The organism is Pseudomonas sp. OF001 (assembly GCF_904426495.1).
In the GTDB taxonomy this organism is placed as follows: domain Bacteria; phylum Pseudomonadota; class Gammaproteobacteria; order Pseudomonadales; family Pseudomonadaceae; genus Geopseudomonas.
In genome coordinates this window covers 113,684-171,354 of sequence record NZ_CAJGBM010000023.1, presented here as the reverse complement: position 1 = coordinate 171,354, position 57,671 = coordinate 113,684, and the positions used below count along the sequence as shown (strand labels likewise).

Annotated in this window: 47 protein-coding genes (2 of these 47 running past the window's edge); 14 read left to right on the top strand and 33 right to left on the bottom strand. The window is 66.6% G+C overall.

Going from position 1 to position 57,671, the window contains the following annotated elements:
• Positions 1-259, top strand: partial view of an SDR family oxidoreductase gene (locus RA210_RS14085; RefSeq protein ID WP_201486913.1) — the 3' portion only. The gene continues 515 nt to the left of window position 1, outside the view; 259 of the gene's 774 nt are visible here — the last part of the coding sequence; its start codon lies off the left edge, out of view; it ends in the stop codon at positions 257-259.
• Positions 260-318: 59 nt separating this feature from the next.
• Here RA210_RS14085 and RA210_RS14080 read toward each other — a convergent pair whose 3' ends face one another.
• The 6 genes from RA210_RS14080 to RA210_RS14055 form a co-directional block, all read right to left on the bottom strand.
• Entirely contained in the window at positions 319-777 is a 459-nt protein-coding gene (locus RA210_RS14080) for a nuclear transport factor 2 family protein (protein WP_201486912.1), read from the bottom strand.
• Positions 777-1,163 carry a steroid Delta-isomerase gene (locus RA210_RS14075; RefSeq protein ID WP_136488525.1) on the bottom strand — a complete coding sequence of 129 codons (387 nt, stop codon included), beginning with the start codon at positions 1,161-1,163 and terminating at the stop codon, positions 777-779. The genes RA210_RS14080 and RA210_RS14075 overlap by 1 nt, the downstream gene beginning before the upstream one ends.
• Before the next feature lie 162 nt (positions 1,164-1,325).
• Positions 1,326-2,930, bottom strand: a complete 1,605-nt coding sequence (locus RA210_RS14070) for a DUF1302 domain-containing protein (protein WP_201486911.1) — start codon at positions 2,928-2,930, stop codon at positions 1,326-1,328.
• Positions 2,931-3,069: 139 nt separating this feature from the next.
• Positions 3,070-4,440 (bottom strand): DUF1329 domain-containing protein, encoded by a 1,371-nt coding sequence (locus RA210_RS14065; protein WP_201486910.1) that lies wholly within the window; start codon positions 4,438-4,440, stop codon positions 3,070-3,072.
• A gap of 83 nt (positions 4,441-4,523) precedes the next feature.
• Positions 4,524-5,714, bottom strand: a complete 1,191-nt coding sequence (locus tag RA210_RS14060; protein ID WP_201486909.1) for a saccharopine dehydrogenase family protein — start codon at positions 5,712-5,714, stop codon at positions 4,524-4,526.
• 66 nt (positions 5,715-5,780) lie between these two features.
• A complete protein-coding gene (locus tag RA210_RS14055) occupies positions 5,781-7,067 on the bottom strand; it encodes an NAD(P)/FAD-dependent oxidoreductase (protein WP_201486908.1) in 1,287 nt (428 codons plus the stop codon).
• 287 nt (positions 7,068-7,354) lie between these two features.
• Here RA210_RS14055 and RA210_RS14050 point away from each other — a divergent pair, with 287 nt between their 5' ends.
• Positions 7,355-8,653 (top strand): MFS transporter, encoded by a 1,299-nt coding sequence (locus RA210_RS14050; protein ID WP_201486907.1) that lies wholly within the window; start codon positions 7,355-7,357, stop codon positions 8,651-8,653.
• 11 nt (positions 8,654-8,664) lie between these two features.
• On the opposite strand, the gene RA210_RS14045 is transcribed toward RA210_RS14050, so the two are convergent.
• The 4 genes from RA210_RS14045 to RA210_RS14030 form a co-directional block, all read right to left on the bottom strand.
• Positions 8,665-9,801, bottom strand: coding sequence for a helix-turn-helix transcriptional regulator (locus tag RA210_RS14045; RefSeq protein ID WP_201486906.1), 1,137 nt, complete (start codon positions 9,799-9,801; stop codon positions 8,665-8,667).
• A 268-nt stretch (positions 9,802-10,069) separates the two neighbouring features.
• Positions 10,070-11,047, bottom strand: coding sequence for an acetyltransferase (locus RA210_RS14040; protein WP_201486905.1), 978 nt, complete (start codon positions 11,045-11,047; stop codon positions 10,070-10,072).
• Between the two features lie 10 nt (positions 11,048-11,057).
• Positions 11,058-12,260: a sulfotransferase family protein gene (locus RA210_RS14035; protein WP_201486904.1), complete on the bottom strand. Its 1,203-nt coding sequence runs from the start codon at positions 12,258-12,260 to the stop codon at positions 11,058-11,060.
• Positions 12,257-13,369 (bottom strand): DUF1214 domain-containing protein, encoded by a 1,113-nt coding sequence (locus RA210_RS14030; protein ID WP_201486903.1) that lies wholly within the window; start codon positions 13,367-13,369, stop codon positions 12,257-12,259. The genes RA210_RS14035 and RA210_RS14030 overlap by 4 nt, the downstream gene beginning before the upstream one ends.
• A gap of 230 nt (positions 13,370-13,599) precedes the next feature.
• Between RA210_RS14030 and cysD the strand changes: the two genes are divergently transcribed.
• The 5 genes from cysD to RA210_RS14005 all read left to right on the top strand — a co-directional run bounded on the left by cysD (position 13,600) and on the right by RA210_RS14005 (position 19,188).
• Positions 13,600-14,496 (top strand): sulfate adenylyltransferase subunit CysD, encoded by an 897-nt coding sequence (gene cysD / locus RA210_RS14025; protein WP_201486902.1) that lies wholly within the window; start codon positions 13,600-13,602, stop codon positions 14,494-14,496.
• Complete coding sequence (cysN, locus tag RA210_RS14020) at positions 14,496-16,373, top strand: sulfate adenylyltransferase subunit CysN (protein ID WP_201486901.1); 1,878 nt, start codon at positions 14,496-14,498, stop codon at positions 16,371-16,373. Before cysD ends, cysN begins: the two co-directional genes overlap by 1 nt.
• A gap of 89 nt (positions 16,374-16,462) precedes the next feature.
• Positions 16,463-16,930: an SRPBCC domain-containing protein gene (locus RA210_RS14015; RefSeq protein WP_201486900.1), complete on the top strand. Its 468-nt coding sequence runs from the start codon at positions 16,463-16,465 to the stop codon at positions 16,928-16,930.
• Between the two features lie 44 nt (positions 16,931-16,974).
• Complete coding sequence (locus tag RA210_RS14010; RefSeq protein ID WP_201486899.1) at positions 16,975-17,766, top strand: SDR family oxidoreductase; 792 nt, start codon at positions 16,975-16,977, stop codon at positions 17,764-17,766.
• Between the two features lie 258 nt (positions 17,767-18,024).
• Positions 18,025-19,188: a helix-turn-helix transcriptional regulator gene (locus RA210_RS14005; protein WP_201486898.1), complete on the top strand. Its 1,164-nt coding sequence runs from the start codon at positions 18,025-18,027 to the stop codon at positions 19,186-19,188.
• Between the two features lie 193 nt (positions 19,189-19,381).
• Here the strand turns inward: RA210_RS14005 and RA210_RS14000 are convergent, their stop codons facing one another.
• The 4 genes from RA210_RS14000 to RA210_RS13985 form a co-directional block, all read right to left on the bottom strand.
• Positions 19,382-20,140 carry a glucose 1-dehydrogenase gene (locus RA210_RS14000; RefSeq protein ID WP_201486897.1) on the bottom strand — a complete coding sequence of 253 codons (759 nt, stop codon included), beginning with the start codon at positions 20,138-20,140 and terminating at the stop codon, positions 19,382-19,384.
• Positions 20,141-20,387: 247 nt separating this feature from the next.
• On the bottom strand, positions 20,388-21,167 hold the full coding sequence (locus tag RA210_RS13995; protein WP_201486896.1) for an EAL domain-containing protein: 780 nt from the start codon (positions 21,165-21,167) through the stop codon (positions 20,388-20,390).
• 339 nt (positions 21,168-21,506) lie between these two features.
• Entirely contained in the window at positions 21,507-22,226 is a 720-nt protein-coding gene (locus RA210_RS13990; protein WP_201486895.1) for an EthD domain-containing protein, read from the bottom strand.
• A gap of 129 nt (positions 22,227-22,355) precedes the next feature.
• Positions 22,356-23,234: an SDR family NAD(P)-dependent oxidoreductase gene (locus tag RA210_RS13985; RefSeq protein WP_201486894.1), complete on the bottom strand. Its 879-nt coding sequence runs from the start codon at positions 23,232-23,234 to the stop codon at positions 22,356-22,358.
• A gap of 346 nt (positions 23,235-23,580) precedes the next feature.
• Here RA210_RS13985 and RA210_RS13980 point away from each other — a divergent pair, with 346 nt between their 5' ends.
• The 3 genes from RA210_RS13980 to RA210_RS13970 all read left to right on the top strand — a co-directional run bounded on the left by RA210_RS13980 (position 23,581) and on the right by RA210_RS13970 (position 28,373).
• Positions 23,581-24,822 (top strand): NADH:flavin oxidoreductase, encoded by a 1,242-nt coding sequence (locus RA210_RS13980; protein WP_201486893.1) that lies wholly within the window; start codon positions 23,581-23,583, stop codon positions 24,820-24,822.
• A gap of 104 nt (positions 24,823-24,926) precedes the next feature.
• Positions 24,927-26,669: an FAD-binding protein gene (locus tag RA210_RS13975; RefSeq protein ID WP_236574745.1), complete on the top strand. Its 1,743-nt coding sequence runs from the start codon at positions 24,927-24,929 to the stop codon at positions 26,667-26,669.
• 234 nt (positions 26,670-26,903) lie between these two features.
• Positions 26,904-28,373, top strand: a complete 1,470-nt coding sequence (locus RA210_RS13970) for a flavin-containing monooxygenase (RefSeq protein ID WP_201486891.1) — start codon at positions 26,904-26,906, stop codon at positions 28,371-28,373.
• A 170-nt stretch (positions 28,374-28,543) separates the two neighbouring features.
• Here RA210_RS13970 and RA210_RS13965 read toward each other — a convergent pair whose 3' ends face one another.
• Positions 28,544-31,240 carry a TrlF family AAA-like ATPase gene (locus RA210_RS13965; protein WP_201486890.1) on the bottom strand — a complete coding sequence of 899 codons (2,697 nt, stop codon included), beginning with the start codon at positions 31,238-31,240 and terminating at the stop codon, positions 28,544-28,546.
• A gap of 266 nt (positions 31,241-31,506) precedes the next feature.
• On the opposite strand from RA210_RS13965, the gene RA210_RS13960 reads away from it, so the two are divergent.
• A complete protein-coding gene (locus tag RA210_RS13960; RefSeq protein ID WP_201486889.1) occupies positions 31,507-31,986 on the top strand; it encodes a VOC family protein in 480 nt (159 codons plus the stop codon).
• A 66-nt stretch (positions 31,987-32,052) separates the two neighbouring features.
• Entirely contained in the window at positions 32,053-32,619 is a 567-nt protein-coding gene (locus RA210_RS13955; protein WP_201486888.1) for a hypothetical protein, read from the top strand.
• Here the strand turns inward: RA210_RS13955 and RA210_RS13950 are convergent.
• Positions 32,543-33,127, bottom strand: coding sequence for an NAD(P)H-dependent oxidoreductase (locus tag RA210_RS13950; RefSeq protein WP_236574743.1), 585 nt, complete (start codon positions 33,125-33,127; stop codon positions 32,543-32,545). The genes RA210_RS13955 and RA210_RS13950 overlap by 77 nt on opposite strands.
• 229 nt (positions 33,128-33,356) lie before the next feature.
• Between RA210_RS13950 and RA210_RS13945 the strand changes: the two genes are divergently transcribed.
• Entirely contained in the window at positions 33,357-33,776 is a 420-nt protein-coding gene (locus RA210_RS13945; protein ID WP_201486887.1) for a MerR family transcriptional regulator, read from the top strand.
• Between the two features lie 67 nt (positions 33,777-33,843).
• On the opposite strand, the gene RA210_RS13940 is transcribed toward RA210_RS13945, so the two are convergent.
• From RA210_RS13940 to RA210_RS13870, 15 genes are all read right to left on the bottom strand, one after another.
• Positions 33,844-36,453: an efflux RND transporter permease subunit gene (locus RA210_RS13940; protein WP_201486886.1), complete on the bottom strand. Its 2,610-nt coding sequence runs from the start codon at positions 36,451-36,453 to the stop codon at positions 33,844-33,846.
• Between the two features lie 18 nt (positions 36,454-36,471).
• Complete coding sequence (locus RA210_RS13935; RefSeq protein WP_201486885.1) at positions 36,472-37,305, bottom strand: outer membrane lipoprotein-sorting protein; 834 nt, start codon at positions 37,303-37,305, stop codon at positions 36,472-36,474.
• A gap of 69 nt (positions 37,306-37,374) precedes the next feature.
• Positions 37,375-38,619 carry a DUF1302 family protein gene (locus RA210_RS13930; protein WP_236574753.1) on the bottom strand — a complete coding sequence of 415 codons (1,245 nt, stop codon included), beginning with the start codon at positions 38,617-38,619 and terminating at the stop codon, positions 37,375-37,377.
• 31 nt (positions 38,620-38,650) lie between these two features.
• A complete protein-coding gene (locus tag RA210_RS13925) occupies positions 38,651-39,415 on the bottom strand; it encodes an SDR family NAD(P)-dependent oxidoreductase (RefSeq protein ID WP_201486883.1) in 765 nt (254 codons plus the stop codon).
• Entirely contained in the window at positions 39,412-40,149 is a 738-nt protein-coding gene (locus tag RA210_RS13920; protein ID WP_201486882.1) for an SDR family NAD(P)-dependent oxidoreductase, read from the bottom strand. The genes RA210_RS13925 and RA210_RS13920 overlap by 4 nt, the downstream gene beginning before the upstream one ends.
• A 9-nt stretch (positions 40,150-40,158) precedes the next feature.
• The gene (locus RA210_RS13915; protein ID WP_201486881.1) at positions 40,159-43,029 is read right to left on the bottom strand and encodes an aminotransferase class III-fold pyridoxal phosphate-dependent enzyme; all 2,871 of its coding nucleotides are present in this window, start codon (positions 43,027-43,029) and stop codon (positions 40,159-40,161) included.
• Between the two features lie 68 nt (positions 43,030-43,097).
• The gene (locus RA210_RS13910) at positions 43,098-44,300 is read right to left on the bottom strand and encodes a beta-ketoacyl synthase N-terminal-like domain-containing protein (protein WP_201486880.1); all 1,203 of its coding nucleotides are present in this window, start codon (positions 44,298-44,300) and stop codon (positions 43,098-43,100) included.
• Positions 44,297-45,595, bottom strand: a complete 1,299-nt coding sequence (locus tag RA210_RS13905) for a beta-ketoacyl-[acyl-carrier-protein] synthase family protein (protein WP_201486879.1) — start codon at positions 45,593-45,595, stop codon at positions 44,297-44,299. Before RA210_RS13905 ends, RA210_RS13910 begins: the two co-directional genes overlap by 4 nt.
• Positions 45,592-46,653 (bottom strand): beta-ketoacyl synthase, encoded by a 1,062-nt coding sequence (locus RA210_RS13900; protein ID WP_236574741.1) that lies wholly within the window; start codon positions 46,651-46,653, stop codon positions 45,592-45,594. Before RA210_RS13900 ends, RA210_RS13905 begins: the two co-directional genes overlap by 4 nt.
• Positions 46,654-46,655: 2 nt before the next feature.
• A complete protein-coding gene (locus RA210_RS13895; RefSeq protein ID WP_201486878.1) occupies positions 46,656-47,930 on the bottom strand; it encodes a beta-ketoacyl-[acyl-carrier-protein] synthase family protein in 1,275 nt (424 codons plus the stop codon).
• Between the two features lie 8 nt (positions 47,931-47,938).
• Positions 47,939-48,508, bottom strand: a complete 570-nt coding sequence (locus tag RA210_RS13890; protein ID WP_201486877.1) for an acyl carrier protein — start codon at positions 48,506-48,508, stop codon at positions 47,939-47,941.
• Between the two features lie 243 nt (positions 48,509-48,751).
• Positions 48,752-50,152: a DUF1329 domain-containing protein gene (locus RA210_RS13885; RefSeq protein ID WP_201486876.1), complete on the bottom strand. Its 1,401-nt coding sequence runs from the start codon at positions 50,150-50,152 to the stop codon at positions 48,752-48,754.
• Between the two features lie 17 nt (positions 50,153-50,169).
• The gene (locus RA210_RS13880; RefSeq protein WP_201486875.1) at positions 50,170-51,747 is read right to left on the bottom strand and encodes a DUF1302 domain-containing protein; all 1,578 of its coding nucleotides are present in this window, start codon (positions 51,745-51,747) and stop codon (positions 50,170-50,172) included.
• 304 nt (positions 51,748-52,051) lie between these two features.
• Entirely contained in the window at positions 52,052-54,445 is a 2,394-nt protein-coding gene (locus tag RA210_RS13875; RefSeq protein WP_201486874.1) for an efflux RND transporter permease subunit, read from the bottom strand.
• A gap of 17 nt (positions 54,446-54,462) precedes the next feature.
• Positions 54,463-55,521, bottom strand: a complete 1,059-nt coding sequence (locus RA210_RS13870; RefSeq protein ID WP_201486873.1) for a WD40/YVTN/BNR-like repeat-containing protein — start codon at positions 55,519-55,521, stop codon at positions 54,463-54,465.
• A 333-nt stretch (positions 55,522-55,854) separates the two neighbouring features.
• Here RA210_RS13870 and RA210_RS13865 point away from each other — a divergent pair, with 333 nt between their 5' ends.
• A complete protein-coding gene (locus tag RA210_RS13865; protein WP_201486872.1) occupies positions 55,855-56,025 on the top strand; it encodes a hypothetical protein in 171 nt (56 codons plus the stop codon).
• A gap of 209 nt (positions 56,026-56,234) precedes the next feature.
• Here RA210_RS13865 and RA210_RS13860 read toward each other — a convergent pair whose 3' ends face one another.
• Entirely contained in the window at positions 56,235-57,263 is a 1,029-nt protein-coding gene (locus tag RA210_RS13860) for a Rieske 2Fe-2S domain-containing protein (RefSeq protein WP_201486871.1), read from the bottom strand.
• 137 nt (positions 57,264-57,400) lie between these two features.
• On the bottom strand, positions 57,401-57,671 hold the final stretch of the coding sequence (locus tag RA210_RS13855; RefSeq protein WP_201486870.1) for an SDR family NAD(P)-dependent oxidoreductase. The gene runs 578 nt beyond the window's last position; the window shows 271 of its 849 coding nt (coding positions 579-849); the start codon falls outside the window, past its right edge — the gene reads right to left on this strand; it ends in the stop codon at positions 57,401-57,403.

Genomic DNA, 57,671 nt, shown 5'->3' with positions numbered 1-57,671 from the left:
GGCGCCGCGGGTGCGGGTGAACGCGGTGACCGCCGGGCTGACCCTCACCGAGCAGGCCGAGCTGCACTACGGCGATGCCGAGGGCGTCGCGCGGGTCGCCGCCAGCATCCCGCTGCAGCGCATGGCCAGCCCGCAGGACATCGCCAACGCCTGCCTGTACCTCGCCTCGCCGATGGCCAGCTACGTCAGCGGGGTGGACATCTGCGTGCACGGCGGCGGGGAAAGCCCGGCCTTCCTGGCCGCGGCCAACGCCGACTGAGCAACAAAAAACGGGGATCGCAATGATCCCCGTCCTCCCTTATCTCATCGCCACACCCTTCAGGAGCTGTGCGCCAGACTGGCGCCGCTGGTCTCGAAATGCCCGCGGAACGCGGTTTCGACGATGCGCCACTGCCCGTCGACGCGCCGGTAGCGATCCTGGTAGAAGCCGCCCAGCTTGCGGGTCGCGCCGGTCTCGCCGTCGAGGTTGCAGTAGCACAGTGCCCAGCGCCCCACCGCCTCGTCCCCATCCTCTCCCAGCAGGTAGATCTCCGGGTTGGCGCCGTGGTGCAGGTCGATCACCCGCGGCTGGCAGGCCAGCTCCCGGTAGACCGCGACGAAACTGTCGCGGTCACGGAAGGTGCCGATGGGGCCGTAGTCGATGAGGATCTCCCCCTCGGCGAAGCAGTCGCGGATCGACTCGACCTGTTTGAGGTCGCAGGCATTGAGATAGCGGTGCTTGAGGCGCTGGATCGCCTCCAGCGCCTCCAGGCGGGCGATGCGGGCTTCCAGGTTCATCACAGGTCCCTCATGGTCAGGTTGGGCTCGCCCCAGTAGGCGCGCATGGAGCGGATGCAGCCTTCGGTGTCGAACTCCATCACGTCGATCACCTCGATCGAGCAGCGCCGCCCGTCCCAGTCGAGTTCGACGCGAAAGGGCACGGCGCCGTAGCCGTTGTGGGTGGCGCGGACGGCGCCTTCGAGACTGGCGCGGGCCCGGCTTTGCCCCAGGCCCTCGCGGTAGAAGCGGGCGATGGCGTCGATGCCCTGGTGCACCGGCGTGCCCACCGGGTCCTCGACCGTGGCATCGGGTGCGTAGAGCGCCAGGATGCCGTCGATATCGCCGGCGTCCACCAGCTGAACGTAGAGGGCCATCTGGGCCTGGATCTGTTTGGGGGTAAGCATGTCGTCGTTCCTCGAGCCGCTTATCGGGCATACACACGCGGCTCCGCGGGAGCCCTGTGGGGCCGAGTCTGGCGACTGGGGCACGGCGCGGAATCGTCCGCATGGACGATCCCGAAGGATGCAGGGCGGCGGGGCAGGCAGGTGCCTGCTCCGCCGCGGACCTCAGAAGCTGTACTTGGCGCTGAACGCGTAGTAGTCGCGGTCGGCCAGCGGGCGCTTGTCCAGATCGGCGCTGCCCAGGAAGCCGTTGTAGGCGATCCCCAGTTCGAGGTTGTTGAGGTACTTGCCGTTGAGGCCGACGCTCACGCGCTTGTCGCCCTCGCCGACCAGGCTGCCGAAGGCCCCCGCCACCGCGGGGCTACCGTTTGCCTGATGGGCGAAGGAGATCGGCATGTTCAGGTCCCAGCCGTCGATGACGTTGTTCCACGACGGGGTCATCAGCAGCTGGTAGGCCCAGGCGTTGCGGTCGTAGGTGAGTTCATCGGAGCGGGTGCCGGCGAACTCGAAGGCATCGACGTCGTTGACGTGCAGGTAGGCGAGCTCGGCGATGAAGGTGGTCTGGTCCGACAGCGGCATCGGGCCGGTGAGGTAGATCGCCGAGAGCTGGCCCTGGGTGGCGTCGGCGCGGGTGACGGACGGGCCGATCAGCGAATCGACCAGCACCGGGACGCCCTCCTTGTAGCTGATCTCGCCGGCCAGGTTGACGTCGCCCAGGCGGGTCGAGAAGCTCGCCCCGCTCAGCTTGATGTCGTCGAAGTACACCACGCTGTACGAGGTCGGGAAGCCGCCGTCGAAGTTCAGCGCCACGTTGGGGTTCTTGTCGTGGTAACGCAGGTAGTAGAGGCTCGCCTCGCTCTCGGCACCGAGGGCGAAGCGGGCGCTCACCCCCCACTGGCCGCTGTCGCGCGGCTCGTCGTCCGCACCCTTGGGAATCGTGAAGCCTGGCGCCGCGTAGATGAACTGGGCGCCCGGGCCGATCATGTCGGCGTAGGAGAAGTAGCTGCCCACCGGGTCCAGTTCGGTGCGCTTGTACTCGTACTGGTAGTAGGCCGCCAGGCCGAAGTCCGGGTTGAGCTGCCACTGGGCGAGCAGTTGGCCGACCGGCAGCAGGATGTCCTTCACCTCGGTGGCCGGCACGTTGGCCTTGGTGGCATCCGCTGGCGACTGGGCGCCGGCGATGTTGGGGAAGAACAGGCTTTCTCCCCACTGCACCACCTGGCGACCGGCGCGTAGGTTGAGCATCGACTGCTCGCCGGTCTGCAGGCTGCCGTACAGATAGGCGTCGAGGAGGCGGCTGCGGCTGCCGGCGCGGTTCTTGGCCTGCGAGCTGAAGTGGTCGTGCGCGCCGCTCTTGTTGACGGTCTCCGGGGAATCGTTGTCGTTGGCGTGGAAGTACACGTCGTCGTAGAAGGTGCTGGCGCGCACGAAGCCGCCGTAGTTGCGGTACTTCAGGTCGAGCTCGCCGAGCAGCGCCACCCGGTTGTTGATCATCGCCCCGCCCTTGAAGTTGCGGTTGCCGTCGTCGGAGTTGACCGTGGTCGGCAGGCCGCTCTCCGGGTCGATCGGCCCGTCGATCAGAGCCCGCGCCGGATCGTGCTGCCGCCAGGCCGCGCCATAGGAAAGGTTGAGCAAGTAGTCGGCGTTGACTTCATTGCCCAGGTCAAAGGACCCGGCCGATACCGGCGCGCCCAGAGGCAGCAGCCAGGCCCCGAGCAGCCACGGCCCGAGCCGGCGGTTCACCATCGACCTGTCGGTAAAATGCATCATCTTCAATCTCCTGATTGCCTGCCGCGCGGAGCTTCGTTGGCCCGTTCAGGGCGCGGCAGGTCGTGGCGACGACGGCAGGCCGTCGTCGCCACGCCTATGTAGGGAGTTAGGGAAAAAACCTGTTTCGCCGTGCCCGCTCTCAGCGGCCCGCCTGGCGCAGCATGTCGGTGGTGTACATGAAGGGCTTCAGCCGGCCGCCGTTGAGCCGCGGCGCCGCGATCTCGTTGGTCAGGCGGTCGGCGAGGTAGGCCCCGGACATCAGGTCGTGGTAGACCGTGACCCCGGCGTGGAACACCCGGGCGTCATAGGCGTAGAAGGTGTTCATGAAGTTGGTGCGCCACAGCTGGCCGCGCGCGTCGTAGTTGTCGGCCATCACCGCCTGCCAGCTGTCCTCCTCGATGTACAGCACGCGCTTGGCGTAGCGGTGGCGATAGCCTTCCTTGAGGGTGGCTTCCAGCACCCAGACGCGGTGCGGCTCGTAGCGCATGACACTCGGGTCGATGCTGCCAGCCTTGAGCAGGTCGGCGTACTTCACCCCCTCCGCTTCCAGCCGGTAGCCGTTGTAGGGGATGTACAGCTCGCGCTTGCCGACCAGCTTCCAGTCGTAGCGCTCGGGCGAGCCGTTGAACAGGCGGTCGTCGTCGATGGTGCGGAAGCCGCCCACGCCCAGCGGCATGTCGAAGCCGAAGCCGGGGGACTGACGCACGCGACGGGCGCCGGGGTTGTACTGCCAGCTGGTCTGCGGGTTGGTCAGCTCGTTGAAGTAGGTATAGGTCATCGACGACTCGCCCTTCTGGCGTTCGGGCTTGAGCACGGTTGCCCGCGAGTAGGCGAAGACCCCCGTGGTCGGCTGACCGAGATCCTCCGGCCCGCCGGTCTTGTCGAGGATCTCGTAGCGCATCTGCCCCCAGGCCGCCTTGCCGTCCGGATAGACCACCGCCTGGTCGTACACCGCATCCTCCTCGAGGACGTAGGCCGGCAGCAGCATGTTGCGCAGCAGTTCGTCGCCGTTCTGCGGGATCGGGAACGGCGTGCCGCCCTTGAGGGCCTTCACGCCCATGTTGCCGTCCTCCAGCTCGGCAACGAGGGCGTTCTTGCGGGTGATGTCGCAGCGAATGTCGTCGAGGCGGAAGTCGCGGTGGCTGGGGTAGACGGGAATGGCGAAGGTCTGCGGATACTTGCGCAGCAGCGCCTTCTGCCCATCGGACAGACGCGCGGCGTACTGCTCCATGTTCTGCGCGGTGATGGTGTACAGCGGCTTCTCGTCGGCGTAGGGATCGGGGTGGCGCGCACCCACGCCAGCGAACTTCATGCCGGGCGGGGTGCCCAGCCATTTGCCGGCGAAGGCCGGGATGGAACCGTCGGCGTTGGCCGCCTTCTCGGCGCCGAAGCAGGTGAGTTCGTTGCCGAGTTTCTGCGCCTCGGCCCCATCGATCTTGGCCCAGCTACCCTGGGCGACCAGCATCAGCAGTGCTGCCAGCGGCAGGCTGCTACGAAACGGGATATTCATGGCATTCCTCTTGTTCTTGTTGTGCACCAGGCCGCTCCCGACGGGGAGCGGTCCGTTCGTCATCGTTCCCGGCGGCACGCCGCTTAGGCGTGCTCGTGGCGCTTGACCTTGGTTTCGGTGGTGATGAAGGTGGCACCGGTCTCGCAGGCGTAGGCGTGCACGTAGGCCTCGGCATCCAGGCAGACCTCCGGGGCCAGCAGGCCCTCGCCGAACACCTTGCCGGCCAGCCAGGCCTCGATGGCCAGGCGCGCGCAGGTCGGGGTCGGGTCGGAGGTGCTGTCCGCGGTCTCCTCGACCGGCAGATCGAGGTGCTGTTCCAGTACCGAGCAGACTTCGGCGCCATCGCGCTCGCCGATCACCTCCACGCGGAAGGCCACGGCCCAGGGCTCGGCGGAGAGGTCGACAGCCATGCTCTTGAGGCCGGCCTCGCTGGTCAGGTGGTGGGTGAGGAACTTCAGCGGCGAGATGCCCAGCCCCTCGATCACCTCGGGGCTGCCCAGGCCCAGTTCGATCAGCTTGCGCCAGATTTCCGAGCCGGCTTCGGGGAAGAAGCCGATGCGGTTGGTCACCTGCTCCAGGCCCTTGACGAAGTGCGGCAGGGTGACGGTTTCGCCATGGCCGATGAAGAACGACGGGTAGGCCTTGAACGGCGCGGAATACGGCACCTCGAGTCGACCGCCCCAGCCCGGCATCTTGCGGTACTCGCCGTCGACGAACTGCACCACCTCGCCGGCGGTGATATGCATCATGTGGTCGACCACCGCGGGCGACAGCAGGCCCGGCAGGAAGGGCACGGCGGTGGCCAGGTGGATCTCGCGCACCTTGTCGAGGCGGTCGGCGAGCAGGCGGGCCATGACGTTGGTCAGCCCCGGCGTCGAGCCGCAACCGATGATCAGGCGGATCCCAGCGGCCAGCGCGCGCTGCTGCCAGGACGGATCGAGGAACAGCTGTTCGGCCACGTCGTGGTCGTCGTTGATGTCGATGTAGTCGACTCGCGCCCGCAGCGCGGCCTCGATGACCGGCACGGCGCTGCGGTAGAACGGCCCCACGGCGTTGAACACCAGATCGACGCCGTCGAACAGCTCGTCCAGACAGGCGGGATCGCGCACATCGGCACGCACGCCGCGCACCCGCGGGCCCAGCTCGGCGGCGAGCTTCTCGGCAACGGCGAGATCGAGGTCGCCGACCACGCACTCCAGCTCGGGGTGGCGCGGGACCAGCTGCCGCGCCACGTTGGCACCCACGTTGCCGCATCCCAATAGCAAGACTTTCATGCTTGTTTCCTTCTTTTTCTGGTTGTCGTTCTTCTGCAAGGCATTCGCTGCGCGGGCACGGCCCGCTCAGACGAGGTTGAACTTGTCGGCCCAGCGCGCCGCCGGGATCAGCACGCGGCGGATCTTGGTTTCGAACAGGCCGGGGAACTGCACGGCCCTGGGGGTTTCCAGCGGCAGCAGGCAGTTGGCCAGGCGGCCGGCGACCAGCGACTCGGCCAGGTTGACGCCCAGCATCGGGCCGAGGACGTTGCCCCAGGAGCCGAAGTTGTTCAGCGCCAGCACACCGTCGGCGACCTGGTACAACTTCGGGTAGCAGGCGTCGTAGACCGAGGACGAATTGGCGGTCATGCCGGTCCAGTAGGACTCCAGCTCGATGGGCGTATCGCCCAGCTGCGGGTAGGTGCGCCGCAGGTAGCGCAGGAAGTAGGCGAAATGATCCACCGCCCGTTGCGCGCGGCCGGCGGCCGGAATGGTCGCGGTGATCAGGCGGTTGCGCCCGTCGATGACCAAGGGATACAGGCCGGCCGGATACTGCATGAGGGCGACCCGCGCCGGGTTGATGATCTCCAGCGCCGCCTGGGGCAGCGGCCGGGTCGCCAGGCCGCAGGCCACCAGCGGGAACTGGGTGCGCGCCAGCTCCGGGAAGAAGGCATTGCCGACGTGGCCGTTGGTGCACAGCACCACCTGCTGGGTGCGCACGCTGCCGACGGCGGTGCGCACGCGCCACGACGAGCCGCTGCGCTCGCAGCCCACCACGCTGGAGTTGCCGTACACCCTGGCGCCCAAGCGGGCGGCGGCGGCGATCATGCCGTTGGTGAACAGGAACGGGTTGATCCGTCCGCCTTCGCGCCAGTGGATGCCGTAGCGGTAAGCATCGGTGCCGAGCAGCTCCTTGAGGCGCTCGGCGCCGACCACATCCAGGTCGTAACCGAAGGCCTTCCACTTCTTCACCTTGGCGTCGAGCGCGGCATGCCGGCGGCTGGCCGCATCGACCATGCCGGACTGGGCCGCATCGGCCTGCAGCCCATGCTTGCGGCACAGCTCGAAGACCACGTTGCGGTGCTCGATGAAGTAGTCGGTGAAGCGCCGCCCGCCGTCGGCATGGGCATGTAGCGGCTCGAACGAGCCCAGATAGGGCTGCACATGCCCGGCGTTGCGCCCGGAGGCGCCACTGCCCGGCTGGTCGGCCTCCAGCACCACCACGCGAACACCGCATTCGGCCAGACGCAGGGCCAGCGAAGCGCCGGCCAGCCCGGCGCCGACCACCACCACATCCGCCTCGATGTCCCGATCCAGGGCCGGGTAGGCCGGGATTTCCCCTGGCAGCGGCCAGCCGCTGAAGCGAATGGGCACTACCCCTGCTTCATAGGCATCCGCTACCGGAAAGACGGGAACCTGTCCCGCCACTGCATGCCGAAACCCTCGCCAACTCACTGCCGCCTCCTCGAATTCACTGCGCAGCACACGCTGCGGACTGCTCGGGGCGCGACGGGATCGCACCGCCACTGCCTGTCGCAGCGGTTTCGATCCTATTGAGGAGGGGAAGCGGCGCTCCAGTACCAGCTGGTACTGCCGAGGGAAATCGGCCGCTGGGTAGACTCCGGGCCGGACTTTCCGACCCATCACCTGAGAGATCGAGCATGGCGCGTATGCAACAGACGGCAGTGGCGCTGGACGGCGCAGCGCTAGCGGCGGCAGCCGAGGACCGCCCCGCTCCCCAGGCAGCGGCGGCGGCCCTGCCCGACCAGCGGCAGGGCTGGCTGCTGGTCGCTGGCCTGGCGGTGGTGCTATGCGTGATCTTCGGCACCACCATCAGCGCCCTCGGCCTGTTCACCCTGCCGATCACTGCGGACCTGCAGTGCAGCCACGAACAGGCCGCGCGCATGGCCACCGCCTTCATGCTCAGCATGACCCTGAGCATGCCGCTGGCCGGCTGGCTGCTCGACCGCCTCGCACCGCGCCCGGTGATGACCGCCGGCAGCGTGCTCGCCGCGCTGGGCTACCTGCTCGCCGCCGGCAGCCCCGACATCGACCGCCTCACCCTCGCCCTGGCACTGGCCGGCATCGGCGTCGGCGCCTCGACCTACGTGCCGGCCATGACCCTGGCCTCGCGCTGGATGGCACCCGCCCGGCAGGGCCTGGCCTTCGGCATCCTGCTCGCCGGGGCCGCCATCGGCGGGGTGATCTTTCCCAACCTGCTCACCCGGCTGATCGGCGAGTTCGGCTGGCGCAGCGTCATGCAGCTCATCGCCGGCCTGATCCTGCTGGTCTGCGTGCCGCTGCTGCTGTGGCTGGCGCGCCTGCCCGCGGCGCCGGCGGCGGCCAGCTCCCACGCGACGCAGGCGCTCCCCGGCCACGCCGTCGGCCAGGTGCTGCGCATGCCGCGCTACTGGCTGTGGATCGCCATGCAGTTGCTGCTGACCATGAGCGGTGTGGGCATCTACATCTCGCTGGTTGCCTGCCTGGTCGCGGCCGGCTATTCGGCGCAGACCGCCTCCGGCTGGTACGCCGGGGTGGGCGCCGCCTCGCTGGCGGGCAACTTCCTGTTCGGCGCGCTGAGCCAGCGCGTAAGCGCCAGGACCATCCTGCTGTGCGGCAACGCCATCGGCATCGCCGGCCTGCTCTGCCTGCTGCTCGCCCAGCACCCGGCCTGGGGCCTGGCGGCGCTCGCGGTGTTCACCCTGAGCTGGGGCACCACCTTCAACCTGGTCAACCAGCTCGCCCCGCTGCTGCTGGTGGAAGCCGTGGGCCAGCGCAACTTCGGCAGCCTGCTCGGCATCGGCAACCTGCTCGGCGGACTCGGCGCGGCGTTCGGTCCGGCCGCCGTCGGCTACCTGGTCGACGCCACCGGCAGCTACGCCCCTGCCCTGCTGCTCTGCGCGGCCCTGGCGGCTGTGGCCAGCGTGCCGATTGCCCTGCAGCGGCGGTCCGTCGCCTAGTGATGCGTCGCTCAGCGCAGCAGAGCGAAGCTCTTGAACAGGATCCGCACCAGGTCGGTCTGCCCCTTGATGCCCAGCTTGGCGTAGATGTTCTTCGAGTAGTTGCGCGCGGCGGTCACCGCGATACCCATCTGCCCGGCGGCTTCGCTGATGGTCTGGCCGCAGGCCAGCAGCGCGGCCAGTCGGGCTTCCTGACGGGTCAGGTCGAGCAACTGGGCGATCAGTTCCGCTGCGGAACCGCCCGAGACCTGCTGCATGGCCAGGTTCTCGGTCAGCTCCGAAAGGTAGACGATCACGCTCGGCACATGCCGGCCCTGGAAGTAGGCGAGCAACGGCGCCGGCGTCACCAGCATGCCCAGCAGCACGCCATCCAGGGCCTGCACGCGCACCAGCTCACCACGGCAGGGGCCGCCGTCGTTCTGTGCCCTGGCCGCGATGGCATTGGCGACCGCCTTCTCCAGCGCCCGCTGGACCGCGCGGTCCTGCAACTGCAGGCGGCCGTGGCTGAGCTCGATGCCCTGGTGCTTGTCGATGATGGCCCGGGCGGCCCGGTTCACGCAGAGCAGTTGAGCATCGCCATCGAGCAGCAGGCAGCCGAGGACCAGATGATCCAGGCAGCCTTCGTAGATCGACTTTTCCGCCTCCTGGCGCTTGAGCCGGGCGTAGAGGCCGAGGGCGCGGGTCAGGTGGGGCAACAGCGCCCGGATCAGCTCCAGGTCGCCGGCTGCAAACGGCCGCTGCGGATCGGACCGCCCGCGGATCACGTCGATCCAGCAGCGCATGCCGCCGGGCTCGGCAAAGCAGGTCCGCAGGCAGCTGGCGAGATTGATGAATTCCATGTGCGCGGCGCACTCGGCCTCCACGTCCTCGGGGCCGAAGACGACCACACCGCCTGGATCAAGCGACTTCGGGTTGACCACCTCGATGTGCGCGAAGCGCTCGCGGTAGAGCCGCTCCGCCAGCAGCCAGTCGGTGTCGTCGCCCTCCTCGACCGCCATCACCTGGATATCGGTCGGCCGGTCCTCGGCGTGCAGCAGGGTGACCGTGACGTTGATCGCCGCCAGCACCTGGCGCAGGCGCTCGGCCAGGGCGGCCCAGGGCCGGGCCTCGTTCAGTCCTTCGTAGACCAGCCCAATCAGTTCGGGCAACACGGCGCCGCCTGCCGGTGACGGCGCGGGCGGGCGTTTCAGGACAGCGGCAGCCTGCATGGAATCACCTCCTGGCGGGCATCGCCCTCGCCGGGAGGGGAAGGACGTGGCCTCGGCGCACGGTCGACCGGATGGACGGCCCTGGCTGCGGATTCAATCGCAGCGTCGGGGGAGCGCCATCGTCCGCTGGGACTAAGCCGGCCTGGCAGGATGAAGACTGGTTTGCAGGGGAGTCCTGCGGGCCCCGGGACACCGCAGGACGTTGCCGTCAGCGCCGAGCGGGCGCGGAATAGCCGGCCAGGAGCGCCGCCACGAAGTTCTCCAGCGCCTCGTCCGGCAACCGGTTGATGCCGGCGGCACGCTGGCGGCCGCCGCCGCTGGGGTAACGCCGGCAGAAGTCGTCCGCCGCCAGCGTCGCGTCGGCGGGCACCCGCAGACTGAACTGCCAGTCGCCGTCGCTGCGTACCGACAGCAGGCCGAGCGCCCGTTGCGGATCGGCGGCGGCCAACTGGTTGGCCAGCACCCCGCTGACCCGCCGCGCCCAGGGCGCGTCAGGCAGGCGGTAGATCCGGGCCCCCGGCCCCTCCCGCCAGGGGCGCAGTGCGGCGGCCTCGGCCATGTCGGCCGCATGGCCCTCGCGCAGGCGCTGGAAGCTTGGGCTGTCGCCCACGAAGTCGAGTGGGTCCTGGTACGGCAACAGCTCCGCCGCCAGTTCCAGCGGGTCGAAATGCAGGTCGCCCAGCCGCTCGCCGTAGGCGTTGTAGTTGAGCAGCAGGCCCAGCTCGGCGAGCAACTCGGTGTCGCCCTCCCCCAGCCCGTGGCGCAGGGCCAGCGCCCGCGCCGGTCCCGGCATGCCGTCGCCGAAGGCGGCCGCCACCGCCCAGCGGTGGAAGCGGCCTTCGAGGAAGCGGTCCACCAGCAGGCTGGTGCAGACCTGCGCGGCGGTGTCGATGAACGACTCGAACCCCCGGTGGACCGGCAGCTCGCCGGCGAAGTGGTGGTCGAAGTAGCGCACCCGGGCACCGCCCGCGAGCAGCCGCGCGACGTCCGCGCGGTTGCTGTCGTGGGCGATGTCCAGCACGGTGACCCGCTCGCCCGGCCCGGCCTGCACCCGCTGCAGCAGGGCGATGTCGCGCTTCACCCCGCTGACCAGGCGCACTGCCGGGTCCAGTTCCCCGGCCAGGCGCAGCTGCTGCAGGGCACAAAGGCCGTCGGCGTCGCCATTGAAGGCGCAATGATCCAGCATGTTCGCCTCCTCAGCGCATCCGCTCGCCGCCGTTGGCGTCGAGCTGGGCGCCGTAGCGGGCGCGATAGGCGCCGTAGTCCTGCTCCAGGCGCTCCTCGTCCAGGCCGAAGGCCGCCGCGTCGTACTGGTGGGCCGCGCGCTTGTCGCGGGCGTTGCCGGCCAGCCAGGCCTCCATCGCCGCACGGGTAGCCGGCGCCAGCTCCAGGCCGGCGAAGCGGTAGATGCGCTCCACCACCGCCAGGGGGGCGTTCACGGTGTCCTCGAACTGCACGTCGAGGAAGGCCGCGGCGGACATCCGTTCGCGAACCGCCATGCTGTGGCGCAGGGCGCGGGCCATGCGGCTGTTCCACTGCTCGCCGACCTGGGCCGGGTCGGCCTGGTCGCTGTACATCTGCCAGAGGGTATGGATGAAGCTGGCCAGCGACGGAATGGTCTTGCCCGGGTCGCGGTGGGTGAGAATCACCTGCGCGCGGGGGAACACCTGCAGCAGCAGCTCCAGGGTGTGCAGGTGCTGCGGGCTCTTCAGCAGCCAGCGGCGGCCCGGCACGATCCCGCGGCGGGCCTGCTGCCACTGCAGGAACTGCAGCATCTTCTTCAGGTAGCCGTAGACCTGGCTCTGGTCCTGCCGGTCGAGCCAGGCGGTGTAGTCCGGCACGTTGACGTAGGAGTCCATGGCGCAGAGGAACGAGTGCTCCATGAGCATGAACTCCTCGTCCGGCTGCTCGGCGTCCAGCGGATGGATGGCGAGGATCTGCGGCACGAACTCGATCATCGCCGCCACCTCGCCGCGCGCCCGGCCGATGCGCTCGGTCGGCTGCTCCAGGCTTTCCCCGGGCAACGGCGCCGGGTAGCGGGTCTCCCACCACTGCGCCTTGCTGAACTGCGGGTCCACCGCCAGCAGGCGCTGCAGCAGGGTGGTGCCGGTGCGCGGCAGGCCGACGATCACCAGCGGGTCGTCGACGGGCTGCTCGAGGATCTCCGGGAAGCGCTTGCAGTAGTCCTCGATCACCAGGCGGTTGGCCAGTTGCGACACCAGCTTTTCCCGCAGCAGTTCGGCGCCCTGGGACGACAGTCGCGCCTGGCTGTGCAGCGCCGGCTCCAGTACGCGCAGGGCCTGGCGGAAATCGCCGGGGCCGAAGTCGTCCAGCCCGCCGGCGCGGGCGCTGGCCTCGGCCAGCAGGCTGTCCGGGGCGAAGGAAACGGAATGGCTCATTGCAGCTCCTTGAGGTGGTCGAGCTTGACCACGCGGGTGGTGGGATGGACCGGGTGCACGGCGCCGACCCAGCGCAGGCAGTAGGTGCCGTTGGCATGGCCGGCGGTTTCCAGCCAGTTGGGCAGGCCGGGATCGCGGTGGCTGAGCACCAGGCGCACGCCGCCGCGCGCATCCAGTTGTGCCGAATGCTTGTTCAGGCAGATGCGGTGGTAGCGGTAGTCCAGCGACTCCATCCAGTAGTTGTTGATCTGCAGATTCCAGAAGTCGCAGTCGGGCACCTGATCCACTTCGATCAGCAGCGCCTCGTCGTCGGCCAGGTTCCAGTAGCCGTGGTAGTAGAAGATGTTCGGATCGCCGCCCACCGCCTGGCACAGCGCCTGGTCGGCCGGCGGCAACTGGTTCGGATGCGCCTGGTAGCCCTCGGCCCAGTCGGCGAACAGCCGCGCGGTGTTCTCGACGAAGCTGGCGACCCGGCCCAGGCTCTGCTGCAGACGCTCAGCATTCAGCGGGTCCGGCTGCTGCTGGCCGTCCAGCGGCTCGATGCGCAGCTGGGCGGGCTGCTCGGCGCCGCGGTCGAGGAAGGTCTGGCGCACGATAAGCGCGTTGCTCGCCGGTTCCAGCCGCAGCCAGTTGCCGCTGGCCGGCGGCTCTTGGCTCAAGATCAGCTCGAAGCTGCCGTCGGCCTCCAGCTGCAACTGGCTGGCGTCGATGAAGCCGGTCTGGATCATCGTGCCGTCGCTCTCGTAGCCGCCCTTCTGGGTGCCGAAGCTCAGGTAGGCCACGCTGCCGCGCCGGCCGCTGACCCGGTACTGCCGCTCGCCGTTGAGGCGCGCGTACTGGTACAGGTTGTCCGGGTTGTCGGCGCCGATCTTGGCCGTCTCGTGGGACGGCGAGAAGAAGCCGGGGAAGTCCGGGTCGGCGAACTCCAGGTGCATTTCCAGGGCAATGCGCAGCAGGCGGGTGAGGTAGCGGTAGCCCTCGGCGCGGTTGTGCGGGTCGCGGGGCGCCTCGGCCCGCAGTATCTGCTCGCCGGCCCGCTTGAGCTGGTCGCAGAAATCGCTCCAGACCTGTCCGCTGCACACCTGCCGTTCGATCTCGTCTATCGCCATGTCGGTCTCCTCTGGTCCGGCGCAGGGCGCGCCGCTGTCGTCACCTTAGGGAGGCCACCGGCAGCGATTCTTCGTCTGGGCGGACTAAAAAGTGCGCAGCCGCAAGCCCTGCTGTCGAGGGCAGGAAAAGTTCGTCTGACCAGACGAAGAAGCGCCAGCGGCAGCTTCCCTACCGTGGAAAAAAGCCGGCCCGCAACCCGCGGAGCCGGCCCCTCCCACGGAGACAAGCGATGCTGACTCACCTGCAACGCCTGGAGGCCGAAAGCGTCCAGATCATCCGCGAAGTGGTCGCCGAGTGTGAAAACCCGGTGATGCTCTACTCCATCGGCAAGGACAGCGCAGTGATGCTGCACCTGGCGATGAAGGCCTTCGCGCCCGGCAAACCGCCCTTCCCCCTGCTCCACGTCGACACCACCTGGAAGTTCCGCGAGATGATCGCCTTCCGCGACCGGACCGCCGAGCGCCTGGGCCTGGAGCTGCTGGTGCACGTCAACCCGGAAGGCGTGGAGCGCGGGATCAACCCCTTCGAGCATGGCTCGGCCCTGCACACCGACGTCTGGAAGACCCAGGGCCTCAAGCAGGCGCTGGACCACCACGGCTTCGACGCCGCGTTCGGCGGCGCGCGGCGCGACGAGGAAAAGTCGCGCGCCAAGGAGCGGGTGTTCTCGATCCGCTCCGCGCAGCACCGCTGGGACCCCAAGCAGCAGCGCCCGGAACTGTGGCACCTGTACAACACGCGCAAGCGCAAGGGCGAAAGCCTGCGGGTGTTCCCGCTGTCGAACTGGACCGAGCTGGACATCTGGCAATACATCTACCTGGAACGCATCCCCATCGTCCCCCTCTACCTCGCCGCCGAGCGCCCGGTGGTGCGCCGCGACGGCACGCTGATCATGGTCGACGACGAGCGCCTGCCGCTGCTGCCGGGCGAGACGCCCGAGCTGCGCAAGGTGCGCTTCCGCACCCTGGGCTGCTACCCGCTGACCGGCGCCATCGACAGCGAGGCCGACAGCCTCGAAGCCATCATCCAGGAGATGCTGGTGAGCCGCACCTCGGAACGCCAGGGTCGGCTGATCGACAGCGATTCGGCCGGTTCCATGGAGAAGAAGAAGCAAGAGGGGTACTTCTGATGAACGCGATCACCAGCCTGGACCAGTACCTGCAGCAGCAACAGCACAAGGATCTGCTGCGCTTCATCACCTGCGGCAGCGTCGACGACGGCAAGAGCACCCTGATCGGCCGCCTGCTGTACGAAACCAAGGTGCTCTTCGAGGACCAGCTCGGCCAGCTCGAAGTCGACTCGAAGAAGCTCGGCACCCAGGGCGGCGAACTGGACTTCGCCCTGCTGGTCGACGGCCTGGCCGCCGAGCGCGAACAGGGCATCACCATCGACGTGGCCTACCGCTTCTTCGCCACCGACAAGCGCAAGTTCATCGTCGCCGACACCCCCGGCCACGAGCAGTACACCCGCAACATGGTCACCGGCGCCTCCACCGCCGACCTCGCGGTGATCCTCATCGACGCCCGCCAGGGCGTGCTGGCGCAGACCCGCCGGCACAGCTTCCTGGTGTCGCTGCTGGGCATCCGCCAGGTGCTGGTGGCGGTGAACAAGATGGACCTGATGGACTACTCGGAGGCGGTGTTCCGCGACATCGAGACCGAGTACCGGGCCTTCGCCGACCAGCTCGGGCTGACCGACGTGCAGTGCATCCCGCTCTCGGCGCTCAGGGGCGACAACCTGCTGGAGCGCAGCGACAGCATGCCCTGGTACCGGGGACCGAGCCTGCTGGAGCATCTGGAAAGCGCACCGCTGGGCGACAACCGCGCCAGCCAGGCCCCCTTCCGCCTGCCGGTGCAGTGGGTCAACCGGCCCAACCTCGACTTCCGCGGCTATGCCGGCAACGTCGCCGCCGGCAGCATCCGCGTCGGCGATCCGATCCGCGTCCTGCCATCGGGCCGGCAGAGCCGGGTCGGCGGCATCCTCGGCCTGGCCGGCGAACAGCAGGAGGCTGCCTGCGGCCAGGCGGTGACCCTGACCCTGGAAGACGAGATCGACATCAGCCGCGGCGACGTGATCGCCCTGGCCGATGCGCCGCCGGCGGTGGCCGACCAGTTCGAGGCCACCCTGGTGTGGATGGGCGAGGAACCGCTGCTGCCCGGGCGCCCCTACCTGATGAAGATCGGCTGCCGCACCCTGGGCATGAGCTGCGCCACCCTCAAGCACAAGGTCAACGTCAACAGCCTGGAGCACCTGGCGGCGAAGACCCTGGAGCTGAACGAAATCGGCGTCGGCAACCTCAGCCTCGACCAGCCGATCCCCTTCGACGCCTACGCGGACAATCGCGATACCGGCGGCTTCATCGTCATCGACCGGCTGAGCAACCAGACCGTCGGCGCCGGCATGCTGCACTTCGCCCTGCGCCGGGCGCAGAACGTGCACTGGCAGGCCATCGACGTCGACGGCGCCGCCCGCGCCGCGCTGAAGGGCCAGACACCGCGCATGCTGTGGTTCACCGGCCTGTCCGGGGCCGGCAAGTCGACCATCGCCAACCTGGTCGAACGCAAGCTGCACGCCCTCGGCCGGCACACCTACCTGCTCGACGGCGACAACGTGCGCCACGGCCTGAACCGCGACCTGGGCTTCAGCGAAGTCGACCGGGTGGAGAACATCCGCCGGGTGGCCGAGGTGGGCCGGCTGATGCTCGACGCCGGGCTGATCACCCTGGTCTCGTTCATCTCGCCGTTCCGCGCCGAGCGCGAACTGGCGCGCAGCCTGGCCGGCGACGGCGCCTTCCTGGAGATCTTCGTCGACACCCCGCTGGCACTGGCCGAGCAGCGCGATCCCAAGGGCCTGTACCAGAAGGCCCGGCGCGGCGAGCTGAAGAACTTCACCGGCATCGACTCGCCCTACGAGCCGCCGCTGGCGCCCGACCTGCGCATCGACACCAGCGGCGAATCGGCCGAGGCCGCCGCCGAGCGCATCGTCGAGTACCTGCTGGCGCAGTGAGGCCCCCTTCGCCCGGGGCCGCCAGCCGGTCCCGGGCGGCTGCAGATCACTTCCAAACCTATCAACTGAGTGCCCAACAGGAGCGAGTCATGGCCAAGGCCGAAAACATCGTCACCTCGATCACCGTGGAAATCGACGCCCCCTCCCGCGTGGTCTGGGAAGTGCTCACCGATCTGGACAACTACCACGAGTGGAACAGCTTCTGCCCGAGCATTCAGTGCGGCCTGCAGATCGGCGATCCGGTGCTGATGCAGGTACGTGCCCCCGGTAGCGACGAGACCTTCCCGGTCCACGAATATCTGGTGGCCTGCGACCCCGAGCAGCTGTTGTCCTGGGAGCAGCGCCCCGTCCCGGAAAACATGGACGCCGCCCGCCGCGACCAGTACATCACTGCCATCGACGCCAATCGCTGCAGCTATTTCACCACGGATATTTTCCTGGGTCTGAACCAGGACACCATCATGCGCGAGCACGGTGCCTGGGTGAAAAAAGGCTTCGACCAGATGGCCCTTGACCTGAAACGGCGCGCCGAAGCACTGCACGCCAGCCGTGCCTGAGCGGCCCATTCCCCGCCACGACAATAAGAAAGAAGGTAATTGCCATGTTGCTCAAAGATAAAGTTGTCATCATTTCCGGTATCGGTCCCGGCCTGGGCATCAAGCTGGCCGTGCGCGCCGCCGAATACCAGGCCAAGGCCGTGGTGCTGGCCGCCCGCACTCCGGCGAAACTGGATCAGGCCGAACAGGCCATCCGCGACGCGGGCTACAGCACCCCGATCCTGAAAGTCCCCACCGACATTGCCCAGGTCGAACAGTGCCAGAGGCTCGCCGAACTGACGGTCGAACACTTCGGCCGGATCGACGCGCTGATCAACTCCGCCTACTCCCACGGCGCCTGGGGCAGCTCCTCCGCGTCGTCCATGGACGACTGGCGCCAGGCCATGGACGTCAACCTGTTCGGCACCATGCAGATGACCCAGGCCGTGCTGCCGCAGATGAAACAGCAGCGCTCGGGCAGCATCGTCATGATCAACACAATGGCCACCCGCACCCCCAACCAGCTGGAGTCCGGCTACGCCGTCTCCAAAGGCGCGTTGAAGACCGCCGTGCAGTACCTGGCCCAGGATCTCGGCCCGTTCGGCATCCGGGTCAACTCCACCTTCATGGGCTGGATGTGGGGCGCACCGGTGATCGGCTACTTCGAGAGCGAAGCCAAGCGCCTGGGCGTCACCATGGAGTCGCTGGTCGACCAGATCGCCCAGCAGATTCCGCTGCGCAAGATTCCCGAAGACGGCGACTGCGCCATGGCTGCCCTTTACCTGGCCAGCGACTACGCCAAGGTGATTACCGGCGCGCAACTGGACGTCAACGGCGGCCACTTTCTGCCTTGCTGACTAGCCAGAGGCGACAGGGAGGTCGCCTCTCAGCCGATCAACTGATCGGCGCCTCCTGCTGGCGCGCTGAGCCCGCGCCCACCCCACGGTAGGGTGCGCCATGCGCACCAGGAATCCCGCGCGGAGGTTCCGGTGCGCACGGCGCACCCTACTGCATCACGGGATAGCCGCCACTAGGCCGAACGGACGATTTGCCGGCCCCGCGGCGCGCAAATACTGACCCCATCCAGCCCGACAACCACAACTGGAGAGGCGCGGATGCACAACTTCGAACACGCCCATGAACTGGCGGGCATCAGCGCTCGCGAACTCAGCGACCTGCTGGCCCTGACCTACCGCGGCCCGCTGGAACCCACGCCCTGGTCCGGCCTGCTGGAGGCGCTGCGCCTGCGCTTTCGCGCCAGCTTCATGACCCTGGTGCTGCGCAACCCCGCCCACGACCGCCCCGGGCTGATCGTCAACGCTTCGATCCATGGCCCGTATCTGCCGGGCGAGCCGTCCTACAGCGAGCACTACTATGCAATCTGCCCCTTCCTCGACTGGCCGGCCGGGCAGGTGACCAGCGCCGACCAGGTGCTGGGCCAGGAGGCCTGGCTGACCGACGATTTCTACCGGAGCTACCTGCAGCCGCTCGACCTGCGTTACGTGCTGGTGGCCAACCTGCGCACCGACGCCGGCATGCACTGCGCGCTGTTCGCCTGCCGCGGCCATGCGGCGGAGGACTTCGACGCCGCGGAACGGGCGCTGATCGAGCTGCTCCGGCCGCACCTGCAGCAGGCGGTGGACCTGCATTCGACGGTCGACGAACTGGACTCGGAGCGCCTGCTCTATGCGGCCACCATCGACCGCCTGCTGGTGGGCACGGCGATCCTCGACGAAACCGGCAAGGTGATGCGCAGCAACCAGGCGGCCCAGCGCCTGTTCGCCGCGCACGATGGCCTCGAGTGTCGCCAGGAGCGGCTGCGCGCCTATTCCGTCCAGGACAACCGCGATCTGCAGAAGGCCGTGCAGACGGTGCTCCTGCAGCGCCAGCAGGGCCGGGACGAGTCGGTGGAGGTGCTCACCCTGTCCCGCCCGACCGGCGAGGTGCCGCTGAACCTGCTGCTGCGCCCCATCGCCCTCAACTACGAAGGCCAGGGCAAGGCCCGGCGGCCGGCCGTGGCGGTGTTCATCCGCGACCCGAACGACTCGCCGCAGGCCTCGCGGCACCTGCTGCGCAGCCTGTTCCAGCTGACCCGCACGGAAACCGAGGTGGCCATGCTGATGATGGATGGCCTGACTCTGGACGAAAGCGCCGAGCGCCTGTGCCTCTCGCGCAACACCGTGCGCGCCCACCTGCGCGGCGTCTTCGCCAAGACCGGCGCCACCCGCCAGGCCCAACTGGTCAAGACCCTGCTCAACAGCGTCGCCGCGCTGGCCTGATAGCCCATCCTGCGCCCCTCCTCCCCCATGCCATCCCGCGGACGATGGCGTGGGCGGCTGCGCCGGTGTTACTGCGGAGCGAAGAAGCAAAAAAACCCGGCCTGAGCCGGGTAAAAGGTGACAGTGGGACAAACCTGTCAGCACGCACTGGTTTGCTGTCGGGGGGAGCACAGCCTCCCCCCTGTGCCCCGAATCAGGCGGAGCCACCGATCAGCTGGGCGTTGTCGACACGGATCTCCGCGCCGTTGATGAAGCGCGACTCGTCCGAGGCGAGGAACAGCACCACGTTGGCGATATCCGCCGGGGCGCACATGCGGTTCTTCGGATCCTTCTCCAGCTCTTCCTGGGCAACCGGCTGACCGCCGTGCAGGGCGCTGGTCATCGGCGTGTTGACGCCGTCCGGATGCACGCTGTTGCAGCGGATGCGGTAACCCTGCTGCTTGCAGTGCATGGCGATCGAGCGGGTCATCGCCGCCACCGCGCCCTTGGACGCCGAATAGGCACAGAACGCCGGCATGCCGCCGAGCGCCGCCATCGACGACATGTTGACGATCGAGCCGCCGCCGGTTTCCTTCATCGCCAGCACCGCGTACTTGCAGCCGAGGAAGTAGCCGGCGTTGTTGATGCCTTGCACCTTCTGGAACAGCTCCAGCGAGGTGTCCTCGATGGTGCCGACGGCGAGGATGCCGGCGTTGTTGACCAGCACGTCGAGGCGGCCGAAGGTTTCCAGGGTGGTGTCGATCACCCGCTGCCAGTCGGCTTCGCTGGCGATGTCGTGGCGCACGAACAGGGCGTCGCCGCCGATCTCGGCGGCCGCACGCTGGCCGGCTTCCTCGTTGAGGTCGGTGAGCACCACCCTGGCCCCTTCGCGGGCCAGCAGCTTGGCATCCTCCAGACCGATGCCACTGGCGGCGCCAGTCACGATGCACACCTTGCCTTCGACTCGTTTCATTGTTGTTCTCCCGTTGCTGGATCAGCGCGGATCGAGCCCGCAATCGACTGGATTCGATTGTTGCAACGGGTGGGAGGGGCTACATCGTCTGGGGAGACTAATCCCATTTGGCGCTCCCGCGAAGGCGGGAGCCCAGGTGCCACGGGCCTTCCGGATTGTCGCCTGCACGGGAATGACAACTTCTCCAGGATTTCCTCGGGAACACTGAAATTCGCTGCTGATCAGCGCTCCACGTGCTGCCGAACGATCAGCAATAACGCATGTCGGGTTCCGGCAGCGATTCCAGCGCCGGGCGCGCCAGCAGGTAGCCCTGGAACAGCGAAACGCCCATGTTCCGCAAGGTGTCGAGCTCTTCGGGCCGCTCGATCCCTTCGGCGATGATCTGGCAACCGAGTGCGTTGCACGTGCCGATCACGCCGGCGACGATGGCACGCCTCACCGCATCGCGGTCGATATCGCGAGTCAGCGCCATGTCCAGCTTGACGATATGGGGCTGGAAGTCCGCCAGCAGGTTCAGGCCGGAATAGCCTGCGCCAAAGTCGTCGATGGCGGTCAGGAAGCCACGCTGCCGATAGTCCTTGATGATCTTCAGGGCATGCTCGGGATTACGGATCTTTTCCGACTCCGTGATCTCGAAAATCAGGCGGTCGGGCGAAAAGCCGACCTTGCGCGCAGCGGCCAGCGTCAGGCGGATGCAACTGGCCGGCTCATAAACCGCGTTGGGCAGGAAGTTGATCGACAGATAGGTCTGCATGCCGAGGCGTTGAGCGGTTTCGATCGCCAGCACACGGCAGGTCTGATCGAACGAATACATCTCGTCGGGCTTCACCGCGCCCAGCACCTGCGCCGCAGAGGCACCATCGGCGCCGCGAACGAGCGCCTCGTAGGCAAACACACTCCGCTGCTCGACATCGACGATCGGCTGGAAAGCCATCTTCAATTCGAGATTAAGTGGCTTGGCATCCCTGCAGCGGATGCATCCGATGAGTTCATCGTCAGCGTCCTCGAAAAAGTTTGATAAATACATCTGATCTCCTTGCGAGGCTGGTTTCCCTGTGATCTTCAAGGAATCCTCGCGCGATTGATGGGCCGACGATTGATGAGGCCATCTGCACGGCGCTCACCACGCCAGCGTTGCAGCGAACTCTACAACGCGTGCTGACGCAAAGCACGTAGCCGCCCCCAACTTGGCTCCAGCCCCCAGCTTGTGGCTGCTGCAGGCATCAGCAGCGAAGTTGAGCCAATTCCGTGCAAAACATATCGGCTTTGCATGCCATGCTCTTGAGCACGCTGCGCATCCCAAAAAACAAACCCGGAGCCCGCCAGTGGCGGACTCCGGGTTGCGTTTGCTCCGCTGGAGTGTGGCTCAGGCGCCGCCCGGCCTTGCGATCAGGTACTGGCTGGTCGGCAGCACGTCGATCTTGTCGTAGTCGATGAAGCGCTTGCAGCTCTCCATCATCGCCGCCAGGTTGCGGCGGAACTTCTCCTCGTCGCCCGGGGCGTCGAAGAAGCTCTGCGGGTCGCTCATCGCCGCCGGCGGGAAGCACTCCTCGACGATGGCGTCGATGGCCGGCGCGCCGCGGGTCAGCGCGCGCACCACCACGTTCTGCACGTACTGGAAGTTGTCCTGGGTGTCGATGGCCACCTGGGTATGGCTGTTGTGCCAGATGTCCAGCCAGGCCTCGTGGGTGAGGCGCGGCGGGCGGCTGAGGAAGGCCAGCTGGGAGAAGCCGTGGGTGCGCTCGCCGGGGACGGCCGGGAAACGGGTGTTGCGGATCGGCACCGACTCGGTGACCAGGTAGGCGGCCAGGCGCTCCACCGCACCGGCGATCACCGCGTCGAAGGGCCGGCGGAACTGGGCGATGGCGCTGTCCAGCCACAGCGACACGCTACCGTCCATCAGCGGTTGCAGGTTGGCCTGGCGCAGGCCGGCGGCGGGTTCGACGGCGGCGTCGGCGACGTTCACCTGCAGGCCGCGGGCGCCGAGCGCCAGCAGCTGTTCGGCGACCTCGCCGCGCAGGCGGCTGGCGAATTCTTCGGGACTGGTCTGGCGATCACGCCAGACGACATAGACGACTTTTTCCATGGAAGCGCTGCCTTTCGAGGGATGGAATGCGTCCGCACCGGCGGTGCGGGCGCTTGGTATCCATTGCAGGGGCGAATTCATTCGCCCGGATACCCGGCAAAGGCGAATGAATTCGCCCCTACAGGATCCTTAGATCACCCGCGCCGGATGCGGCACGCGCGGCGCGCCCAGCTGCTCGCGGTAGGACGGCGGCAGGCGGCCGCCCTCCTCGCTGATGCCGTAACCCGGCGCCAGCTCGGCGGTCACCAGGGTCTGGCCGCTGAGGCTGGCCAGCGCCGGGTCGTCGAGCAGGGCGTGGATCACCCGGCCGTTGAACTCGGGGGTTTCCGCCTGGGCGAGGAAGGCCTCGTACTGGTCGGCACGTTCCTCGCTGGCGATGGCGGTGCGTTCGGTGCGCTGCGGACCGAGCCACAGCGACAGCGCGGCGACGCCGGTGCCCTCCAGATCGACCGCCATGTCGGCGGCCAGCTTGTCGCAGCCGGCCTTCTGCGCGCCGTAGGCGGGGCCGTGCATGTAGCAGCCGGCGCCGTAGGAGGAGACGAAGGCGATCAGCCCGCGGCCGCCGGCCACCAGCAGCGGCGCGGCGTAGTAGCTGGCGACGTAGGCCGAGCGCAGGCCGACGTCGAGGATGCCGACCAGCTCCAGCGGCTTCTCCCAGAACGGGCCGGGATCGATGAGGTTCTCGTGGAGGAAGGTGGCGTTGTTGACCAGCAGGTCGAGACGCCCCTGCTCGCGGGCGACCTGCTCGAACAGCGTCCTGACCTGCGCATCGTCGGCGTGGTCGCAGGCCACCGGAATGCCCAGCCCGCCGGCGCGGGTCACCGCCTCGGCGGTTTCCTGGATCGAGCCCGGCAGCACCTGGCCGCGCAGTTGCGAGCCGCTGGTCGTGGTCGAGCGGCCGGTGACGTAGACGACCATGCCGGCGGCGCCCAGGGCCAGGGCGATGCCCTTGCCGACACCACGGCTGGCGCCGGTGACCACGGCGACCTGGCGATTCTCGCAACTCATGTCTGATCCTCTCGGTGGTTGTGCGCCGCGCGCCGCACGGTCCTTGTGGGGGAAAATCCATTCGCGCGGATACCCCGCCAAGGCGAATGAATTCGTCCGTGCAGGGTCGTCCGGATCGTCGCCATCGCGCCGTCCGCCCGCATCGTCCGATGGGACTAACCGCCCAGCGGCCGATGCGGAGCACACCTGCCGGCAGTTAGTCTGTTCGGACGAGGTAGCCCCCTGCCCCGCTATCTATGGTAGGAACATCGCATCGGGCTCCCGTGGGCCCGCCACCGGCAGCAACGGGAGCGCCTTGTGCCCGGCGCCCTGCTTGCCACCTGAAGTCGAATCGCTGGGACTCAGCATGCATAACAACAAGATCCTGCCCGCCTCGCCGTCGCCGTTCAGCCCGCTGAAGATCGGCCCGCTGACGCTGAAGAACCGCTTCATCAAGTCCGCCACCAACGAGGGCATGGCCCGCGGCGGCACGCCCTCGAAGCAGCTGGTGCGCTTCCATGAGTCGATGGCCGCCGGCGGCACCGCGCTGACCACCGTGGCCTACTGCGCGGTGAGCCGCGACGGGCGCACCTTCCCCGACCAGATCACCCTAGACCGCGACGCCGTGCCCCACCTGCGCGTGCTCACCGATGCCGTGCACCGCCACGGTGGCGCGGCCTCGGCGCAGATCACCCATGGCGGCTGCTTCACCTTCCTCGAGGAGCTGTCCACGCCCCGGCCGCTGTCGGCCAGCGGCGGCTTCAACAAGGTCGGCATCATGAGCGGGCGCTTCCTCAAGCAGGCGATGAGCGAGGCCGACATGCAGCGCATCGCCGGCGAGTTCGCCCAGGCCGCCCTGCTCGCCCGCGAGGCCGGCTTCGACGCCGTGGAGATCCACATGGGCCACGGCTACCTGCTCAGCCAGTTCATCTCGCCGCTGTACAACAAGCGCCGCGACGACTGGGGCGGCAGCCTCGACCGGCGCCTGCGCTTCCCCTCCCTGGTGCTGCGCCGCGTGCTGGAGGCGGTGGGCCGCGACCTGGCGGTGATCTGCAAGTACAGCGTCACCGAAGGCGCCAAGGGCGGCCACACCGCCGAGGACGGCGCCGGAGTGGCGCGCATCCTCGAGCGTGAAGGCGCCCACCTGCTGGTGCTCAGCGCGGGGCTGAACGTCGAGTCCACCACCACCCTGTTCGGCTCGTCCTTCCCCAAGGAAAACCGCGTCAGCGTCAGCAACCCCATCGTCCGCGCGGCGATGACCATCCAGCAGTTCACCGAACCCAAGGTGGAGTTCCGCGAACTGTACCTGCTCGAACATGCGCGCAAGGTGCGCGCCGCGGTCGACATGCCGCTGGCCTACCTGGGCGGGGTGAAGACCGCCGCCAACGTGCAGCAGGCGCTCGGCGAAGGCTTCGAGGCGGTGGCCCTGGGCCGCGGGCTGATCTTCGACCCCGAGTTCGTCAACAAGCTGGCCGCGGGCGGCGCCGGGGCCACCGGCTGCACCTCCTGCAACCGCTGCGTCGCCATGATGTACACCCCGGGCGGCACCAGCTGCGTGCTGGGCAAGCCCGGCGATCCGCAGCTCAACGCCCAGCCCGCCCGCTCCTGACCAACCTGTAGGGGCGAATTCATTCGCCAGAAATACCCCGCCAAGGCGAATGCATTCGCCCCACGGACCGGGATTGCATAACAAAAACCAAGGAGATGCCCGACGTGACCCAGCGCGATGAACCCGGTAGCCCCCACTGGCATTCCCCCGTACGCCAGCCGGAGCGGGTGGCCGACGCCGCCGACGTACCGTGGGACGATGCCGCCGACTTCCTGGTGGTCGGCTACGGCGGCGCCGGCATCGCCGCGGCGCTGGAGGCCGCCGAGCAGGGCCTGCAAGTGCTGGCGCTGGATGCCTACGACGGCGGCGGCTCGACGGCGATGAACGGCGGCGTGGTCTACGCCGGCGGCGGCACCGCCATCCAGCGCGAGGCGGGCGTCGAGGATTCGGTGGACGACATGTTCCGCTACCTCAAGCTGGAGACCCAGGGCGTGGTCAGGGACAGCACCCTGCGCCGCTTCTGCGAGCAGAGCGCGCAGATGATCGACTGGCTGAGCGGCCACGGCGTGCGCTTCGACAGCACCCTGTACGCGGCCAAGACCTCCTATCCGCCGCAGGGCTACCACCTGTACCACTCCGACAGTTCGCTGTCGCCGCGCGCCGCGGCGGTGGCCCGGCCGGCGGCGCGCGGGCACAAGGTCTACTCGCCGCCAACCTCCGCGCCGGTCGGCTTCGGCGTGCGCATCACCGATCCGCTGCGCGAGCGGGCCAGCCGGCTGGGCGTGCGCTTCATGGCGCAGACCGAGGTGCGCCAGTTGATCGTCGACCAGGACGACAACGTGGTGGGGGTCAAGGTCGTGCAGATCCCGCCGGGCGCGGCGGCGGCGCAGTTCGCCCGGCTGATGCAGCAGGCGGCGCGCTTCCAGCTGATGCTGCCGGCCAGCTTCCCCGGCTCCGGCATCACCAGCGGCATCGCCCTGCGCTACTGGCGCAAGGCCGAGGCGCTGAAGAGCGCGCACGCCGTCGAGCGGCGCATCCGCGCCCGCCATGGCGTGTGCCTGAGCAGCGGCGGCTTCATCCAGAACCGGCCGATGGCCAACCACTACGCCCCCGGCTACGCCGACAGCATGCCGCTGGGCTCGCTGGGCGACAACGGCAGCGGCATCCGCCTCGGCCAGAGCGTCGGTGGCGCCGCCGACCGGCTCGGCCGGATCAGCAGCTGGCGCTTCCTCAACCCGCCCAAGGCCTTCGCCGAGGCCATGCTGGTCAACGGCCGCGGCCAGCGCTACTGCGACGAGATGCTCTACGGCGCCGCCATCGGCCAGGTGATGGGCGACGAGCAGGACGGCACCGGCCTGCTGATCCTCGACAGCGCCCTGTACCGCAAGGCCTGGCACCAGGTGCGCAAGGACGACATGCTGCCGTTCCAGCGCCAGCCGGCGATCCTCGCCCTGCTGTTCGCCTCGCGCAAGGCGCGCAGCCTCGACGAGCTGGCACACAAGTGCGGCCTCGATCCCCAGGTGCTTGCGGAAACCGTGCGCGACTACAACCAGGCGGCGGCCGGCTGGCAGGCCGACCGCTTCGGCAAGGACCAGAAGGACATCCACGCCATCGCCGAAGGCCCCTTCTACGCCATCGACGTGTCGATCCGCAGCAGCCTGTTCCCGCTGTCGTCGATGACCGTCGGCGGCCTGCGCGTCGACGAGGACAGCGGCCAGGTGCTGCGCGGCGACGACTCGCCGATCGGCGGGCTGTACGCCGCCGGCCGCACCGCCATCGGCCTGCCCTCGCACCTGTACATCTCCGGGCTGTCCGCCGCCGACTGCATCTTCTCCGGCCGCCGCGCCGCCGCCCACGTCGCCCGGCAGCGGGCACGCCAGAAGGACGAGGTCCCGGCAACCGCATAGCGCTTCTGTAGGGGCGAATTCATTCGCCAACCACCCTCCGCGCGAGGCGAATGAATTCGCCCCTACAGGCCATCGCGCACCGGCGCTTGCGTGCGGGCATCCCCCTGCCATCAGGGATAAACAGCAGCAAAATACCGCCGATACTGTCCGATCGGACTAGCAAGTACACAGCATGTAGAGCCGCCGGCAACCCCCTAGATTGGTCCCACCGAACAACAAGAACAGGGTGTGACCATGAACGACAATGCAGCAAGACCCGATCTGCGCGTGGTGGTGATCGGCGCCGGCATGGCCGGCATTCTCAGCGGCATCAAGCTGCGCGAGGCCGGCTTCAGTGACGTGACCATCTACGAGAAGGCCTCGCGCATCGGCGGCACCTGGCGCGAGAACACCTATCCCGGCCTGACCTGCGACGTGCCCTCGCACGCCTACACCTACTCCTTCGAGCCCAACCCCGACTGGAGCCGCTTCCTGCCGCCGGGCGCGGAAATCCAGGAGTATTTCGAGCGCACGGTGAAGAAGTACCGGGTCGACGAGCTGATCCGCTTCAACGAGGAAATCGTCCGCTGCGAATTCCAGGGCGGCCGCTGGCAGCTGGAGATGAAGAGCGGCCTCACCGACAGCGCGGACATCGTCATCGCCGCCACCGGCGTGCTCCACCACCCCAGCACCCCGAACCTGCGCGGCCTGGACAGCTTCCGGGGCGATCTGCTGCACAGCGCGCGCTGGGACCACAGCATCCCGCTGGACGGCCGACGCATCGGCATCGTCGGCAACGGCTCCACCGGCGTGCAGATCGTCTCCGCGCTGGCCTCACGCGCCGGCAAGCTCAAGCACTTCCAGCGCACCGCGCAGTGGATCTTCCCGGTCGACAACCCGTTCTACAGCGAGGAGCAGAAGGCCGCCTTCCGCGCCGACCGCGCCCTGCTCAAGCGCATGCAGAACGAGGAAACCTACCTGGCCAACGTCGAGCGCTTCACCAACGCGGTGCTCGACGCCAACTCGCCGGGCATCCTCGAGATCGAGGCCATCGCCCGCGACAATTTGGAGAGGAGCGTCAGCGATCCGGTCCTGCGCGAGAAGCTGCGCCCCACCTACCGCGCCGCCTGCAAGCGGCTGATCTACTCGCCCGATTACTACCAGGCGATCCAGCATCCGAACGCCGAGCTGGTCACCGCCGGCATCGAATGCATCGAGGCCGGCGGCGTGCGCACACGCGACGGCCAGTTGCACGAGCTGGACGTGCTGGTGCTGGCCACCGGCTACAAGCCCGACCAGTTCATGCGCCCGATGCGGATCACCGGCCGCGACGGCCACACCCTGGAGCAGGCCTGGGCCAAGGGGCCGACCGCCTACATGGCGATCTCGATCCCCGAGTTCCCCAACCTCTTCATGCTCAACGGCCCCACCGGGCCGGTCGGCAACTTCTCGCTGATCGACATCGCCGAGCTGCAGTGGGGCTACATCGCCCAACTGATCGAACTGGTGCGCAGCGGCCAGTGCAATGAGGTGAGCGCCGCGCAGCCCGCACTGGACGCCTACGACGTGGCCCGCAAGGACGCCGCGCGCAAGACGGTGTTCGGCTCCGGCTGCAACAGCTGGTACCTGGACGCCGACGGCATCCCCAACACCTGGCCGTGGTCGCAGCAGCGGTTCAAGGATGAGATGGCGAAGCCGAAGATCGAGGCGTTCGTGCTGCGCTGAGTGCCGAGGGGCAATAAAGGTCCGGACGGAGTAAACACACCTGCAGCCTGATGTGATCGCTCCCACGCTCCGCGTGGGAGCTCCTCAATGGACGCTCCGCGTCCGCTTCTGTGACGCAGAGCGTCACTGCCTGCGTTCCCACGCGGAGCGTGGGAACGATCAAAAAATTTTCAAGTCAGTGCAATCCGCTTGTATCTGTTTTCGAGGGCGATCTTGCCTCCCTCCATTACTTCGCAAACATGCTCGCGGACTTTTTGCTCTTGGAGGCCGCCTCGCGCATTGGCATAAGTTTGGCCTCTGACCTCTTCAAGTCCTATTACGAGTTCGGAGTCGCCATTGACGACGATATTGGGGTTGTGGGTTATAACAATCATTTGCCGAGAGGGCTTGGAGTTTTTCAGTCTTTCAACAATTAAGGAGCTGATGAGTTGATTGTCTAGGTCATCTTCTGGCTGATCCAGAATTAGCGGCTCTGTTCCGTGCGAAAGTAGCAGGGATAGTATTGTGGCTGTGCGCTGGCCAGCAGACCCCATAGAGATATCTTTAAAGCTTCCTTTGTCTTTGAAGGAAATTGAAATTTCATCATCCGGAAACCAGCACCAAACTCTGTCATCACAGGAGGGGTCAAGCTGCCTCAAGTAGTCAGAAAATCTTTTCCCAATTGAACTTCCAGAAATAGTGTGCTTGCCTAGGAGTTCGGCTTTGAATTCGTGGATTAGGTCTGCCTTCTCTTGCAAGGTGGATTTTGATTTTACGGAATTGACTATTGCAGGAATAAATCCTTTTGCAGACTCTTGGTCATAAATATCGCCAGCATATACTTTGTCGACTTTCCCGATGGCGCTTCTGAAACTGATTTCCGATTCGGACTTGGCGGCAAAGGGGTGGATTTCAATGTTGATGTGGTCAGAGCCTCTCAGGTGTTTGTTTAAAAAATCCTGTCTTCGCCGAGATAGATCGACTCTCATTTCGATAATTTTCAAGTAGAGCTGGTTTATTTCTTGAGTTATTTTGTCATTCTGAGTGCGGAGTAATTCGATTCTTTCTAAAGCTTCCTCAATCCGAGCAATCTCGCTTTGAATGAATTGGATGTGGCCTGGCGTTGCTATTCCGGTTTCATTCAGTGAGTCCATTGCTGCTTGGTAGTCGGATAGAGCGGCTAGGTGCAGTAATCCGAAACTGCTTTTTTCTATCCAAGTTTCGTGATTACTGATGTGCTCCTGAAGATCTGATATGGATTTTTTTGCGTGATCTAAAGTGGCCTTGATGTGGCAGCTCAGAGTCTGCAGGGCGGAGTCCAGTTCTATTTCAGCCTCGGTGTAATTGCTTTTATTCAGAGGCGAGGGGAACTCGATAAATTCCCCTAATGATTCGATGATGGCTTCGGTGGTGGCCTTCGAGCCTAAGATAAATCCATTAGCCAGAGACTTCTGTCCGTCGAGAACTTTGAAATTCTCAATGGCAGGGTTCTGAAGGACTGCTGCATACTTGGAAAGCTTGCTGCGTAAGTCTGCAAGCTCTCCCTCCAGCTTGGGCTTTGTCTCTATTTCTATCTCATGCGCACGTTGTTGCGCTCTCAGTACATTGAAATTACTGATCTCTTTTTGATGGGAGGCACTCCAGTCCGAGTGTCTAACTGAAGATGACTCATCAATAATCTGGATTAAGATGTTTGCATTCTTGGATAGCTCGAATATTTGCTTCTGGCTAAAGATTCGAATCGGAAATCGCTCTGGGATGGAACCTGCTTCCTCTATCCATGAATCATTTTCTTTCTTGAAGATCTTGTGTCCAGCGACCCCCCAAGTGATCTTATAGATTGCTGTGTCTTTGCGGTAAATTAATTCGAGCTGAGTGTTATCCTTAAGAAGCCCTTCTGGATCTGTGTTTGTAGGTACTCGCGCCAGCTTTAGGAATGCCGGGTGAAGTTCCTTGTGAGGGGTGAGTTCGTGCGATCTCCCCATGGCGAGGCGAATAAATTCTACCAAGGAAGATTTGCCGCTGCCGCGGCCACCAATAACGGAATTCAACCATGGGCTGAACTGAAGTTCAAATGGTTTGGCCATGCCACAGTATTTTGATTTGCTGACACTTAGGGAGATAATCGCAAGGTCGGGCGTTGTATTTGGCGGTGAAGTCGGTGCGTCATCTGAGCGTATTACAGCTATCGGGCCGTCTATTAGAGCAAGCCGGAGGCCGGAGAGATTTGGGATAGACATTTTTAGCCATGTGAACGCCCGCCCCACCTCCGATAAATTATGGCTGTCAGAGCCCCTTAATTCCGCGATAGAGAGATTATAAGACCTGTACGCTTGGAGTGAGGCTGAAGTTCTGTCGATAATCTCAACAGCATCAACACCGGTCAAGGATTGCCTTAATGTGGTGCCGGAGAGGTTCACACAATATCCGGCCGGCATATCGATGTGCGCTGGAATGGCGATCCCCCCAAACTGGTGAATCACGCTGATAACCTGTTCCGGACTGAATCTAGAAACAGCGTCACTGTCGCCATGCGTTCCGAGATATCCAATCGCACCCAGTAGTGAGGTAATGTGAGAGGAAGTTTGTGAGGGGTCAAATATTGCAAGTATATGAACCCCTCCACAAGCAGAGATCTCTACCCCAGGAAATACCGTTATTTCGATGCCTTCAGAGTGCAGCTGATTGGCCGCTGCTTTGTAAGGATCAATAGCGGCGCCGCTGTTATGGTCGGTAATTGCCACGCAGTCTATTTTGTTGTCAGCAAATGCCCGCAGCCATTGCTCGGGAGTTATGTTTTTTGCATTGGGATCATTCCTGCCGTAGTCGAACGAGTATGGCGTATGGGTATGCAGATCAAACTTGAACCATTTAGAGCCGGTAATCACTGGAGAGTCCCTTCGATGTTACGAGATGGTCATATCCTACATGCAGACCAAAAAAAGGCTACTTGAACTTTGGTTTTTTGACCGAGTTTTGGACTTTTCGATAGGCAGCTACGGGGCTGCTGCTGCCGGTCACGACTCCGAAGATCAGCTCATGCCCGCGGCGATACCCCATCCGGGCCGACAAGCGCCCCGCCCCGCCCTGCCACCACCCCCAACCGGTCACACAGCTAGACTCCATCTCTCAGCCCCGATCGCGGAGCCCCAAGATGACCAGCAAGAACACGATATGCCTCTGGTACGACAACGACGCGCTGGACGCTGCGACCTTCTACGCTGCGACCTTCCCGGACAGTGCGGTGGGGGCTGTCCTGCGTGCGCCGGGCGACTATCCGTCGGGCAAGCAGGGCGATGTGCTGACCGTCGAGTTCACGGTGATGGGCATCCCTTGCCTCGGGCTCAACGGCGGGCCGGCGTTCAGGCACAGCGAGGCGTTCTCGTTTCAGGTCGCGACCGACGATCAGGCCGAGACGGATCGCTTGTGGAACGCGATTGTCGGCAACGGTGGGCAGGAAAGCGAATGTGGCTGGTGCAAGGACAAGTGGGGGCTGTCGTGGCAGATCACGCCCCGGGTATTGTCGGCCGCGATTGCCAGTCCGGACCGTGCAGCGGCCAAGCGCGCCTTCGACGCGATGATGACCATGCGCAAGATCGATATCGCGGCGATCGAGGCGGCGCTGAAGGGGTAACCCAGTCCCAGGCAGTCATTGTGCATTCCTGAGCCCTCATCAGGAGAGTGCGCTCATCCAGGCCCGATGCAGATCACCGGCCACGACGGCCACACCCTGGAGCAGGCCTGGGCCCAGGGGCCGACCGCCTACCTGGCGGTGTCCATCCCCAACTTCTTCATGCTCAACGGTCCCACCGGGCCGGTCGGCAACTTCTCGCTGATCGACATCGCCGAGCTGCAGTGGGGCTACATCGCCCAGTTGATCGAGCTGGTGCGCAGCGGCCAGTGCCAGGAGGTGAGCGCCGCGCAGAGCGCGCTGGAGGCCTACGACGTGGCCCGCAAGGAAGCCGCGCGCAAGACGGTGTTCGGCTCCGGCTGCAACAGCTGGTACCTGGATGCCGAGGGCGTCCCCAACACCTGGCCGTGGTCGCAGCAGCGCTTCAGGGATGAGATGGCCGCGCCGAAGCTGGACGCCTTCGTCCTGCGCTGTATGCCGAGGGGCGTCTGCCGGCAAGGCCGGGCACCCTTGGCCATATCCCCGAGCCGCAACCGCTGGAGCGCCCCAGGGAGTGAAATCAGAGCCCGCCGCGCAGCCCCAGCTCGCGGACCTCGAGCACCCAGCGGGCCTTCTGCCGCGGCGTGGCGTGAATGATGGGACCGAAACTGGCCACCTTGACCGGCTTGAGTCCGCTGAACTCGAGGATCGTGCGCTTCATCTGCTGGTGACCGGGCATGCGGAACACCCAGCGGTAGTACCAGGGAGGGGTATCCATGGTGACCAGCAACTGGGCGGAGCGCCCGACCAGCAGCCGGTCCCAGAACTTCGAGTTGTCTCGATAGCGGAAAGCGAAGCCGGGCAGAAAGATGCGATCGATGAAGCCCTTGAGCAGCGCCGGCATGGCCCCCCACCAAGTCGGATAGACGAACACCAGGTGTTCGGCCCAGAGGATGTCCTGCTGCGCCTTGCTCAGATCGGGTTCCAGCTCCTGTACCTTCCGATAGCCATCGTGAAGTATCGGGTCGAAGTCCAGTTCGCTCAGGCGCAGCTGGCGCACCTGGCAACCGGCCTGGGTCGCCCCGGCCAGGTAGGAATCGGCCAGATGCCCGCAGAAACTGTCGGAAGAGGGGTGGCCGAGGATCAGCAGAATTTTCTTGCTCACGGAGTACGGCTCGTTACTTGGCGGTGGAAAGACCCCAAGGCTAAAGTCTCCCCCGGACGGTAGAGTCAAGCCCCGCCAGGGGCGCCGACCCCTTTCCCCATGACTTCCCGGCTGTGATCTGCTCGACGGAACTGCCATCGCCCCGCGACAGCTCGCCTGCGATTCCCGGAAGATGCCCGCCTGCACGGGCAACCGCCCAGCGTTCGCAACACAAATGGAAGTTGTCAGGATGTACATAGGAAAAGCAGCCAAGCTATCGGGAACAACCGTCAAGAGCATTCGCCACTACGAGAAGATAGGCCTGCTTCCCCAAGCGCCGCGCGAGGGGAAATATCGGGTCTACGATCAGGAAAACGTCGATGTCCTGCGTTTCATCAAGTGCGCCCAACAGCTGGGATTCAAGCTCAAGGAGCTGCAGGGCATTCTCGCCGACTACGGCGGCCGCGACTTTCCCTGGGAGCGGGCACAGCAGGAGATCGCCCGGAAGAAACAGGAACTGACGACCCAGATAGACATGCTCCAGCAGTTGCACGCCGGGTTGCAGGCTTTCGAGAAGGATCTGCAGGATGCCCGGGAGGAATGCCACCTCCTGCGTGCCTCGCGCCCGGAGGAAAAAAAACCGGCGCACCCACAGAGCTTGGGAACCTGATGAGGCGAATCGTCGGACAGCGGAGGCCTGCCCACCCCGAGCCCCGGGGGAGCAAGCCTCCCTGCCGCTAGGCGGGCACCACGCCACCCGGCTCATGCGCCATGGAGGCCGACGCCGCGCGCGCGGCGATCGGTGCGAAGAACCACGGGGCAGTCAGCGTGATGACCAGAATGGTCATCACGCCACTGACGAGCAGCGCCAGCGCCACCAGGGCGCCCAGATCGACCACCGGCTTGAAGTCGGAAAACAGCAGAGCCAGGAAGCCGACCGAGAAAATCACCACGTTGACCACGGTCGAACGCCCGACACTGTGCATGGAGCGCAGGATGGCGCTATCGATATCGACGCCCTGCTGCACGAACAGCCGGATGCGCGACAGCAGGTGCACCGCATAATCCACGACCCCGACCACCAGGTAGGTTACCAGTGCGGTGCCGATGTTCAGTTCGATGTCCAGCAGGAACATGGCGCCGTACAGGCTCGCCGAGGTCGCCAGCAGGGTGAACAGGCCGAGCAGCCCCAGGCGCAGCGAGCGCAGCGAGAACATCATCATCAGGGTCACCACCAGCGCCGCCAGGGTGAAGCTGAGCACCTGGCCCCGGGTGATCTCGTCCAGCACCCCGGTCCAGATCATCGGCGTGCCGGCATGGGTGATCTCCAGATGGGCCGGCTTGTTCACCGCCAGCCAGGCGTCCAGGCGCGCCAGCAGGCTGCGGTAGTCGCTGGCCACCGAGGAGGTCATGGTGTACAGAGTGACCGCCTTGGAATAGTCCGCGTTGAGCACATTGGTCAGGTCCGAGCCGCCGCCATTCTCGAACAGCATCACGTGCTGGTCGATCAGCGCATTGCCATCGACCTCGAAGGTCTCGCGGCGCCCCTCCTCGTCCACCACGCTGACCGTCTCGCGCGCCTCGGGCACCCGCAGATAGGCGGGGTCCATGTCGTTGAGCACCAGGTTCATTCGCTTGATGTAGGTCGCCAGCGAATAGCCGTAACTCACCTCCGGCTGCTCGCGCAGGAAACGATCGAGGCGGTCGATGAACTGCACCACTTCGGTATCGAGCACGCCCCTGGGGGTCTTGCTGTCGATGGCGATCCACCCCGGCGCGGTGCCGGCGACATGGCTGCGGTTGATGAACTCGTCGGAAACGCGTACCGGGCTGCCCTCCTTGAAGTAGGCGATGCCGGAGTCCTCGATGGCGACCGAGAAGGTCAGCACCGCCATCGTGGCCAGCAGGGGCAGGACCGCGCAGAGCATGGCCCTACGCCGCTCGATCATCCAGGCGCAGCCGGCGACCAGCAGTCGCGACAGCAACGAGTCCTGACCGTCCCGCCGCTCCAGCATGCCGTCCTTGCCCCACACGGCGATCCAGGCCGGAATCAGCAGCAGCGATATGACCAGCGCCGCCGCCAGGCCGACCGACATGAAGACGCCGAAGTTGCGGATGCTGACGATGTTGGTGGCGGTGGAGATCAGGAAGGTGGCGATGGTCGTCACCGTGGTCAGCACAACCGGCATCATCATCAGGCGCATGGTGGCCCGGTTGGCCTCGCGGTTGCTCTGTCCGGCGTACTTCTGCTCGTAGTACTCGGCCATCACGTGGATGGCATCGGAACAGCAGATGGTGAACAGGAACACCGGCAGAACGCTGGTCAACAGGTCGACCGGCACCTCGAGCAGGGCCATCAGCCCGAGCGTCCAGATGGTGCAGAAAAGGATGTTCAGCAACGGCAGCAGCAGCCCCAGCGGCTTCCTGAAGAAGCACACCAGCAGGGTGCTGATCAGCACGAACACGATCGGAAAGAGCAATGCCAGATCATGGTCGATGATCTCCTGCTGGGCGGCGATGAAGATCGGCATGCCGGCGATGAACACCTCGTCCTTGAACTCCGGGTGCTGCGCCTGATAGTCGGCGACCATGTCGCGGAAGATCCGGTAGGCCCGCAACTGGGCCTCGGCGTCGTCCTGACGGGTTCCGAGTTCGGCCACCAGCAGGGCCACGGTCTTGTCGCGCGAAACCACGCCATCGACCATCAGCTCGTTGCCCATGATCTCCGACTCGACCCGGGAGGGATCCATGTCGAACGCCCTGAGGGTCTTGTGGATCAGCAGCTCGCCGTCGTCGGTCAGCAGGATGTTCTCGAAGTCGCCCATCGAGGCCATCTCGCGGATCGGGTTGACCCGCTCGGCCAGGAAGTCGATGAAATGCTGCTCCCGTGGCTTCCAGTTCTGGCTGCGGGCGTGCTCACGCAGAGCCTTGGCCGTCTGGTAGTCGTTCTGCGCCAGGCCGTCGATCAGCATGGCGTCGACCAGCTCACGGGCCCGCGCATCACCGGCATGCAGCTGGGCTATGCGCTGCAGCTCGAGGGCGTCCTCCTCGTTGCTGAGCACCACCCTGCGCGCCGTCTGGGACAGCGCATGCAGGGCGTTGAGGGTGTCCCGGTTGAACACCCCGTCGGGATTGTGCAGCGCCACCATCACCGAGTCGAAGGTGCCGGTGAACTCGCCCTGCAGGTCGATGATCGTCTTGCGCGCCGGATGCGACTCCTTGAGCAGGTAGGGGTTGGTGTCCGAGGTCAGCGCGCCGAGCACGTAGGTGAAGTAGGCCGTGATCGCCAGCAGCAGGACGATGATCCCCTTCGCATGGCGTTCGACGAAGTCCAGGTATCTTTCCATGATTATCCGAACCGCCGCTTACAGGGAGGAGGAGACGAACCCGGGCACGTCCCCGGACTTCAGCCCGCGGCGGATCGCCCCCTGGGTGAACAGCCGATCATCCAGTTCGACGTTGTACTGCAGCCGGTCGAAGCGCATCTCCGAGCGGGTTCCGTCGATGAAATGCTCGGTCTCGCTGAGCATGATGCTGTCGATGCCATCGACCTTGGCCACCTTGAGGGTGCGCATCTGCTTGATCAGCACGCCCTTCACGTCGAAGAAGTCCTGGCGCATCACCAGATGGTTCTGCTTGTCGATCCACACCTTGAGCTTGTTGTAGCCGGTCTTGGTGAGCACCTGCGGGGAAGCCGGCTCGCGCTCGATCACATGGCAGTCGCGCCCCTGTATCTGCTCCTCACCGAGCAGGGTCTGGCGATAGTCGTTCACCCGGATCTTGTCCAGGTCGGCATAGGAGTACTCGCTGCCCATGAACGAACCGCGCTTGTCGGTGGTGGATATCCGCCGGGTCTGGCGACTGACGGGCAGGTACATCCACTGGCTGTCCTCCTTGCCGAGCACCTCCTGCGGGTTCTCGATATGGAAGGCGACATCGCGCACGTCGTTGGGCGAGGTGAAGAACATGGAGAACCTGTCGCCTTCGGGGTAGTCCTTCTGCAGGTAGGTGAAGGTCCGCACCCGGGTATTGCCCTTCTTGTCGTGCAGGATCAGCGACACTTCCGACATGAAGCTGTGGCCGTCGTCCCGCTCGCGGGCCTGACGGACGATCTCGTCGGCGCTGGGCGGCTCGGCCTGAGCGGCCGCGCTGGCGGTGACGAGAGCGGCCAGGGTGAGTCTCTTGAGTATCGGCAACATGGGTAACTCCTCGAAATTCATGAAATGCCGCACCGCCGTGCCTCGCAGGCGGCGGGCAGCAGGGGTGGGTCAGAACAGGTATCCGGCCGAGAAGCGCAACTGGTCGCGCTGGTCGTAGCTGCCGAACGTGCCGCCCTGGCGACCGAAGAACAGGTCGGCCTCGAGACCGAGCTTCAGCCAGTCGACCGGCTTGTAGGTGAGAATCGCCTGGAGCAGCGCATCGTCCCCGGCGGGTGGACTGAAGGCGGCCACCAGCCGGCTCTTCAGACGGTCCTGGGCATGCGAGCCCTCCGCCGAGAGGGTGAACAGGTGCTCGCGGCGCTCCAGCAGCATGCCCGCGCGCCAGTCGAGAACCTGCTGTTCCTGCCACTGCGCGGAGATCATCCAGTCGCGGACCAGGTAGTCGACGCCGAGCAGTGCCTTGACCAGCGGGCTTTCGTCGCTGCCGAAGGCCCGCGTCGGGTTGGTCAGGCGCCAGTTGTCGAAGTAGGCGACCTCGCTGCGCACCACGATGCTGTGCCCGGCATCGAGCGCGAGCCCGGTACCGATCATGGTGTAGCGGGGAAACTGCCGCTCCAGGCGTATCCGGCCATCCGCCGCCAGGCCCTCGACGGCGTACACCGGGTCCTGCTGGCGGGCATTGAGCAGCACCGCGCTGACGTCCACGTCGCCGAGCCGGCCGTTGCCGCTCAGCCCGTAGGCGAAGCCGTCGGCACCGTCGTAGTCGGGCGTCGAGTCGACCAGGAAGGTATCGGCAGGCGGTTTGGCGAACAGCGGCGAATCGAATTCGCTGCCAGCCGCGGGAGGCCGGTTCTTCTCGAAGCCGGTGATCCACAGCGCCTCCAGCTCCCAGTCGCCGAGCGGCCGGATGTAACGCACCATGGGCAGCGCGATGCGACTTTCCTCGAGCAGCGCGGTCACCCCCTCGCGGTAGTCCAGCGGGTTGACCTGGTCGAGGACGCGCAGCTCGTCGGCGCGCCCCCATACCACCTGCTGCCAGCCGACGGTCAGTTCGCCTGCGCCGAGGTAATGCCCCCAGTACAGGTGGCGCCAGTCGGCATCCAGGCGGTACTCGTCGCGAGCCTGGGCCGAATAGGGATTGTTGCCGTCGTAGCGGGCGTCGTAGCGTATCCGCCCCTTGGCCTTGTAGTAGCCGCTGTCCCAGCTGTCCTCGAGGCTGGCCTTGAAGTAGACCTCCTTCTGCGTGACCCGGTCTTCGCCATGCAGGCGCAACGCGCTGGCCAGGCCCACTTCGGCCTCCCGGTAGAGCGAATCCGCGGTGGCCTGGCACGACAATGCGGCCAGCACGGCCAGCAGACCGCGGCAGTGATTGGCTCTCGACACGCTACATCCCCAATCCGGCGCCGCCATCGACCACCAGGCTCTGGGCGGTGACACCCGCCGCCTCGGGGCTGGCCAGATAACGCACCAGCGCAGCCACCTCCTCGCTCTGGATGAAGCGGCGCAAGGGCAGCTTGCGCCTGGCATTGCGCTGGATCTGCTCGGGAGTCAGGCCGGCCATGCCGGCCTGCACCGCCAGTTCGTGGCGCAGCATCGGCGTGTCGACCCAGGCCGGCAGGATCGCGTTCACCGTGATCTGCTGCGCGGCCAGATCGAGCGCCAGCGCCTTGGTCATCCCGACGATGCCGTGCTTCGAGGCGCAATAGGCGGTGTTGCGCACCTTGCCGGCGCGGCCGAGGATCGAGGCCATGTTGACGATCCGCCCATGCCGGGGGATCAGCGGCAGGCACAGCGCGGTCACGTAGAAGGTGCCGCTGAGGTTCACTGCGATCACCCTGTGCCAGGTGTCCAGGTCCTCGGGCTCGTTCTCGTCGCAGATGCCGGCGCTGTTCACCAGCACGTCGATCTGCCCGTGGCGACGGGCCAGGTCCTCGAACAGCCGCTGCAGACCGGGCAGATCGGCGATGTCGGCGAAGTGGGACTCGATGCTCTCCCGCGCCGGATGGCCGGCCGTCCAGCCCTCCAGCTCGCTCAGGTCGCGGTCGAGCAGGATCAGGCGATGGCCGCCCGCCCCTGCGAAGGACTCCGCGACGGCCCTGCCGATGCCTTTCGCCGCGCCGGTGACGAGAATCGTACGAGTCTTGCTCATGGCATTTTCAGCCCGCCGTTGACCGGCAGGACCTCCCCGGTCATGTAGAGTGCGCGTTCGGCCACGAACAGCACTGCCTCGGCGATTTCCTCGGGCTCGGCGTAGCGCTTGATCAGCAGGCGCTCGCGGATTGCTTCCGCCATGCTGCCGATCAGCGCCTCGCTCATCTCGGTGCGCACGATGCCGGGAGCGATGGCGTTGACGCGGATGTTGCGCGGCGCCAGCTCGACGGCCAGGGCGCGGGTCAGCGCCTCGACGCCGCCCTTGGCGGCGGCATAGTTGCTCTGTCCCTTGCCCGGGCGCTGGGCGGCCACCGAACTGAGGTTGACGATGCTGCCGCTGCGCCGGCACAGCATTCCCGGCAGCGCCTGCTGGCAGCACAGCAGCGTGCCGATCAGGTTGGTCTGGATGACACTGACGATGTCCTCTTCGGGCAACACCGCCAGCAGGCCGTCGCGGGTGATGCCGGCGTTGTTCACCAGCAGGTCGATGCGCTGGTATTCCTCCTCCACTCGCGCGAAGAAGGCGGCGATGCTGTCGCTCTCGCCGATGTCGCAGCGCAAGGCCAGGCACGGTCGACCCATCGCCTCGATCTCTTCGCGCAGGGCCATCGCCGCTGCCTCGTCGCGCACGTAGCTGAAGGCAATCCGGTAGCCGGCTCCTGCCAGCACCCGGACGATCGCCCTGCCGATGCCCCGGCTGCCGCCGGTGACCACCGCAGTCTTGTTGTGCATGTCGTTTCCTTACAGGGAGTTGTCCGTCTTGATCCGGGCCAGCCCGAAGCCGTGGGTCGCGGCGATGGCGCGGATCTGCTGTACCTGCTCGCGGCTGATATCGCCGTAGGAGTAGTGCCGGCTCATGCCCGCCAGCCCCATCAGCACCGACTCGGCCATGCAGGCGTAGAGCTGTCCCTCGCCGAGATAGGCGCGTACGTTTTCCGCCAGGCCGTCGCCGAACGGGGTCTGCACGATGCCGCCGTGCATGTAGAGCAGGTCGGGACGCTGCGCCGCCACCGCCTGGTCGACGTTGAGCGGCACGGCGATATCGCAGACCACGCCGTTCTCGGCGAAATGCCCGGCCTGCAGGAAAGCCTGCGGCGCATTGGCTGCGCAGAGCACGATGCGCGCCTGGCGCAGGCTGTCGAGATCGTTGCCGACGACGATGAACGCCTCGTCCCCGAGGCGCTCGGCCACGAAACGGAACAGCCGGCGGCCGAGATCCGGAGCATCGCCATACAGCTGCAGCAACGCCTCGACCCCCTCCAGCTGCAGCAGGCGCCTGGCCAGCCGGTCGTGCTCGCTCGTGCCGGCACGAATCGAGCGTGCGGCATCCATGTAGATCAGCTCGGCAGTCTTCTCCAGGCGGCGCAGCGAGCCCTCGCGGCCGCTGCCGATCAGCAGCAGACGATCGACCTGCATCGACAGCAGCGAGGCGTAGGTCGAGGCGATGTTGCCGGCCGCGCCGACCACTGCGGCGGTCTCCCTGGCCAGGTCGATGCCCTGGCGGGCGCAGCCCTGCTCGATGGCCTCCAGCCCCATGCCGATGGTCAGGGCATTGCCGGAGGTCAGCGCGACATCCGGGATCTGCAGGGACTGGCAGTTGTTGGTGACGATCGAGGTGTACATCCCCAGTCCCGCGATGCGGCAGCCGTCGGCGCGGGCATCGCGGATGCGTGCGGCGATCTCCTCGCGGATCGGCTGCAGGTCGCCGCTGGCCATGTATCCGGCCATTGCGCTGGAGTCCATGCACAGCGGATAGAGGGTGAACTCCACCGCCGTGCCCAGCCGCGAGCGAATGGTCACCGGGCCTATGGGCGCGGCCCTGCGCTCGGGAGCCGTGCGTTCGACGAAGGCGCGCTTCTGCTCCGCGTCGAGCACGGCGAGCGAAGGGTCGACGTCGCCGAGCATGCCGGTGTCGATCAGATGGTTGATGAAGGCCACCCTGGCTACCACCGGGGTGCCCTGCTCAGGCTTTGGGCGCGGGCTCTCCTCGCCGAAGCTCTCCTCGCGTGGCAGCACTTCGGGCAGCAGGTCGGCGCACACTGCCGCGGCCAGCGGCAGTGCATCGCGCCGGCGGAGCATCTCGCAGACCCGCTGCAGCGCCGCGAGCAGGCCGTCGATCTCGGCATGACTGATGCACGCCGGCGGCTCCAGGCGGATCACGTTGGCGTTGCTGCCCGACGGGGCCACGCGCAGGTGCTCGTGCTGCAGCAGGTAGCCGGCGATCAGATAGCCGAGCGCATCGTTGTACTGCGCCGAGGCCTGCACCAGCGAGCTGCTGTCACTCAGGTCGTGCAGCTCGATGCCGAGCAGCAGGCCGCGACCGCGCACGTCGGCGATCACGTCCGGGTAGTACTCCCTGAGCTCGCACAGCGAAGCCTTGAGATACTCGCCCTTGCTGCGGATGTCCTCGAGCATCGCCCCGCCGTCCGCCTGCAGGCGCTGCAGGGACTGCAGAGCCACCCGACAGGACAGGTCGTCTTCGGCGAAGGTCGAGCTGTGGATGTAGCTGAAGTCGGTCTCGTAGTGGCTGGCACGGATCAGCGTGGCGGCGATCTTGGTCAGGCCACCACCCAGCGCCTTGGACAGGCAGTAGTAGTCGCCGAGCAGGCGCAGCTGGCTGCTGGCCAGCAGCGTGCCGGTGCGGCCGAAGCCCGACTGCACCTCGTCGACGATCAGCGGACAACCCAGTTCGTTGCACAGCCGGCGCAGCGCCAGACAGGCTTCTGCGGGAATTTCGTGGATGCCGCCCTCGCCCTGGATCGGTTCGAGCAGTATCGCGGCGATGCTGCTGCACGGCTCCCGACGCAGAACCGGGCGCGCGCCGGCGAACTCCAGACTCAGCCAGTCGCGGCGGTGCCGCTGGCGCAGTTCCTCGAGCTGCAGGGGCTGCTCGGGGTCGACGAAATCGACATTCAGCCCGAAGCGGGCGAAAGGCTGGCGGTATTGCCGCCCGTAGGTGAGCTGCACACTGCTGACCAGCTTGCCGTGGAAGCTGCGCCGCATGGCGACGAACACCGGAGCGGCATGCAGCTGGGCCAGGTTGTGCTGGCGCACGGCCTCGGCCAGCTGGCGCAGGGTCACAGTGGTCAGGTGCGCCGGCAGCAGGCCGGCCGGCAGCTCGAGTTCGCCCACATCGAACTCGACGTACGCCTGCTGGCCGCCGGAAAGACCGGCCAGGACGAAGTCCAGCTGGTCGAAGGCGGCCTGCAAACGCTTCTGGCGGCTGAACTCGGCGTGCTTGATGGCGATCTCCACCGCTTCGGCGCCGCTGTTGGAGAAGGTCGACACGAAGTGCTCGGCGCAGCCCAGCTCCTGGCCGAGCGCCTCGCTCAGCCGCCGCCCCAGCTCGCCGGCGGCCCTGCGCACCGACATCTGTGCGTTGAAGGGCGCCTGCTCGCGCAGCAGAGCGCAGAGCAGTTCGACCAGTTCGGGGTCGTTATGGCCGAACAGCGCGGCACCATAGCCGCCCAGGAAGTCGGTCACGGCCACCTCGGCTCCCACGGCGTCACGGCGGAACAGCTTGCTGCCACTGGCACGATGGAACTGGCATTCCAGACCCAGCGCCTGCATCAGTTCGACGTAGCGGGGCCTTACATAGTCGCGGTAATCCATTGGGACTCACATCCTTTCACTGAAGAGACAGCCCGCAGCCGGCAGTGGCCGCGCGCTGCGTGCGGGTACTAGCTGGCCAGCTCGAGCCGGTAGCAGGCGCTGAAGCCGTTGTCGTCGCGGCCGACCACTGTGGCCCGGCGGATCGGTACCTCGCGTCCGCTGCCGACGACGAAGGGCAGCCGGTTGTCGACCGGATACCTCAGCCCGGCGAGCGGGGGCGCGTAGCCGGCCTGCATGGCGCTGCGAGCCAGAATCAGATCGACCAGGCTGGGTGCAGCGCTGAGGATCCCGGTAAGCGGCTGCGCAGCGCCGACATGCGCGGCCGGTATCCGGCCCAGGCGGGCACTCAGCCGCCGGTCCTGCTCCGGCTCGCCGCTGGCAGTGCAGACCAGCAGGTCGGTCGACTCGGCCGGCAGCTGCAGGGCGTCGAGGTTGGCGTGCGCCGTCTGACCGACCAGGCACACGTGCGCCGCGGTCGGCAGATCCGCGCAGCGCTGCAGCACCAGTGCCGCGGCGCCCTCACCGGCAATGCCGCCCCGGCCGCGTTCGTCGAACGCCAGGAAGGCCTCGGTGCCATTGGCGGAAATGACTCCGGCGCGAACCAGCGCGGCGAGCGCCAGCGCGTCGAGTTCGCTGCCAGAGCCGACCACGATGGCGGCATCGATACGGCCGCTGCGCAGCGCGGCGCAGGCCTCGCGCAAGGCCGCCTGGTTGCCGGCGACGCCCTGCATGAAGGCGCTGCCCTCGCACTCCAGACGGTGGGCCAGGCTGACCACCCCGAGCAGGCCGTTGCTGAGGCTCTTCAGCACCAGGAAGGGGTCCAGGGCACGCTCCTGCAGCACGCGCCGGCTGAGCCCGGCCTTGTCCAGGCCGAGCTCGCTGGAGCAATCGCGCAGCAACTCGGCGTAGGCATCGAGCGAGGGATGGGTGTAGCCCCCCTGGCAGCCATAGAGTCCCAGGCGCAGCCGCCCCTGCTGCGGATCGATCCCGGCCTCCGCGAGCGCCTGGCCGACCGCACTGACGCCCCAGGCCAGCGCCGGCGTGCAGTAGCGGTGCAGGTTGCGCGGCACCTCCTGACGGCAGCGCTGCTGGACGTCCTCGGCGACGTGGCCGAAGGCGACCACCCGGCGACTGTGGAAGTGCCTGGCACGTAGTGGTCCGATGCCGCTGCGCCCGGCCCGCGCGGCCGCCCAGAAGGGGTCGACGCCCCAGCCGGTGGCCAGCACGCAACCGGCACCGCTGATGGCGATCCGCTGATCGACGTGCTTCATCCTCTGCTCCCCCGGTATTTGCCCAGCACCAGCGACGCGTTGAGGCCGCCGAAACCGAACGAGTTGCTGAGCGCCACCTGCACCGGGCGGCTGACCGCCCGCTGCGCGCAGTAGTCCAGATCGCAGTCGGGGTCCGGGTGCTGCAGGTTGAGGGTCGGCGGAATGCGATCGTCGCGGCAGGAAAGCGCCGTGACGATGAACTCGGGTGCCCCCGCCGCGGCGATCAGATGGCCGAACTGCGACTTGTTGGCGCAAACAGCCAGCTGGCGGTAATGCTCCTCCTCGGCGAACACGCTCTTGATCGCCAGGGTTTCCGCCACATCGTTGAGCGGCGTGGACGTCCCGTGGGCATTGACCAGATCGACCTGCCGCGGCCGCATACCGGCATCCTCCAGAGCCGCGCGCATGGCCAGGGCGGCGCCGCGCCCCTGCGGATCCGGAGCGGTGACCTTGTAGCCATCCAGACTGCTGCCATAGCCGAGCACCTCGGCATAGGGCGTGGCGCCACGGGCCAGCGCCCGTTCCAGCCGCTCGAGGACCACGAAGCCACCGCCTTCGCCGGCGACCAGGCCGCTGCGGTCGCGATCGAACGGCCGACACAGCTCGCTGCCCCAGCGCTGCTCGCTGCTGACGGCACCCAGCAGGTAGAGCGCGCTCATGGTGTCGAGATTGAGCACCGAATCGGCCCCGCCGGCCACGGCGACATCCACCTCGCCGCGCCGGATCATCCGGAAGGCATTGCCGATCGCCTGCGCAGCGCCCGCACAGGCACTGCTGACGTTGAGCACCGGGCCTTCGCAGGAGAAGTCCGCGGCGATCAGCCGCGACAGCCGGTCGTTGGCCTGTCGCAGCGAGCCATCCGCGTGGATCTGCGCAGAACGCTGCATCAGGTGGCGCCAGTCCGCCCCCTGGCCGCCATCGGCGGGCAGCGCCAGACGCATGTCGGCGAGCATGTGCTGGGGCGCGCCGGATGCCGTCAGCACCGCGGCACGGCTGAGCTCGCTGACGGCCAGGCCGCTGTCGGCGACCGCCTGGGTGGCGGCGATCCAGCCAAGGCGACTGCGTTTCTCCATGGGCATGTCCCACGCCGGATGCCCCTGCAGTCCGGACGGCAGGCGCGTGATGTCGACGGCCGCGGCGAACCGCACCGGAAAGCCGCCGTCCTCGACTTCCTCCGGTTGCCAGGGCGCTACGCAGTGCCTGCCGCGCAGCATCTGCTGCCACATGTCCTGCCATTGGAAACCGAAGCCGGTCACCGCCCCCATCCCGGTGATCACTACCCTTGCTCCGTTCATGCCTTCTCCTTCCAGGTGATTGCCAGCAGCATGGCGTCGCAGTGCCCTGCCCGGCTGACGCTCGACAGCAGCACATGGCGCAGGCGGGGCTCGCGTTCATGACGCGGATCGCCGATCAGGGCAGCGATCTCGGTAGCAAGGCCACTGGCGCCCAGTTCGCCGGTTACCTCCCGGGTATCGCGCAGGACGGCACAGGCAGCGAAGGGCTCGCTGGCGGCAAGATCGGGGACGCTGCCGCCCAGCCAGTCGATGTCGCGCGGCGTCAGGCGCTCCGCCTGCAGCGCCTGATGCACGGCCTGCTGCAGCACTGCCGGGCGGCGCTGCGGGTCGGCACTGAAGCCACGGCCGTAACCGGCCACCCGCACCTCGAGGCCTTCGAGCGGCGGCTGGGCGGCCAGCAGCAGTGCCGCGGCCCCCTCCCCGTACAGCACGTCCTGGCCCGGCTCGTCGCGCAGGAACAGGGCCGGCGTCAGGTTCGGGCTGCAGCTGACCGACAGAGCCGCATCGGCCCGCCCCTCGGCGATTTCCGCAACCGCCTCGATCAGCGCATCGAAGCCGGCACCGACCTGCGCGCAATAGCCCGCCATGACGCCCCGGCAGTCCAGCGCTTCGGCGACATAGGCCATGACCGAGCTGTTGAGCAGGGTCAACGCGTGTAGCGGCGGGGTGTTGGCCAGCAGCTGCGCAAGAAGCCTGTCCGGCTCGCGCTCGATGGCTTCGACCGCATCCCAGCAGGGACTGGGCGCGTCAACCTCGGGTATCGCCGCCGTCAGCCCTACCCGCTGCGCCGGCAGTCGCAACTCGCGCAGAGCCGGCGCCAGTCGTGCGGCGCAGTGCAGCAGGCGCAGCCCCTGCGGCTCGACGCTGCGCTGGATCTTGCGGTCGAACAGATCCGCCGGCAGCCGCGGAGCCGCCACGGCATGCGCCGTTCGCTCGGCGGCGAACGGCAGAGGCCGCGGCTGTGGCACCGCGCCGTGGAGATCGCCGGCCTCGCTGCCGGCGGCATTGAGTACGGAGGCCGCCACCAGGTACACCGGCCTTCCCTGCAACATGGTCATGCTCAAGCCCTCCCCAGCACGATGGAACTGTTGATGCCGCCGAAGCCGAAGGAGTTGGACAGCACCACATTCACCGACTGGAGCCTGGGCTCGGTCAGGAATTTCAGCTCGGGAAACTGGGCTCCATCCGGGCAGTAGTTCAGCGTCGGCAGGAGCACGCCATCGCGCAGGCTGATCAGCGAAAGCACCGCCTCGATGGCGCCGCTGCCGGCCAGCGAGTGGCCGACGGCCGACTTGTTGGCAGTGAGGGTGATGGCATCCAGCTGTTCGCCAAAGACCCGCTTGAGAGCCAGGGCCTCGCAGCTGTCATTGACCTGAGTCGAGGTGCCATGGGTATTCACGTGCTGCACGGCATGCGGCAGCAGACCGGCATCCTCTATCGCCTCCTCCATGCAGCGCGCGTACTTGCTGCCATCCTTGCTGCTGGCCGTCATCTTCTCCGCCTCGCAGTGGTTGGCATAACCCAGCACCCGGCCGAGCACGTGCGCCCCGCGGCGTTCGGCGTGTTCGCGCGACTCCAGGACCAGAAAGGCAGCCCCCTCGCTGAGCACGAAACCGCTGCGGTCGCGCATGAACGGTCGACTCTGCCGCTCGGGTGGCAGCTCGCTCTGCTGGCACAGCGCGCCGAGGCTGCCGAACATGTAATAGGGCAGCTCGTTGGCCATCAGCTCGACGGCGCCGCACAGTGCAAGGTCGATCTCGCCACGCTCGATCGCCCGATAGGCGCTGCCGATGGCCACTGTTCCGGCTGCGCAGGCGTCGGAATGGGTGGAAATGTGGTCGCTGATCCCCAGCTCTGCGGCCAGCTGGAAGGTCTGCTGGTCGACCCGTCGCGAGAATACCGGCTCGATGTCCGGCTGCTGCCCGAGGAGACGGTCGAGGTCCAGGCAGTCATCGTTCAGACACATGCCAAGGCGGTCGAGATCCTGGACGTTGGCGCAGTACTTGTTGGCGCCGAGGAAAAGGCCGCTGCGGCTCTCCCCGAACGCATTCGCCGTCAGCCCCGCGTGGCCCAGAGCCTGTCTGGCGACATAGGTCGCCAGCACGCACTGCCGCGGGGGTACGACCGGATCGCCGTCATAGGCGTCGAACATGTGCAGCCACTGCTCGTCATCGAGATAGCCGGCCGCCGTGTTCGGAAAACCGAGCTCCTCGAACAATGGGTGGCTGCGAACGCAGGAGCGATTCTCGCAGATCCGCCGAAACAGACTGTCGCCGTCCAGCACCGTGGGAGCCACCAGACCGTAGCCGGTGACGCAGACTTCGCGCGCCCGCATGGCGGCCCCTAGACGCGTTCTTGCAGGTTGGCAGCGACGAATTTCTCGACCAGCAGCCGGGAAACCTGATCGCCGTCGGCAGGACTCAGGCGTGCGCTGCAGGAGCTGCATACCACCAGGTTCTGCGGGCTGAGGCTGGCATGCTTGCCGCCGCACTGGGGGCAGGATTCCGGCAGGTGATCGAAGAGGTTGTGACACTGGGCAGCCCAGTTGCGGACCGTCGTGGCGGCGAACACATCGGCCGGCTTCATGCCCGGGCGCAACTGGCCATCGGCATAGGCGTTCAGGCTCCCCTCGAGCAGCGCCTTGCCGGCCGGGGTCAGGCCGCCGGCGTCGACGAATGCCTGCAGATCGCCGCATACTGCAGCGGCGTGATCCAGTACGCTGGTCTTGGGCAGGACGCAGCCGTAGCGTCTGCCGAGCTGAAAGCTCAGATCGACGATGTCCAGGGAATCGGCGGAGAGATCCTCGACGATGCTGCTGTCGGCCTCGATATCCTCGATGTCGAGAACCAGCAACTGGGCAAGGATCTCCCGCGTGCTCGCGATGACGGATTCCAGTTCCAGGGGGTTGTTCAAAGTCCTGCTCCTTGTCTGTCCATAGCCGTAACCCGATAGTTACGTCACGGTGAATGACCTGCCCCAACCAGGGCGCGCGCACTCTAAACTCTCTCCCTAGGGGCAGAGTCAACCGCGCAGAAGCTGATGGCAGACGGCCGGAAGGCCGTGCAGGAAGTCGGCAGCCCGACCCAGAACACAAAGAGCCCTCCCCACTCGCGTGGGGAGGGCTCCGCTTTTTCTCGCGCGCTGGCTGCTGGCGGATCAACGCCCCCAGCGGGCCGCCGCCTCGGCGCTGAACATGGCCGGCGTCCAGTTTTCCTTGGTTTCCAGGATCGGCGCGCCGGTCTCGTTGGCGATGTTGTCCACCAGGTAGGCGCCGGAGATCAGGTCATGGTGCGCGGCGATGCCCCAGTAGGGCGTCTGCGACTCGTAGGCCCACATCCAGTTGCCCAGCACGGTGCGCCACAGCTGGCCGCGGCCGTCGTACTGGTCGGACAGCGCCGAGCCCCAGGTGTCCTCCTGGATGTAGAACACGCGCTTGGCGTACTGGTGGCGGAAGCCGGGCTTGAGGGTCGCCTCCAGCACCCAGACGCGCTGCAGCTCGAAGCGCATGGGCTCGGTGTTGACGTGGCCCTTGTGCTTGATCAGGTCGGCGATCTTCACGCTGGCCTGGTTGGTGCTGAAGGCGTTCCAGGGGATGTACATCTCGCGCTTGCCGACGATCTTCCAGTCGTAGCGCTCCGGCGAGCCGTTGAACATGTGGTGCTCGTCGACGGTGCGGAAGCCGCCAGCGCCCTGCGGCATGTCGAAGCCGAACGACGGCGCCTGGCGCACGCGGCGGGTGCCGGGGTTGTAGATGTAGACGTCGCGAGGCAGGGTCTTGTAGTTGAAGGTCTCCCGCGTCGAATACACCGTGCCCTTGTCGCGCAGCGGCAGGTGGGTCTTCTGGATGGTCAGCGACTGAATGCCGCCGTAGGGTGGGGTGAAGTCGGTGGTGTCGCGCATCGCGCCCGGTTCGGAGCGAATGCCGAGGAACTTGTTCTCCATCTTGCCCCAGGCCAGGTTGCCGTCCGGGTAGACCACCACGTCCTGGGTGGTCAGCTCGGTCTTGTGCGGCTGCGGGCCGGTGTTGTTGATGTTCCACAGCAGCTCCAGGCCGGTCTTCGGGATCGGGAACGGCTGGGAGCCGGTCACCGCCTTGAGGCCGAGGCCGTCGTCGACCAGTTCGGCGGTGGTGGCGTTCTTCTTGAAGGCCTCGCACACCCAGTCGGGGAAGCGGAAGTCGCGGTGGCTGGTATACACCGGCATCTTGAAGGTGTCCGGGTACTTCTTGAACAGCGCCTTCAGGCCGTCGCTGAGCTTGTCGGCGTACTGGTCCATGTTCTGCGCGGTGATGGTGAACAGCGGCTTCTCGCTGGCGTAGGGGTTCTCCCAGAACTTGCCGGTGCCCTCGTGCTTGATGTGGTCGGGGGCGCCCAGCCACTTGCCGGAAAACTCCGGAATGCTGCCGTCGGCGTTGCCGGCCTTCTCGGCGCCGGAGCAGGTCAGGTCCTTGCCCAGGCGCGCGGCCTCTTCGGCGGAAACCTTGGCCGCGGCGGTCTGGCTGAATGCGCAGAGGATGCCCGCGCTCAGCAGGCTGGCCCGGAAAAGAGTCGTCTTCATCGCTGTGTCTCCTGCTGTTACAGGTTGTACTTGAGGTTGAAGGCCACGAAGTCCCTGTCGGCCAGCGGACGCTCGAGCTGGTCGGCCGAGCCCAGATAGGCGTTGTAGGTCAGGCCCATCTCGAGGTTGTTCAGGTACTTGAACTTGGCGCCGAGGCTGGCGCGGGCGTCGCCATCGCCGCCGAAACCGAAGGTGCTCACCGAGGACTGGTTGAAGGCGTGGCCGTAGCTGAACGGCACGTCCAGGTCCCAGCCGTTGAACACGTTCGGGTAGGTCAGGGTCACCATGAACTGGCCGAACTGGGCGTTGCGGTCGTTGGCGAGGGCATCGAGGCCGCCATCGTCGACGTCGTTGATGTGCACCGCGCCGAATTCGCCGGCGAAGGAGGTCTGCGGCGCGATCCAGCTGTCGCCCCAGGTCTTCAGCAGCGAAACCTGCGCCTGGGTCGCCTCGCCGCGCGACACGCCGGTCTTGGTCAGCAGCGACAGGCCGTCCTTGTAGCTGACCTCGCCGGACACCTGCCAGTCGCCGAGGCGGGTGGAGATGCTGGCGCCGGTCAGGTCGACATCCTCGAAGTACTTGAGGGTGTAGGAAGTCGGGAGGAAGGTGACGGGGTCGATGTTGAGCAGCAGGCTCGGCGTGCGCTCGTGGTAGCGCAGGCGGTAGGCGCCCACCTCGGTGTAGGGGGTGAGCTTGTAGCGCGCCCCGACGCCCCACTCGCCGCCGTCGCGGGCGTTGTCGGTCTCGGTACGGGGAATGGCCGCACCCAAGCCCGCCAGGGTCGCCAGGTCGCCCGGGGCGAAGCGGATGTACTGGCCGCCCGGGCCGATCATGTCGGCGTAGGAAAAGTACTCGCCGGCCGGCGACAGCTCGTAGGGATGGTTCTTGAACTGGTAGTAGCCGAGCAGGGTCCAGTCGTTGACCGAGAAGCGCGCGGAGGCCTGCAGTTCGGGCAGGAGGATTTCCTTGATCTCGGTGCCGGGGATGTTGCTCTTGGTGGCGTCGACCGGCCCCTGTACCCCGGAAATGCCGGAGATGAACAGGCTCTCGCCCCAGGCGACGACCTGGTTGCCGAGACGCACGTCGAGGAAGCCGCTGTCGCCCACGGTGGTGCCGCCATAGGCGTAGGCATCCAGCAGGCGGGTGCGCTTGCCGACGCGGTCTTCGGCCTCGGAGCTGAACTCGTCGGTATCACCCAGCTTGTTGATGGTGTTCGCCGAGTGGTTGTCGTTCTTGCGGTTGTAGGCGAAATCGTAGAACGACGAGCCGCGCAGCATCAGGCCGTAGTCGCCCTTGTGGATGTCCATTTCGGCGAGCAGGCTGACGCGGTTGTTGAAGAAGCTGCCACGGTCGAAGTTGCGGTTGCCGTCGTCGCCGTTGATGTTGTTCAGCAACTCGTGCGCCTGCTTCTCGGCACGCATGTTCAGGCCGTAGTTGAAGGTGGCCAGATAGTCGACTTCGAAACCATCGCCGAACTCGAAGGAGCCGGCCTGCGCGGCCGGCAGCGCCAGCACGCCCACGGCGCAGCCGAGCAGGCTGAGTTTGAAATGATGCGGCAAGCGGGACACGCCACGTTTCTTGTATTTGTAATTCATCAGTTCAGCTCCTCTCGGAGGATCTTGTTGGTTGTTGTCCTGATACGGCCTTGCATCTCGGCAGACCCGCCATTTGCCAGTTGGCTTCTGCCTCGACAACCGCAGGTGATCGTCGAGTGAGTTCATGATTACCCGCGAAAAATCCGCTCACATACTTGGTTCGGACTAGGCGGATCGGCAGCATTCCGGCTATCGATCGGCACTTTTCGCAGGCACGAAAGTGCCCCTGCGCGGCATGCAGGCGCGCACTCGAAGTCAGTGGAATTGCCGGTGGCTGCCCGTCACGGACAGCCACCGGCGTCGATCAGGCGGAAGGCTGAGCGGCGGGCAACTGGTCGGCGCGGCGCTCGCGACCGACGTTCAGCCAGCAGGCCAGCGCCGGCAGCAGCAGCACCGCGCCGAACACGTTCACCAGGAACATGAAGGCCAGCAGGATGCCCATGTCGGCCTGGAACTTGAGCGGCGAGAAGGCCCAGGTGGCCACGCCGACCGACATGGTCACCGCGGTGAAGATCGCCGCCGTGCCGCGCTGGCGCATGGCCTCGTAGAACGCCATGCGCAGGTCCTGGCCCTCGTGCTCGATCTGGTGCTTGACCCGCTCGAACAGGTAGATGCCGTAGTCGACCCCCACCCCGACGCCCAGGGCCACCACCGGCAGGGTCGCCACCTTGAGGCCGATGCCCAGCGCGGCCATCAGCGCGTTGCACAGCACCGACACCACCGCCAGCGGCGCGATGATGCACAGCACCGCCTTCCAGGAGCGGAACATCAGGAAGCACATCAGGGTGATGGCGCCGAAGATGGCCACCAGCATCTCCACCTCGGCCTGCTCCACCGCCTCGTTGGTCGCCGCCATCACCCCGGCGTTGCCGCCGGCCAGGCGGAAGGCGTCGGCCACGCGGAACTCGGGGCTGTCCTTAGGCTGCTCGGCGATGAAGCGCTTGATCTCGCTGGTCAGGTGATGGAGGGTCGCGCCTTCGTGGTCCCGGGTGTAGATCAGCACCTGCATCGCCGTGCAGCCCTGGGTGTTCATGCCCAGGTCCGGGTTGTAGGCCTCGGCGCCCTGCTGCAGGGCCTGGCTGCTGCGCGGCAGCGCGGCCCAGCGCGGATTGCCTTCGTTGTTGGCGGCGATGCCGACCTTGGCCATGTCCGGGACGCTGACCACCGACTGCACGCCGTGCACGCCGCGCATGAAGGTGGCGAAGCGGTCGACCGCGCTCATCACCGAGTAGTGCAGGCAGGCATCGCCCTCGAAGCCCTTGGCCTCGACCACCACGCTGAGCACGTCGACGCCGATCGCGTAGCTGCCGACGATGCTGGCGTTGTCGCGGTTGTAGCGCGAGTCCTCGCGGAACTCCGGAGCGCCGCTGCCGATGTCGCCGACCACCAGCTTGCGCGACTCGGCGATGCCCAGGCCGAGCAGGCCCAGACAGACGACGGCCACCAGCAGTGCGGTGCCGGGCCTGGTCACCGCCGACAGCTTCCACCAGAACGGATGGCGCTTTCCGCCGGCCGTGGCGGTGCGGCGGGCGGAGTCCTCCAGACGCATGCCGGAGAGCAGGATCGGCAGCATCATCTTGTTGGTGATGATCATCAGCAGCACGCCCAGGCAGGCGGTGATGCCCAGTTCGCGCACGCTGTCGATCTGGATGCGCATGATCACCGCAAAACCCAGCGCGTTGGCCAGCAGCGCCAGGGCGCCCGGCACGAAGATGCGGCAGAACGAGCTGTGCGCCGCGGCCAGCGAACTCGCCCCGCCCAGCACCTCCAGCTTCCAGGCGTTGGTCATCTGCACCGCGTGGGAAACGCCGATGGAGAAGATCAGGAACGGCACCAGGATCGACATCGGATCGATGCCGTAGCCCAAGAGCGGCAGCAGGCCGAGCAGCCAGACCACCGGCAGCAGCGCCACCACCAGAGCCAGCAGGGTCATGCGCAGCGAGCGGCAGTAGGCGAACAGCAGCACCGTGGTGATGACGAAGGCCAGCAGGAAGAACACGAACACCGCGTTCAGGCCGCTGACGACGTCGCCGATCAGCACCGGAAAGCCGATGATGTCGACCTCGATCTGCGCGCTGGCGTACTTGGCGCGCACCGCATCGAGCGCCCTGGCGATCTCGACGTAGTCGACCTTCTCGCCGGTCTCCGGGTTGATTTCCTGCAGGTCGGCGCGGATCAGCGCGCCGCGCAGGTCGCCCTGCACCAGGCGGCCGATGACGCCGGCGCGCGCCACGTTGCGACGCACGGTCGCCAGGTCCTGTTCCGAGCCGCCGAACTTGGCCGGCACCACCACGTCGCCGTAGAAGCCCTGCTCGGTGACCTCGATGAAGCGGGTGTCGGGGGTGAACAGCGAGGACACCCGGGTGCGGTCGACGCCGGGGATGAAGAACACGTCGTCGGTCGCCTCGCGCAGGGCCTTGAGGAACTGCACGTTGTAGATGTCGCCCTCGCCTTTCCAGCGCAGGTTGACCAGCACGCGGTTGGCCCCCGGGAAGGCCTTCTGGTACTCGGTGAAGGTCTGCATGTACGGGTGCTGCAGCGGGATCATCTTGTAGAAGCCGGGGTCCAGCTTGATCCGGGTGGCCGTCGCGGCGAACACCACGGTCAGCAGGATGAACAGGAGCAGCAGCCAGCGGCGGTTGGCCATGAGCAGGTCGGCACAGCGGTCGACCCACTGGGCATTCTTGTGGTTGTCCATGAGAGTGTCCGCTTGTGTCAGTGAGTCTGGGATGCGGCCGGCTTGCCGGCCACGGCGATGCCGGACTGCCCGGTGAAGATCAGCCGGCCATCGGCCAGCTCGGCGACGCTGGAGAGGCTGCCGGCGCCGCCGTCGTTGAGGCGCTTGAAGGTCCGACCGCCATCGCCGGACTGGGTGACCACGCCGCCCTCGCCGACCAGCACCACCTTGCCGTCGCCGGTGTGGGTGCCGCCATACAGCGACAGGCCGGTATCGGCGTCGACCTCCTGCCAGGTAGCGCCGAAATCACCGGTGCGGAACACCTTGCCGCGCATGCCGTAGACCAGCCAGTCGCTGGCCGACAGGGCGATCAGGCCGAAGAAGCTGCCGTTGTAGAAGTCCGGCAGGCGTTCCCAGCTCTGCCCGCCATCGGCGGAGCGCGCGACCAGGCCGCTCTCGCCGACCAGCATCAGGCGCTGCTGGCCGCCACCGGCGATGCCGTAGAAATGGCGGTCGCCCAGGCCGGTGTCGCGGGGCTGCCAGGTCTTGCCGCGATCCTCCGAGACCAGCAAGCGGCCGAAACTGCCGGTGGCGAACAGCGGCCCTCGGGCAGTGCCCCACACGCCCATCAGCGCCTCGGCGGCTTCGGCGTCGAAGTGGGCTTCCTGCCAGCTCCGGCCGCCGTCCTCGCTGCGCAGGATCCAGTTGTCATGGCCGATCGCCAGGCCCAGCGACCGGTCGGCGAAGAACACCTGGGTCAGGGTCGAGCCGCGCTGGGGCGCGACTGCGGCCTCGCGCCACGGCTGGCCGGCACCCTGGCTGTGGAACAGGTGACCCAGTTCGCCGGCGGCGACCAGCTGCGCGCCGGCGGCCTGCGTCGCGCCGTTGATCAGCATCAGCTCCGGGCGGGCGTCGCTGGACGGGAACGCCGGACTGGGGCGGGGCAGGAACGACGCGACCGTGCCCGCGGCCACCAGGCCGACGATGCACAGGCCGATCCAGATGCGGGAACGGCCGGGCGCCTGGTGGGCGCCGACCTCTGTCGGCGGCACCGCGCGCAAGGCCGACTCTGTATTTATTTTTGTGACTGGCTGCATGACTCCTCCTCGTCACCCCAGCTCCGGCAGCCCAAAGCAGACTGCGGTGCTGGGGGATGGCCAGACTGTGGCGGCGCCAAGGGGGCGTCGCATCGTCCGATCAGACAAGGGGAGTCATCCCTCCCTCATTCGGACGATGCTTTGGGCGCGGGATCGCTGGAAGCTCTGGGCTGGCCGCGCGCCAGCCTTGCGTCTGCGACGGTGGAGAAACCGCTCGTCGCTTCTAGTCCGTTCGGACTAGGACAAAAGCACACTCGCTTCCTATGGTGGCCTTGAGACGCGACGGCAAGCCGTCGGCTCGCTGCCTGCAGTTCGATAGCGAGAACAACAACAATGAAAACAAGAAAGCTGATCTACCTGGCCGTATTTTCTGCCTGCACCACCCTCTCCCCCGCCCTGCTGCCCAGCAGCCAGCCCGCGTTGCTCGCCCAGGCAGACAGCTGTCAGTACTGTCCGGCACAACTCGTCGCGCCCTCCATTTCGCTCGGCCAGCTGTCCCTCTAGGCGGCGAACGCCAGCCGCCCCCGGCCTGCCGGGGCGAATTCATGCGCCTTGGCGGTGTGTTTGGGCGAATGAATTCGCCCAAACAGCGCCGAAGCCGCTCAGGCACTGGCCCTCCCCCCGCTTCAAATTCCGCTCGCAGCGCTGCCGCCTTACGGGGCGCAAACGAAACCGCCCGGCGAATGCCGGGCGGTTTGTATATCACGGGCGGATCAGCGCTTGTCGACGGTAACGATCTCGCGGCGTTCGCTCATCAAGGCCGGCACTTCGGCCTCGTCGGTGTAGAACTGCTGGTACCACTCGCGCAGCTGGTAGACCGGGCCGTCGCCCTCGGCCAGCACCGGGTTGTTGATGCACACCTTGTGCTTCCAGATGTCCACGTCCTGGTAGAAGGAGGTGCGGTTCTGCTGCACATACTCCTTGGCCAGCGCCTCGTTCTGCTCCTCGCTCCAGCCCGGCATCTTCTTCACCAGGCAGCCGAAGCGCAGCTCGAAGCTGTTGGGGCCGATCGGCACGTGGCAGTTGAGCAGGATCGAGTGCACTTCCATGCCTTCGAACACCGCGCGCATGCGGGTGAAGTGGGTGGCCGGGCCGAAGTAGGCCGACTCGGCGACCAGGTCGCCGCCCAGGCGGATCGAGTCGCCATGGAAGATCTGGTGGGCGATGTGGCCCTCGAAGATGTTGGCGAAGTACTTGGTCGGGGTGCCGTGCACCGGGCCGAAGTGCTGGGCGTCGGCGAGGTTGTCGACCAGCTCGCGCGGATGGGTGTCGATGATCAGGGTGTCGAGGTGCCAGTCGTGCGACCACTCGTCGCTGTCGATTTCCGGCAGGTGCGGGATCACCACGTCTGCGGCCGGGGCCTTGCCTTCCGGGTTGTTCCAGACGAACAGCAGGCCGTTCTCCTCGCAGGTCAGCCAGGAGCGGGTCTTGGCCTTGGGCGGGATGCGTTCGCAGTAGGGAATTTCGGCGCAGCGGCCGCTGCCCTCGAACTGCCAGTGGTGGAACGGGCAGACCACGCGGTTGCCCACCAGAGTGCCCTGCGACAGGTCCGCGCCCATGTGCGGGCAGTGGGCGTCGAGCAGGTTGATCTTGCCGCTGTCCTCGGCGAAGGCCACGAGGCGGGTGCCGAAGATGTTCAGGGTGTGCAGCTTGCCGTCGCGGTAGTCGTCGGCGACACCCAGGCAGTGCCAGCCGCGCGCGAAACGGTGCGGCAGCGCATTGTTGGTGTTGTTATTGGTCATCAGGCTTTCTCCGTTGAGCACACGCAAGGCGGGACGCCGTCCGGCCGCGCCTCGGGGCGGGCCGGACGGCGGCGTCCGACGATCTTCACCGAGGCACGCCCTGCGCTCATCATCCGCTTGGACTAGAAAGCACGATTTCAGGCACTGACTGGCGCCCGCCAGTCGGCGACTATGCCCTGCTCCAGGGCGAACGGCTGGGCGGCGATGGTGCGCTTCTGGAACTGCCCCGCCTCGGCGGCGGTGGCCAGCCAGAGCATGACCTGCGCCGGCACCTCGGGCGGCGCCATGCCGCCGCGCAGGGCGATCACGCCCTTGTCGCCGATGGTGGCCATCAGCGCCTCGGTGGTGACCACGCCAGGGTTGATGGTGAAGGCGCGGATGCCGCGCTCGCCCAGCTCGGTGCTCAGC

Excerpts from the sequence above, each read along its gene's own strand:
- RA210_RS13990 (WP_201486895.1), bottom strand. The coding sequence starts at position 22,226 with ATGGAAAAAGTCGTCTATGTCGTCTGGCGTGATCGCCAGACCAGTCCC.
- RA210_RS13940 (WP_201486886.1), bottom strand. The coding sequence starts at position 36,453 with ATGGAAAGATACCTGGACTTCGTCGAACGCCATGCGAAGGGGATCATC.
- RA210_RS14050 (WP_201486907.1), top strand. The coding sequence starts at position 7,355 with ATGGCGCGTATGCAACAGACGGCAGTGGCGCTGGACGGCGCAGCGCTA.
- RA210_RS13920 (WP_201486882.1), bottom strand. The coding sequence starts at position 40,149 with ATGCACAACAAGACTGCGGTGGTCACCGGCGGCAGCCGGGGCATCGGC.
- RA210_RS13980 (WP_201486893.1), top strand. The coding sequence starts at position 23,581 with ATGCATAACAACAAGATCCTGCCCGCCTCGCCGTCGCCGTTCAGCCCG.
- RA210_RS14000 (WP_201486897.1), bottom strand. The coding sequence starts at position 20,140 with ATGAAACGAGTCGAAGGCAAGGTGTGCATCGTGACTGGCGCCGCCAGT.
- RA210_RS14040 (WP_201486905.1), bottom strand. The coding sequence starts at position 11,047 with ATGCTGGATCATTGCGCCTTCAATGGCGACGCCGACGGCCTTTGTGCC.
- RA210_RS13865 (WP_201486872.1), top strand. The coding sequence starts at position 55,855 with ATGAAAACAAGAAAGCTGATCTACCTGGCCGTATTTTCTGCCTGCACC.
- RA210_RS13925 (WP_201486883.1), bottom strand. The coding sequence starts at position 39,415 with ATGAGCAAGACTCGTACGATTCTCGTCACCGGCGCGGCGAAAGGCATC.
- RA210_RS13860 (WP_201486871.1), bottom strand. The coding sequence starts at position 57,263 with ATGACCAATAACAACACCAACAATGCGCTGCCGCACCGTTTCGCGCGC.
- RA210_RS13995 (WP_201486896.1), bottom strand. The coding sequence starts at position 21,167 with ATGTATTTATCAAACTTTTTCGAGGACGCTGACGATGAACTCATCGGA.
- RA210_RS14015 (WP_201486900.1), top strand. The coding sequence starts at position 16,463 with ATGGCCAAGGCCGAAAACATCGTCACCTCGATCACCGTGGAAATCGAC.
- RA210_RS13935 (WP_201486885.1), bottom strand. The coding sequence starts at position 37,305 with ATGTTGCCGATACTCAAGAGACTCACCCTGGCCGCTCTCGTCACCGCC.
- RA210_RS13900 (WP_236574741.1), bottom strand. The coding sequence starts at position 46,653 with ATGACCATGTTGCAGGGAAGGCCGGTGTACCTGGTGGCGGCCTCCGTA.
- RA210_RS14065 (WP_201486910.1), bottom strand. The coding sequence starts at position 4,440 with ATGAATATCCCGTTTCGTAGCAGCCTGCCGCTGGCAGCACTGCTGATG.
- RA210_RS14075 (WP_136488525.1), bottom strand. The coding sequence starts at position 1,163 with ATGCTTACCCCCAAACAGATCCAGGCCCAGATGGCCCTCTACGTTCAG.
- RA210_RS14030 (WP_201486903.1), bottom strand. The coding sequence starts at position 13,369 with ATGGCGATAGACGAGATCGAACGGCAGGTGTGCAGCGGACAGGTCTGG.
- RA210_RS13945 (WP_201486887.1), top strand. The coding sequence starts at position 33,357 with ATGTACATAGGAAAAGCAGCCAAGCTATCGGGAACAACCGTCAAGAGC.
- cysN (WP_201486901.1), top strand. The coding sequence starts at position 14,496 with ATGAACGCGATCACCAGCCTGGACCAGTACCTGCAGCAGCAACAGCAC.
- RA210_RS13880 (WP_201486875.1), bottom strand. The coding sequence starts at position 51,747 with ATGAATTACAAATACAAGAAACGTGGCGTGTCCCGCTTGCCGCATCAT.
- RA210_RS13985 (WP_201486894.1), bottom strand. The coding sequence starts at position 23,234 with ATGAGTTGCGAGAATCGCCAGGTCGCCGTGGTCACCGGCGCCAGCCGT.
- RA210_RS13885 (WP_201486876.1), bottom strand. The coding sequence starts at position 50,152 with ATGAAGACGACTCTTTTCCGGGCCAGCCTGCTGAGCGCGGGCATCCTC.
- RA210_RS13870 (WP_201486873.1), bottom strand. The coding sequence starts at position 55,521 with ATGCAGCCAGTCACAAAAATAAATACAGAGTCGGCCTTGCGCGCGGTG.
- RA210_RS13970 (WP_201486891.1), top strand. The coding sequence starts at position 26,904 with ATGAACGACAATGCAGCAAGACCCGATCTGCGCGTGGTGGTGATCGGC.
- cysD (WP_201486902.1), top strand. The coding sequence starts at position 13,600 with ATGCTGACTCACCTGCAACGCCTGGAGGCCGAAAGCGTCCAGATCATC.
- RA210_RS13895 (WP_201486878.1), bottom strand. The coding sequence starts at position 47,930 with ATGCGGGCGCGCGAAGTCTGCGTCACCGGCTACGGTCTGGTGGCTCCC.
- RA210_RS14005 (WP_201486898.1), top strand. The coding sequence starts at position 18,025 with ATGCACAACTTCGAACACGCCCATGAACTGGCGGGCATCAGCGCTCGC.
- RA210_RS13875 (WP_201486874.1), bottom strand. The coding sequence starts at position 54,445 with ATGGACAACCACAAGAATGCCCAGTGGGTCGACCGCTGTGCCGACCTG.
- RA210_RS14010 (WP_201486899.1), top strand. The coding sequence starts at position 16,975 with ATGTTGCTCAAAGATAAAGTTGTCATCATTTCCGGTATCGGTCCCGGC.
- RA210_RS14070 (WP_201486911.1), bottom strand. The coding sequence starts at position 2,930 with ATGATGCATTTTACCGACAGGTCGATGGTGAACCGCCGGCTCGGGCCG.
- RA210_RS13955 (WP_201486888.1), top strand. The coding sequence starts at position 32,053 with ATGCAGATCACCGGCCACGACGGCCACACCCTGGAGCAGGCCTGGGCC.
- RA210_RS13910 (WP_201486880.1), bottom strand. The coding sequence starts at position 44,300 with ATGAAGCACGTCGATCAGCGGATCGCCATCAGCGGTGCCGGTTGCGTG.
- RA210_RS14060 (WP_201486909.1), bottom strand. The coding sequence starts at position 5,714 with ATGAAAGTCTTGCTATTGGGATGCGGCAACGTGGGTGCCAACGTGGCG.
- RA210_RS13915 (WP_201486881.1), bottom strand. The coding sequence starts at position 43,029 with ATGGATTACCGCGACTATGTAAGGCCCCGCTACGTCGAACTGATGCAG.
- RA210_RS13905 (WP_201486879.1), bottom strand. The coding sequence starts at position 45,595 with ATGAACGGAGCAAGGGTAGTGATCACCGGGATGGGGGCGGTGACCGGC.
- RA210_RS14035 (WP_201486904.1), bottom strand. The coding sequence starts at position 12,260 with ATGAGCCATTCCGTTTCCTTCGCCCCGGACAGCCTGCTGGCCGAGGCC.
- RA210_RS14080 (WP_201486912.1), bottom strand. The coding sequence starts at position 777 with ATGAACCTGGAAGCCCGCATCGCCCGCCTGGAGGCGCTGGAGGCGATC.
- RA210_RS13960 (WP_201486889.1), top strand. The coding sequence starts at position 31,507 with ATGACCAGCAAGAACACGATATGCCTCTGGTACGACAACGACGCGCTG.